39 protein-coding genes and 2 pseudogenes are annotated in these 50,872 nt (G+C 41.4%); 21 read left to right on the top strand and 20 right to left on the bottom strand.

The window, feature by feature from the left end; translation table 11 throughout:
• Window positions 1-144 precede the first annotated feature (144 nt).
• The 10 genes from dndD (at window position 145) to V7K84_RS32460 (ending at window position 8,550) form a co-directional block, all read left to right on the top strand.
• Window positions 145-2,133 carry a DNA sulfur modification protein DndD gene (gene dndD, locus V7K84_RS32505; RefSeq protein WP_334844385.1) on the top strand — a complete coding sequence of 663 codons (1,989 nt, stop codon included), beginning with the start codon at window positions 145-147 and terminating at the stop codon, window positions 2,131-2,133.
• Window positions 2,134-2,198: 65 nt separating this feature from the next.
• Window positions 2,199-2,450: a hypothetical protein gene (locus V7K84_RS32500; RefSeq protein ID WP_334844383.1), complete on the top strand. Its 252-nt coding sequence runs from the start codon at window positions 2,199-2,201 to the stop codon at window positions 2,448-2,450.
• Entirely contained in the window at window positions 2,447-2,794 is a 348-nt protein-coding gene (locus V7K84_RS32495) for a type II toxin-antitoxin system PemK/MazF family toxin (protein ID WP_334844381.1), read from the top strand. Before V7K84_RS32500 ends, V7K84_RS32495 begins: the two co-directional genes overlap by 4 nt.
• 30 nt (window positions 2,795-2,824) lie before the next feature.
• Entirely contained in the window at window positions 2,825-3,211 is a 387-nt protein-coding gene (dndE, locus tag V7K84_RS32490; RefSeq protein ID WP_094345020.1) for a DNA sulfur modification protein DndE, read from the top strand.
• Window positions 3,212-3,263: 52 nt separating this feature from the next.
• Window positions 3,264-4,721 carry a DNA phosphorothioation-associated putative methyltransferase gene (locus V7K84_RS32485; protein ID WP_334844379.1) on the top strand — a complete coding sequence of 486 codons (1,458 nt, stop codon included), beginning with the start codon at window positions 3,264-3,266 and terminating at the stop codon, window positions 4,719-4,721.
• Between the two features lie 247 nt (window positions 4,722-4,968).
• Window positions 4,969-6,261: an AmpG family muropeptide MFS transporter gene (locus V7K84_RS32480; protein ID WP_334844377.1), complete on the top strand. Its 1,293-nt coding sequence runs from the start codon at window positions 4,969-4,971 to the stop codon at window positions 6,259-6,261.
• Window positions 6,246-6,668, top strand: coding sequence for an ABC transporter permease (locus tag V7K84_RS32475; RefSeq protein ID WP_094353027.1), 423 nt, complete (start codon window positions 6,246-6,248; stop codon window positions 6,666-6,668). Before V7K84_RS32480 ends, V7K84_RS32475 begins: the two co-directional genes overlap by 16 nt.
• Before the next feature lie 183 nt (window positions 6,669-6,851).
• Entirely contained in the window at window positions 6,852-7,040 is a 189-nt protein-coding gene (locus V7K84_RS32470) for a hypothetical protein (RefSeq protein ID WP_334844376.1), read from the top strand.
• A 22-nt stretch (window positions 7,041-7,062) separates the two neighbouring features.
• Window positions 7,063-7,617, top strand: coding sequence for a GNAT family N-acetyltransferase (locus V7K84_RS32465; RefSeq protein ID WP_334844373.1), 555 nt, complete (start codon window positions 7,063-7,065; stop codon window positions 7,615-7,617).
• A 174-nt stretch (window positions 7,618-7,791) separates the two neighbouring features.
• Window positions 7,792-8,550, top strand: a complete 759-nt coding sequence (locus V7K84_RS32460; protein WP_334844372.1) for a HEAT repeat domain-containing protein — start codon at window positions 7,792-7,794, stop codon at window positions 8,548-8,550.
• Window positions 8,551-8,722: 172 nt separating this feature from the next.
• Here V7K84_RS32460 and V7K84_RS32455 read toward each other — a convergent pair whose 3' ends face one another.
• The 7 genes from V7K84_RS32455 to V7K84_RS32425 form a co-directional block, all read right to left on the bottom strand.
• Entirely contained in the window at window positions 8,723-9,130 is a 408-nt protein-coding gene (locus V7K84_RS32455) for a phosphomannose isomerase type II C-terminal cupin domain (RefSeq protein ID WP_069068995.1), read from the bottom strand.
• A 174-nt stretch (window positions 9,131-9,304) separates the two neighbouring features.
• Window positions 9,305-10,648, bottom strand: coding sequence for a PQQ-dependent sugar dehydrogenase (locus tag V7K84_RS32450; protein WP_334844367.1), 1,344 nt, complete (start codon window positions 10,646-10,648; stop codon window positions 9,305-9,307).
• A 320-nt stretch (window positions 10,649-10,968) separates the two neighbouring features.
• Window positions 10,969-12,180, bottom strand: coding sequence for an EAL domain-containing response regulator (locus V7K84_RS32445; protein WP_334844366.1), 1,212 nt, complete (start codon window positions 12,178-12,180; stop codon window positions 10,969-10,971).
• 307 nt (window positions 12,181-12,487) lie between these two features.
• On the bottom strand, window positions 12,488-13,057 hold the full coding sequence (locus tag V7K84_RS32440) for a hypothetical protein (RefSeq protein ID WP_334844364.1): 570 nt from the start codon (window positions 13,055-13,057) through the stop codon (window positions 12,488-12,490).
• 590 nt (window positions 13,058-13,647) lie between these two features.
• Window positions 13,648-16,482, bottom strand: a complete 2,835-nt coding sequence (locus V7K84_RS32435) for a family 10 glycosylhydrolase (protein ID WP_334844389.1) — start codon at window positions 16,480-16,482, stop codon at window positions 13,648-13,650.
• A gap of 968 nt (window positions 16,483-17,450) precedes the next feature.
• Entirely contained in the window at window positions 17,451-18,776 is a 1,326-nt protein-coding gene (locus V7K84_RS32430) for a TIGR03279 family radical SAM protein (RefSeq protein ID WP_334844362.1), read from the bottom strand.
• Between the two features lie 289 nt (window positions 18,777-19,065).
• The gene (locus V7K84_RS32425; protein ID WP_334844359.1) at window positions 19,066-19,890 is read right to left on the bottom strand and encodes an undecaprenyl-diphosphate phosphatase; all 825 of its coding nucleotides are present in this window, start codon (window positions 19,888-19,890) and stop codon (window positions 19,066-19,068) included.
• Window positions 19,891-20,327: 437 nt separating this feature from the next.
• Here V7K84_RS32425 and V7K84_RS32420 point away from each other — a divergent pair, with 437 nt between their 5' ends.
• From V7K84_RS32420 to nadB, 3 genes are all read left to right on the top strand, one after another.
• The gene (locus tag V7K84_RS32420; protein WP_334844358.1) at window positions 20,328-21,107 is read left to right on the top strand and encodes a DUF3120 domain-containing protein; all 780 of its coding nucleotides are present in this window, start codon (window positions 20,328-20,330) and stop codon (window positions 21,105-21,107) included.
• 562 nt (window positions 21,108-21,669) lie between these two features.
• Window positions 21,670-22,098 carry a photosystem II complex extrinsic protein PsbU gene (gene psbU / locus V7K84_RS32415; protein WP_194040639.1) on the top strand — a complete coding sequence of 143 codons (429 nt, stop codon included), beginning with the start codon at window positions 21,670-21,672 and terminating at the stop codon, window positions 22,096-22,098.
• Window positions 22,099-22,283: 185 nt separating this feature from the next.
• Window positions 22,284-23,957 (top strand): L-aspartate oxidase, encoded by a 1,674-nt coding sequence (gene nadB / locus V7K84_RS32410; protein WP_334844357.1) that lies wholly within the window; start codon window positions 22,284-22,286, stop codon window positions 23,955-23,957.
• A gap of 142 nt (window positions 23,958-24,099) precedes the next feature.
• Here the strand turns inward: nadB and V7K84_RS32405 are convergent, their stop codons facing one another.
• From V7K84_RS32405 to btpA, 4 genes are all read right to left on the bottom strand, one after another.
• The gene (locus V7K84_RS32405) at window positions 24,100-24,306 is read right to left on the bottom strand and encodes a hypothetical protein (protein ID WP_334844355.1); all 207 of its coding nucleotides are present in this window, start codon (window positions 24,304-24,306) and stop codon (window positions 24,100-24,102) included.
• A gap of 783 nt (window positions 24,307-25,089) precedes the next feature.
• Window positions 25,090-27,297, bottom strand: a complete 2,208-nt coding sequence (locus tag V7K84_RS32400; RefSeq protein WP_334844353.1) for a CHASE2 domain-containing protein — start codon at window positions 27,295-27,297, stop codon at window positions 25,090-25,092.
• An 809-nt stretch (window positions 27,298-28,106) separates the two neighbouring features.
• Window positions 28,107-29,090, bottom strand: coding sequence for a vitamin K epoxide reductase family protein (locus V7K84_RS32395; protein WP_334844352.1), 984 nt, complete (start codon window positions 29,088-29,090; stop codon window positions 28,107-28,109).
• A gap of 97 nt (window positions 29,091-29,187) precedes the next feature.
• The gene (btpA, locus tag V7K84_RS32390) at window positions 29,188-30,036 is read right to left on the bottom strand and encodes a photosystem I biogenesis protein BtpA (RefSeq protein ID WP_334844387.1); all 849 of its coding nucleotides are present in this window, start codon (window positions 30,034-30,036) and stop codon (window positions 29,188-29,190) included.
• Window positions 30,037-30,792: 756 nt separating this feature from the next.
• On the opposite strand from btpA, the gene rimO reads away from it, so the two are divergent.
• From rimO to V7K84_RS32375, 3 genes are all read left to right on the top strand, one after another.
• Window positions 30,793-32,112, top strand: coding sequence for a 30S ribosomal protein S12 methylthiotransferase RimO (gene rimO, locus V7K84_RS32385; RefSeq protein WP_094352114.1), 1,320 nt, complete (start codon window positions 30,793-30,795; stop codon window positions 32,110-32,112).
• Between the two features lie 259 nt (window positions 32,113-32,371).
• Window positions 32,372-33,901 (top strand): DEAD/DEAH box helicase, encoded by a 1,530-nt coding sequence (locus V7K84_RS32380; RefSeq protein WP_334844350.1) that lies wholly within the window; start codon window positions 32,372-32,374, stop codon window positions 33,899-33,901.
• A 196-nt stretch (window positions 33,902-34,097) separates the two neighbouring features.
• Entirely contained in the window at window positions 34,098-34,676 is a 579-nt protein-coding gene (locus tag V7K84_RS32375; protein WP_334844348.1) for a Uma2 family endonuclease, read from the top strand.
• 21 nt (window positions 34,677-34,697) lie between these two features.
• Here V7K84_RS32375 and V7K84_RS32370 read toward each other — a convergent pair whose 3' ends face one another.
• The 5 genes and pseudogenes from V7K84_RS32370 to V7K84_RS32350 all read right to left on the bottom strand — a co-directional run bounded on the left by V7K84_RS32370 (window position 34,698) and on the right by V7K84_RS32350 (window position 42,792).
• Window positions 34,698-35,645, bottom strand: coding sequence for an aldo/keto reductase (locus tag V7K84_RS32370; RefSeq protein ID WP_334844347.1), 948 nt, complete (start codon window positions 35,643-35,645; stop codon window positions 34,698-34,700).
• 267 nt (window positions 35,646-35,912) lie between these two features.
• Window positions 35,913-36,137, bottom strand: coding sequence for a hypothetical protein (locus tag V7K84_RS32365; RefSeq protein ID WP_292715583.1), 225 nt, complete (start codon window positions 36,135-36,137; stop codon window positions 35,913-35,915).
• 291 nt (window positions 36,138-36,428) lie between these two features.
• The gene (locus V7K84_RS32360; RefSeq protein WP_334844345.1) at window positions 36,429-38,540 is read right to left on the bottom strand and encodes a hypothetical protein; all 2,112 of its coding nucleotides are present in this window, start codon (window positions 38,538-38,540) and stop codon (window positions 36,429-36,431) included.
• Window positions 38,537-41,992 (bottom strand): hypothetical protein, encoded by a 3,456-nt coding sequence (locus V7K84_RS32355; protein WP_334844343.1) that lies wholly within the window; start codon window positions 41,990-41,992, stop codon window positions 38,537-38,539. Before V7K84_RS32355 ends, V7K84_RS32360 begins: the two co-directional genes overlap by 4 nt.
• A gap of 285 nt (window positions 41,993-42,277) precedes the next feature.
• A pseudogene (locus V7K84_RS32350) lies at window positions 42,278-42,792 on the bottom strand (DUF2887 domain-containing protein).
• Window positions 42,793-43,028: 236 nt separating this feature from the next.
• Between V7K84_RS32350 and V7K84_RS32345 the strand changes: the two are divergent.
• From V7K84_RS32345 to V7K84_RS32330, 4 genes are all read left to right on the top strand, one after another.
• Window positions 43,029-44,462 carry a BCD family MFS transporter gene (locus tag V7K84_RS32345; RefSeq protein WP_334844341.1) on the top strand — a complete coding sequence of 478 codons (1,434 nt, stop codon included), beginning with the start codon at window positions 43,029-43,031 and terminating at the stop codon, window positions 44,460-44,462.
• An 83-nt stretch (window positions 44,463-44,545) separates the two neighbouring features.
• Window positions 44,546-45,352, top strand: coding sequence for an inositol monophosphatase family protein (locus tag V7K84_RS32340; protein WP_334844339.1), 807 nt, complete (start codon window positions 44,546-44,548; stop codon window positions 45,350-45,352).
• A gap of 216 nt (window positions 45,353-45,568) precedes the next feature.
• Window positions 45,569-46,141, top strand: a complete 573-nt coding sequence (locus V7K84_RS32335; protein ID WP_334844336.1) for a hypothetical protein — start codon at window positions 45,569-45,571, stop codon at window positions 46,139-46,141.
• A gap of 94 nt (window positions 46,142-46,235) precedes the next feature.
• Window positions 46,236-47,192, top strand: coding sequence for an MDR/zinc-dependent alcohol dehydrogenase-like family protein (locus V7K84_RS32330; protein WP_334844334.1), 957 nt, complete (start codon window positions 46,236-46,238; stop codon window positions 47,190-47,192).
• Window positions 47,193-47,231: 39 nt separating this feature from the next.
• On the opposite strand, the gene V7K84_RS32325 is transcribed toward V7K84_RS32330, so the two are convergent.
• The 4 genes from V7K84_RS32325 to petP all read right to left on the bottom strand — a co-directional run bounded on the left by V7K84_RS32325 (window position 47,232) and on the right by petP (window position 50,269).
• Window positions 47,232-47,519, bottom strand: a complete 288-nt coding sequence (locus V7K84_RS32325; RefSeq protein ID WP_334720770.1) for a hypothetical protein — start codon at window positions 47,517-47,519, stop codon at window positions 47,232-47,234.
• Between the two features lie 83 nt (window positions 47,520-47,602).
• Window positions 47,603-48,649 (bottom strand): chlorophyll synthase ChlG, encoded by a 1,047-nt coding sequence (chlG, locus tag V7K84_RS32320; RefSeq protein ID WP_334844331.1) that lies wholly within the window; start codon window positions 48,647-48,649, stop codon window positions 47,603-47,605.
• 208 nt (window positions 48,650-48,857) lie between these two features.
• On the bottom strand, window positions 48,858-49,958 hold the full coding sequence (locus V7K84_RS32315; RefSeq protein ID WP_334844329.1) for a Get3/ArsA fold putative tail anchor-mediating ATPase NosAFP: 1,101 nt from the start codon (window positions 49,956-49,958) through the stop codon (window positions 48,858-48,860).
• Between the two features lie 119 nt (window positions 49,959-50,077).
• Window positions 50,078-50,269 (bottom strand): cytochrome b6f subunit PetP, encoded by a 192-nt coding sequence (gene petP, locus V7K84_RS32310; protein ID WP_099103983.1) that lies wholly within the window; start codon window positions 50,267-50,269, stop codon window positions 50,078-50,080.
• A gap of 262 nt (window positions 50,270-50,531) precedes the next feature.
• Here petP and V7K84_RS32305 point away from each other — a divergent pair.
• Window positions 50,532-50,783 (top strand): annotated as a pseudogene (locus V7K84_RS32305) (hypothetical protein); the annotation flags it as partial.
• Window positions 50,784-50,872 lie beyond the last annotated feature (89 nt).

The following is a 50,872-nucleotide window of genomic DNA, read 5'->3' as shown; positions in this document are numbered from 1 at the left end:
TGCTGCTCTTTTTACTTCTGCTTCATCATAATTCCTTTGCCATTTTTATGGGATGTTTGGTTTCACCCTCTTTTAATTCGCCAACAGTCTCATTCCATTCGCCCGGTATTCTTCACTTCACCCGGTATTTAATAATCTCCAATTATGATATTTCTTGAACTCGTTCTACAAAACTTTGGCCCCTACAGTGGTAAACAGGTAATCAATCTTAACCCAAAAATTGATGAGGAAAACTCACACCCAATCATCCTCTTAGGTGGGATGAATGGTGGTGGAAAAACCACGCTTATGGATGCCATTCGTCTCGCCCTTTATGGCGCTCGTGCCCAATGTTCTACCCGTGGTAATTTAAGTTATAGTGATTTTCTCAATCAATGCGTTAACAATAAAATTGATCCAGTTGCAGACACCCGGATTGAGTTGCTTTTTGAACATATTGAAAACGATAAACCAATAAAATACCGTGTTGTGCGTAGTTGGGTAAAAAATCCTAAAGATGGCAAAGATACGTTAGGTATTTTAGGTGACAGTGATACCTGGCCTGATGCTTTAGTTAATATATGGGATGAATATATTGAAAATCTTTTGCCATTAGGTATTTCTAACTTATTTCTCTTTGATGGTGAACAAGTTAAAGAACTCGCAGAACAAGAAACACCACCACCAGTTGTAGTAGACGCAATACGCGGACTTTTAGGGTTAGAGTTAGCAGACCGTTTAGCAGTTGATTTAGATATTTTAGTTAACCGTAAACTTAAAGAAGTTGGTAATAGTAAGGATTTAGCAAACCTAGAGGAAATTGAAACTAGGTTAACCCAACAGCAAGAAGATTATCAAACCACAGAAGAGAAAGTAGAAATTCTCAAAAATCAGGTAGAAGAGTTAGAACAAAAGCAGCAAGAAGCCTTTGATAAATTTATTTCTGAAGGTGGGAAGATTGCAGCAGAACGCAATCAACTAGAACTACAACAGGATACAAAAACTGCGGAAATCGAACAAGTACGTCAGTCGATGTGTGAATTAGCAGCTGATGTTTTACCTCTGGCATTAATTCCCAATTTGCTTAATCAGGCGCAAGCACAGGGCGAAAAAGAATTTCGCCATCAACAGATACAGATTTCTAAAGATTTGTTAATTGAGCGAGATCAGCGTTTACTAACTTGGCTAAATCAAGTCGAAATTTCCCCGATAGAAGTTGAAAAAATCCAATCATTTTTAATCCAAGATGTAGATAGTCTATACGCAAAGACTATCCAGACAGAAGCACCTTGGCTATTAGCTGATGATGAAACTTTAAGTCAGCTAGATAATCTCATATATCACTTACAAAATTCTAAACTTTCTGCAAAAGAGAAATTAGCTATTCTCAGAAATAAAGAAGAAGAAATTCATACTCTAGAAAGGCAAGTGCAAACAGCAGCAGCACCAGAAGATTATACAAAGCTGCGCCAAGCACTAGAAGCGGCACAAAATCAAGTCGTTGAAGCCAAAGCAAATTACGAAACAATCCGCCGTCGTTTAGCTGAGTTAGAAACTATTATTGCTAAGTCAAAAAGAGAATTAAGTGATTATACCGTAGAAAATATTAAGCATAAAAATAGCGAACATATTATTACCTCTGCGGCTAAAGTTCAAAACACACTTAAGATTTTTCGTGAAAAATTAACTCTGCGGAAACTCAATAAATTAGAGGAGGAAGTTAAAAACTGCTTCCTTTATCTCCTCCATAAATCAGATTTAGTGCATCGCATCACTATTGATACTAAGACTTTTAGCCTTTTGCTTTACGATTTAAATGGTAAACCTGTTCCAAAACATCGTTTATCAGCAGGCGAAAAACAACTACTTGCGATCGCATTCCTCTGGGGTTTAGCCAAAGTCTCTGGACACCGCCTACCAGTAGCAATCGATACGCCACTAGGTAGACTAGACTCATCTCACCGCAGCAACTTAGTTGAACGTTACTTTCCATCCGCCAGCCATCAAGTAATTTTGTTATCTACGGATACTGAGATTGGTAAAAAAGAAGTAGAAACACTGCGAGAAAATGAAGCGATCGCCCGCGAATACCTGCTCAAATACGACTCCTCCACCCGCCAAACAACAGTGGTAGAAAATCAATATTTCTGGTAGTAGATATCGTCTAAAAAACATATTTACAATATATATCACGACCTTTGGAAAGTAGATAAGCAATTATGAACTCGCCCCATGTATTAAAAATAGAGAACGACTTACGTGTTCTGTCATTAGAAGAATTAGAATGGTTATTAGAACGGATCGCAAAACAAGTGCAAGAAAGAAAGCAAATAGTAAATAAATTTACTGATGTTAAATATATGAATGAACAACTAGCTGCAATGGCTATTGATTTAGATATAAAAACAGAAATTACCACTATTAATAATGAATTTAGTATTACAGAAATGAATGGTTTGCAAAAGCTGTGAGCATCGAAAGAGGACAAATTTATTTTGTCAATCTTAATCTGGTGCTGGGTCGAAAACAGGCAGGAACAAGACCAGTTTTAGTGTTATCTATAACCGCTATAAATCAATCCCTTTTGGTTGTGACTGTAATTGTTGGTACGAAAGGAACAAATATTAAGCGTGATTATCCAACTAATATCCGAGTCTCTGCAAGTGATAGTGGATTGCTTATAGAAACAGTATTTTTATGTTTTCAAATTCGTTCTTTAGATCCAAATCGCTTTCCTGCCGATCCATCTGGCAACATTTCTGACTCAAAGATGATTGAAGTCGAAACTACGGTTCGCTACTGCTTGGGTTTATGAACGAAAACTACCTCAATTTTTAGGAAGATAATGGAATCACCCATCGAAAGAATAAAACTTTCCCAAACAGCTAAAGACCAACTTACCAAACTTAAGCGCAGCACCAAAATCGACCAATGGAATATCTTATGCCGTTGGGCATTTTGTCGTTCACTCGCAGAATCAACCACACCCTCCCCCGTCCCAATTCCCCAAGATAGCAATGTCGAAATGAGTTGGCGGGTTTTTGGTGGCGAAATGTCTGATATACTCCTCCTCGCCCTTAAGCAACGCTGTCACAATGACGGTTATCCCACCGACAAAGAAACCCTCGCCACTCAATTCCGCTTACATTTGCATCGCGGTATTGGCTACTTAGCAGGCGATCCAAATATCAAGAAAATTGAAGATTTAATTGAACTGGCGGTTAAAAATTGAAAGGATATTAGTTGACTGTTAACTGTTCACTGTTAACTGACAACTAACTATTATGCCTGAAACGCTAGAAATCGAGCGTCATAGAGCTGCGATCGCTCGCACTGATTTATCTCGCCCTGTACGATTGGCTATAGAAGGGTCAATCTTAAATCAAGACACCACTTTTTTTGACTACGGCTGCGGCTACGGTGGTGATGTGCAGCGAGTAAAAAACTTAGGCTACACCAGTGCAGGTTGGGACCCTTACTACTATCCAGATGTACCACGCACCCCCGCCGATGTGGTTAACCTGGGTTATGTCCTCAACGTCATTGAAGACTCAGAAGAACGCCGTCAAAGCCTTCGCCAAGCCTGGGAACTCACTGGAAAAGTTTTAATTGTCGCGGCTCAAATCCTGATTAACGCTCCTAGCAAAACCCAAGTTGCTTACAATGATGGCATTGTGACGCGCCGCAATACTTTTCAGAAATATTACGAACAACAAGAACTCAAAACTTATATTGATGAAGTCTTAAATGTAGATGCAGTACCGATCGCACTAGGCGTTTATTTTGTTTTTCGAGATGAATCTGAAAAAGAAAGCTACAAAGCTATCCGCTTTTTTTCTGCGACTTCTACACCGCGAGTCCGCATTCCCGTTAAGCGGTTTGAAGACTATGAAGAACAGCTGCAACCACTCATGGCTTTCTTTACCAAGCGCGGTAGGCTACCCGTGAAAGGCGAATTGGAAAATGAACAGGAATTACTGAGCGAATTTGGTAACTTCCGCCGCGCCTTTGGTGTAGTTTTGCAAGCTACTGATGAGGCTGAATGGGATGCGATCGCTTATCGTCGTTCTCTCGATATCCAAGTTTATCTCGCCCTCACCCACTTTGATAAACGTCCTGCATGGCAGAAGCTAGCCCCAGAAATGCGTCACGATATCAAAGCCTTTTTTAGTAGCTACGAGGAAGCTTGTCAAGTAGCCGACCAAAAGCTTTTCAGCTTAGGTAAAGCTGGGGTGATTAAAACTGCTTGCGAAAAAAGCAAAATTGGTAAACATACACGCGGTGCGCTTTATGTCCATGTTTCGGCACTTGCAGCACTCGATCCCGTACTACGAATTTGTGAAGGTTGCGCTAGCCGTACTATTGGGCGTGTCGATGAAGCTACGTTAATCAAATATCACACTGATAAGCCGCAAATATCCTATCTGTCTTACCCAGAATTCGATACCGATCCCCACCCGGCGTTAAAAGCCAGCATCGGTATTGATTTAAAAACTCTATTCGTTACTCACCGAGACTACGAAACTAGGGCAAATCCGCCGATTTTGCACCGTAAGGAAACATTTGTCACCAGCGACTACCCAGGCTACGAAGAATTTGCTAAACTCACCCAACAAGAACAGCAATTAGGATTACTCAATAGCAAAAGCGACATTGGTACGCGCGAAGGTTGGGAAAAATGCCTTGCTGCACACAGAGTAGAAATCAGGGGGCATCAGGTTTATCCAATTCAGGAAAGTTAAGAAAACGCTGACACTATAAGGTTATCCTGAATTTGTATTTGACCCAAGTAAATCTTGGTAGTTTGCCATGTTTGCGGGAAACCACACAGCAGCTATGACGAGTTTCAATCCCTGCTAGGGATTATATAAAGAACTGCTGCCACTGTGATAATTCAAACCTTTATAGGTACTAATTAAATGATACAATTGCGGATTTACTCGTTTTATTTTATTGATATTTCCTCAAAAGAGGCAAAAATTTGAAATTATGAGGAAAATGAAATCCCTACTGGGAGTTTTCGGTAGTCGCAAGATGGCGGCTTTATTATTTTTAGGTTTTTCATCGGGTTTACCATTATTGTTAATCGGTAATACCTTAAAGGCTTGGATGACCGAGGAGAAGGTAGATTTAGCCGCTATTGGTTGGTTTAGCCTTGCTAGTTTGCCTTATTCCTTGAAGTTTTTGTGGGCACCGTTGGTAGACAGGTTCACTTTGCCAGTTTTGGGGCGACGACGGGGTTGGTTAATTTTGACGCAGATTGCTTTGATTGTAGCGATCGCATTCATGGCTTTTCAACAACCCAAACAAGCATTACAGCTACTAGCCATCAACGCCATAGTCATTGCTTTTATCAGTGCAACTCAAGATATTGCCGTTGATGCCTACCGTACCGACGTTTTAGAGAAACTAGAAATGGGGGCTGGTGCAGCTGTTTTTATCTTAGGTTATCGAATAGCCCTATTAGCCGCAGGTGCTTTAGCCTTGATAATTGCTGAAAAACTGCCTTGGTCATCGGTTTACTTGTTTATGGCAGGGATAATGGTAATTGGTATTCTTGCTACCTTGTTCGCACCAGAACCTAAAGAAATTAGCCCTCCTGCTTCTCTAAGTGATGCTGTTATCTTACCTTTTAAAGAATTTTTTCAGCGTCAGAGCATCATTCAAGGTATTCTAATGCTTGCATTCATTACCCTATACAAGCTAGGTGATGCTTTGTTAAGCAATATGACTACACCTTTTTTGCTGCAAACGGGTTTCACCAAAACCGACATTGGGGCAATTCAAGTCGGGATGGGACTAATTGCTACGATTGTCGGTGCTTTAGCAGGTGGTTCAATTTTGAGTGCTATTGGCATCAATCGATCGCTTTGGGTTTTTGGTATTCTACAAGCAGTAAGTAATTTAGCTTACTTTTTTCTAGCATACATCGGTAAAAACTACCAAGCTATGGTACTTGCCATCAATATAGAACAATTTTGTGGTGGATTGGGGACAGCAGCCTTTGTTGCCTTTTTGATGAGTCTTTGTAACCAGCGGTTTTCCGCAACCCAATATGCTTTGTTATCCAGCTTAATGGCTGTCAGCCGCGATATTCTGGCGGCCCCTGGAGGCGCGATCGCCCAAAGCACGGGTTGGCCTGTATTTTTCTTAATTACCATCGCCGCCGCCGTACCAGGACTACTCCTATTACCAGTATTTGCCCCCTGGAACCCTCAGCCAGTGGCAGTATCCAGACCAGGACTTGAGGACGAAGAAGAGGATATATGGGGAATCAAGTAGTTATTGCTGTCGGCACATTCATCCTCTTACTCACTGGTTTATTACTGGGGTATGTTCTCTCGCAGTTAGTTCTGGGATTTCTAGCATTTAACCTCCTAACTTTTTTCGGAACACTCAGCCTAATTTTAATTTTTGGTACACTTTATTACGTTTTATTTTGGCAATTGCGGAGAGAACAATCCCGACCATCAACTCCATCAACCATAAATCAAGGGATACCAACCCAGGTAGAGGAGGGTTCATCTGATAGCTATCTCAAAAACAGGCTAATTGCTAAATTATCTGGTGACACTGCCGCAGCCGAACGGTTAATTGAACAGGCAAAGGAAACTTATCCTGGGATGCCGGAGAATTGGTATTGCGAAAGAGTACTCGATGACTTGGAAAGCGATCGCCAGCGGGAGTAGGGGTGTGGGAAGCAGGGGAGCAGGGGAGCAGAGAAGAATAATTAATCCCCAATGCCCCATTCTTAATGCCCCATTCCCAATTCCCAATTTCCATGCACAGAAAATTGCTAAAATAAATCAAGAATACTTCACAAATCTTCAGCTAGGTTCTCATAAAAGTTCCTAGCTTCTTGCAATTAAAATATGGCTATTTTTCGTCAATACATTGCCCCACTGCTTGCAGTATTAGTATTTTTCTTTGCCCTAGTGGCAGTCAGCGCCCGGATCTTTTTACCCTCCGATATGGCAGCACCTGCACCAATTGAAGAGGTGGGGGTAAGTTCTCAATCTACTCCAAGTCATTTACCACCAGCAGCACATAACGCGAGCTAGCTAAGTCAATAAATGTATTTAAGTGTCTGAGCAACTATTACCTGGATATATTATTCGCCGTGGCTCCCTTTTGGAGCGATCGCTATTGCTGAAATTCATGCAGCGAACTTACCAGGATCTTTTTCCCAACGAGGATTTTTCCCATCTAGAGCAAACAGTTAAGCAATACTTTTCTAGCGATACGCCCTTGTGGTGGGTAGAAGAGGAGGGGGAGCAGGGGAGCAGGGGAGCAGGGGAGCAAAGGAGTAAAGAATCTCTCTCCTCTGCCCCTCTTCCCCTCCGCGCCTCTGCCACGCATCCCCCGATCGCTTGCCTCTGGGTGGGCAATGCTATAGATCAAGTACATGGGAACCGTCACGCTCACATCTTTATCCTCTACGTTTTACCAGAACATCGGCGACAGGGTATTGGTACTGCTTTGATGCAATATGTGGAAAATTGGGCTATTCAAAGAGGCGATCGCCAAATTGGCCTGCAAGTTTTTCAATCAAACAAACCTGCATTGAATCTTTATAATCAGTTAGGTTATCAAACCCAATCCCTATGGATGGTAAAATTCCTGAGTGCAGAAAAATAAACTCAAGAATAGCGATAATCTACTGTTGCGTCTGAGTTATGGAGGTTCTCGTTTGGATAAAACTCGACGAGGAAGAAAGGAAAATGTATAAGAACCCAACTAATATATATAAAGCTTTAACTTATTGGCGCGGGGGATTATGTGTTAATCCCTTTTTGGGATTGAAATCAAATTATGTATGACGAAGACGATCTAAGCCTACTCGATATTGAGGAGGAGCTAGAAAGCCCCTTAGATAAAATAGAGCCGCTAACTGCCGAATCAGTTGTGGCAAAGCCCGATCCCGAAGTGATGCTAGCCTTGCTGGAAAATCCCCAGGCCCAGCAAAGAATGTTAGCGGCACGTGCTTTTTGTGATATAGAAGATGCCCGTGCTACCCCCCATCTGATTCGCCTGTTAACTGATACCTGTCCCTTGGTACGGGTAAGTGCAGCTTATGGCATCGGACGCAATCCCAGTTTAGAAGCAGTGAGTCCGTTAATTGCTCAACTAAACAGTGATTGGAATGGCTATGTACGTAAAGGTGTAGTTTGGGCTTTAGGAAACTGTCGCGATCGCCGTTCTTTAGCACCTTTAGCAAACGCCCTAAGAACTGACATTTCCGCAGTGCGTTTGTGGGCTGCTAGTGCCTTAGCACAGATGGCAGAAGTCGGTTATGAAGCAGTGATAGGAGCAATACCGCCATTAATCGAAGCCTTAGTCCAAGATCCCGTAGCAGCGGTGCGAAGCAACAGTGCTTGGGCAATTGGTCAACTGTGCCGCGAATTGCCTTCTAATGTAGTTTATGCCACAGCGATCGACGCCTTAATTCAAGCCTTTGCCGAAGATCAAGATTTGGGAGTCCGGGAAGACGCCAAAGCCTCACTATTAGGAGTGGGCGATCCCCGTGGCTTACAGCTGATTGAAACCCTAGAACAAGAAGGATGGTTTTGATTGGGCATCGGGCATTGGGTAAGTAATCGGATAGAAATATTTACACATTAGGTTTTAGGCTGGATAAGAGTTTCAGTCGAAATTTGTGTAATTAATTTTGTCTTACTACGTTGTTGGTTATTTCTCCCTCTCTCCCCTGCCCCTCTGCTCCCCTGCTCCCCTGCTGCAACCCTTACTGTCCTTCAGCTACAGGTTTGACCAAGTTTAAGTCATAAGGGCGCTCAGTATCATCCTCACCCAAATATTCGCCATTTTGAATTTCCAGAATAACTAGCGGAATATGCCCAGGATTATCTACCTTATGTAGTGTTGCAGCCGGGACATAAGTTGATTCGTTTCGATTCAGTAATATTTCTGCATCGCCACAAGTCACTTTCGCTACACCGGAAACTACAACCCAATGTTCATTGCGGTGATAATGAATTTGTGGTTTAATGCCGTGCCTGGGCTTGATTTCCACACGACTAATTCTATAGGTTTCTCCCTCCTCGATTACCTCTACCTCACCCCAATATCGTGTACCTGAATGTGGAGACAATTCATTGATATTTGACTGAGTATTATTTTCATTGGGAGTCATAATTTATTTCTCAACCAGATAAGTATTAGTATTTATCAGTAATTTACCGTAAACGAGATAAACGTGGGTAGGGAGATGCAGTCACAACGTCTTTATTGATGACAACTGCTCTAACTTTACTTTAGGCAACAGATCCTATCCGTAAATTTCTAAATGTTTGAAGGCGTGAATTGTTCACTTCCCCGTATACTGAATCCGATAAATCCGATTATTGGCTTCTTCTGTTAGTAATAAACTGCCATCTGGCAACACGAGTAAACCTACAGGCCGTCCCCAAGTGCTCGGTACAGAAGGATTTAGCAAAAATCCTGTGAGAAAGTCTTCGTAGTAGCCAAGCGATCGCCCTTTAGCATCGAAGGGAACAAATACAATTTTATAACCAGTGCCGCGATCGCGGTTCCAAGAACCACGAAAAGCCGCAAAAGCACCGTTCTGGTATTTTTTGGGAAAAGTTTTACCATCATAAAACTGTAAACCCAATGCTGCGGAGTGCGCCTGGAACAGTACATCTGGCGTTTGAGTCCGGGCTACTAAATCAGGACGTTTACTTTTGTCATCCGTCTTTTGCCGCGGATCGAGGTTATTTGGTGTTAGATAAGCATAGGGCCAGCCATAAAATGCCCCCTGTTTAACGCGTGTCAGATAGTCTGGCACCAAATCATCGCCAATTCCATCCCGTTCGTTGACAGTAGTATAAAGTTCCTTAGTTATAGGATGAAAGTCTAAACCAACAGGGTTACGCAAGCCGGAAGCGAAAGTTTGCTGCTGGGAACCATCTAAATTCATCACCTGTATCGAAGCCCGTGGTAGGGGTTCTTCATCCACATTGGTTCCCGATCCAACTGAAATATATAATTTATTGCGATCGGGTGAGACAACGACATTGCGCGTCCAATGATTGTTATAACCTTGAGCGGGCAAATCGGCAATTTTTTCTCCCTTACCTGTAATCTGGTTTTGACCTTGAGTATAGGGAAAACGCACTACAGCATCTGTGTTTCCCAGAAAAAAGGAATTACCTGCAAAAGCCATTCCAAAGGGTCTATTGAGTCCGTTGTCACTACTAGCAAATGTTTCTCGAACGTCGGCTATACCATCGCCATTGCTGTCACGCAACAAACGAATCCGATTTTGCCCGGTTTCAGTTACTAAGACATCACCAGTGGGGGTTAAAGCTAGCCAGCGTGGGGCATCTAAACCTTCGGCAAAAACATTTACTGTGAAGCCTCCTGGTACGCGCAGCACCGCATTTTCTGGAATGGACACAACTTCAGGCCGCTTGGAGGCGCTTTCTGTTGCGAAGGGTGCTGGTAAATTCTTCAGATTGATGCGGATGGGTGTAGGTGAAAGTGCTTCAGTACGGACAATATTTTTTGGCTGTGTAGGATTCGGTGTCAGTTGGGCAGAAGGTACAGATTTTTGAGGTGTAGGATTATCTGAGTTAGCGCGAGTCTGGTTACAGGCTGCTGCCAAAGTCATTAAAAAAACTGGCAGCAAAAAACGCGCAATAACTTTCATGGTGGTAGACACTATACACAATGTTTCTACTCTAGACTTGAGGCTTAATGATTGTCGCCAGTCAAAAGTTTGATTTTTCTTAGTTAGTCAACTTATTAACAATTCAAAAATAAAGCACTAATAGCGCAAGGCAAAATTCAAAAATCAAGGCTTCGGCTTCGCTTTGCCTTGACCATGAGCGAAGTCGAAGGGTCAAAAGTCAAAAGTCAAAAGTATTATGGAATGGTCTTTTTAGAGATTTTAAATAGTTGCTCTATTTACGTCGTGGCGTACTAGTGACTAAATTCTATTTCCAATTCCCAATGCCCAATGCCCAATATTTACACATATAAACATTTGTTAGTGAACAAAAAATTTTCAAATTCTGCTGCTGGTAAGGGACGACTAAATAGAAAACCTTGCATAGAGTTACATTTGTGTTGGCGTAAAAAACCTAGTTCTGCTTCTGTCTCTACACCTTCAGCCACTACATCTAGATTGAGATTATGAGCCATCTGAATTAATGCCTTAGCGATGGCTGACTTTTGCGAATCGTTAGCAACATTATGGATAAAATAACGGTCTATTTTTAATGTATTGATTGGTAAGTTTTTCAGATAAATCAAAGAAGAGTAACCCGTACCAAAATCATCGATTGCAATTTTTACACCCAAAGATTGCAATTTGCTCATAGTAGCGATCGCACTATTTACATCTTGCATAATCATACTTTCAGTGAGTTCTATTTCTAGGTCATGTGGTTCTAAATTATTCACAGATATAAAATTGACTACATTGTGAATGAAATCTGGCTGATTAAATTCAATTACTGACAGATTTACAGCAACAATCAATGAATGAATTCCAGCATCACGCCAGCTTTTAATTTGTTGACATACCCTTTTTAATACCCATTTTCCAATCGGAACAATTAAACCTGTAGACTCTGCTAACGGAATAAATTCTGTTGGGTAAATCATTCCCAATTCTGGACTTTGCCAGCGCAATAAACTTTCAGCACCTACTATTTTTCCAGATGCAATATCGACTATTGGTTGATAATAAATTTCAAATTCTTGAAAATTATGTTGTTTTATAGCTCGGTGTAAGCTAATTTCTAACAACTGCATTTTTGGAGACAAGTTGTTAGTTACAGTTTGAGGAGATAAATACCTTTTTAAAGTAGCGTATTTTTCCAGCCTGTTCATGATGGCACTTAATAACTCAGCCCGAGTAAATGGCTTAGTTATATAGTCATCTGCGCCCATATCCATACCTTGACGGAAGTCAGATTTGGCAGATTTGGCAGTGAGAAAGATGAAGGGAATTGTTGCAGTTGATGGCTCTTGACGTAATGCTGCTAGCACACCGTAACCGTCAATTTCTGGCATCATCATATCACAAAGAATTAAATCAGGAGCTTCGGAGATAGCCAAATGTACCCCAATTCTGCCATTAGCCGCAGCAATAGTTTCAAAGTTCTCAGCTTCTAGCAAATCTAAAATGTTTTCACGTACTGCTTCTTCATCTTCTATTATTAAGATTTTTGGCATAAATTACCTCATATTTATATTTTTTTATTTAATGGCAACATCCAGAAATATTTATTATAAATATAATAAATATTTTACTTTATAGATATCTACACGCTTTTTTAAAAATGCCATTTTTAATACCCAAACTAGTATATCAACCGCGTTGATAGTATGATAAAATGATTCAAGAATATACACTATACATTCTTGGAAAATCCCAATCTGCAAATCTTTAACTTCAAATGCAGTTTGTCTATCTTGAATAAGAAAATTAAACTTGAAAATGCCATCAGAGGATAAATATTTAATCGCATTTGAAAACAAGTTAGTCAAAATGTGTGTGTGCCAACAATTTTTCATCGATGCAGCAGGTTAAAAATTTATATTGACTGGTGAAAAAAATCAAGCGCCGATAGTCCAGATTCATCTGTATTTGTTCTGGCGATTGTCGCCTGTGTTCAACTAAATTGAAAGATGTTACTCTAAACTCTAATTTTCCTACTTCTAACTGGCCGATAATCAACACATCATTCAACATTTCAGTCATGATTATGTGATATTTGGGCGTATTGGTCTGCATTCTCCTATTAGACTTACGGTACAAGTCCAAATCTTCCTCATAAACTTCAATGAAGTGAGTGTATTTGCCTGTCGTAGCTTTACGTACTATAGCGCGTGCTAGTAACCATTGGGACTTGAGTAATTGTCTCTCAATGAAAATCTGATGTTCTACCTCAAAGGAACCAATACTAGTATTACCTCTAGTTTTCTCTGTTTTTTGTGCCAGTGCTTGACAGATACAGATACTTTCAGGAGTAATATTGTCGGTAATATTACTTTGCTTATCTACAACTAGAAGCAGTTCCAACTGCTGCTGGCACAACCGTGATAGCACTGAGACTATTTACGAAAATTCTGACATGTTCAATGTCATGACTAAGGTATGCATAACTTCAAAAGTATTGGCTGTTTTCAAGCTAGTTCCAGAAGTTACAAGCAGTACCATATCATGCTTGGTGAAGTACCCTACTACCTGCGAAGATGAAAAAGCAAGACACTTTTACCTCGTACTACATCAGTGCATAAGCGTAGCCCGTTGTAGAAATAGCATCTACTCTAATAGTGATGTTTTTAACACAACCATCAGGAGCAAACAGTCAATTCTTAACTCTAAGCTTTGTAACCTAATGAGCTGGGGTAAAGTTTGCATACATTTTCACGATACCTATCATCAAATAATAGTTATCTAAAGCTGCTTATCTAAGTATTTTCCAATATTTTGACGCTAAACAAGTAGTAATATTTGGGTTACAAACACTACAAAAAGTGTGTTAAGAATTACAAACTGCTTATATCCAGCTAGTTGGGTATTTAGCATTGGGCAAAACAGTTCCGAGTGCTGTTAGCGGTAGCGGGGCGTTTAACCCGTGTTGAGTTAGGAGTTTTCTTTTCCTTGTCTCCCCTGCTACCCGCCTCTCTGCCTCTTCACAAAGAACGCAACTGCACCCGCCGTTCGCCATAACGTAATAGCCTTTCTATAGTTACGAGTCGATTTTCCCAAACTTTGACTTGATAGGAATTCGACTTAATTTCTTGGCTCATCAATACCCGAAATTGAGACTGGAACCGAGTTAGAGAGGCTCTTGCAACGAGTAACTTACTAGCAGAAGGGGAAGCGGCAAGCTGATTTAAAGCGGTGCGTAAAACTTCTGCCTGGTTGTTAAAATCTGAAAGTTTCTGAGATGACCTTTGTCGTTGGTCATTTTGGAAAACAAATTTCCATTCCCGTTGTAGCGCGGTGTAACGGATGGCGGCAGTTTGAAAAGGCTGGCGGTGAGGAATCGGTTCACTTGTTGTAGATTGAATCCTACCTTGGGTGCTACTAAAGATTTTTTGGAGATCGTTGCTAAAATTTTCTGCGGCAAATAGTGCATAACCACTAACTGGCAAGTCTCTTACCAACTGGAGTTGATCGAATGCCCCAATTGTTGGCAAAGAAAGCAAGCGAATTCCCGGCACTAACAAGGTAGCTCCCAATTGTTTAGAGGCAATCCAGGGTTGCGCCAGTCGTTGAAACCGAGAAGTATCCAGAGCATAAGTCATGGGAACAATTAAATCTACATCCCCCCGCCTTGCCCAAGTTTCCCAATTTTGTTGAATTTTTTGAATCCGCTCTTGTTCTGGCAAAGGAAATACTGCAACCGACAAAATCAAATTCGGTTGCTTTTGTCGCAACTGCTGTGATACTTGGGCGACAAAGCTATCAACTTGCTCGGTGCGAAATTTTGTCCATTTTTGCCACAAATCTGCTTGGCTAGGAGAAATATTCACTGGATCTACACCAGTAAGTTGCTGAAATTGCGCTCTTGCAGCTTTCCCATAGCCATAAGTTCGACCTGCTGATGGGTCTTGGAAAGGGTAGCGAATGTAGTCTAGCTGTAGACCATCCACCTTATATTTAGTGACAATTTCCTCATACAGCTTGAGCAAGTATTGCCGCACTTCGGGGTTGGCTGGATCGAAAAATGGCTTGCTCTGACCAACGGGAATCATGTTGCCTAGATTATCGTAGTTTGCCCAATCGGGATGAGCCGCCAGCACTGGCCCTGGATAATTAGGATTAAGGTTGAGAATTTCATTATGACGTTGATTGCCAGCAGCAAAAGTCCACACCCAAGCGTGTAATTCCATGTCTCGCTCATGGGCTAGTTTCACCGCTTCTTCCAGTGGGTTCCACCCACGAATTAATGGGTTTTGCTGTTTTGCGACTTGGCTCGGATAAATTGTATAACCAGCGTTAACAGTTTCAAAAAAGACGGTATTAATCCCAGCTTGAGCGAGGCGATCGAAAATCTGTGCCAGTCCCGCCTTACTACCAGCGCGAACAATCGTCCCCCGATCTAACCAAACTGCGCGAATTTCTGGTTGAGCTAGTTTCCGATCGACAGGAAACTGCTGCCACAAAGTCGTTTTAGCGAGCAGCCACTGCTGACGAGCCAAAGCGTAGTTTTTTTGAGCAATCAATTGGGGTAAATTTTTGGCAATCAGCCTTGCTTGTGCTAACACTTGATCTTTACTTATGCCTAGCGCCCCCAGTTTGGTTGAGGCTAATTGTGTTGGCTGTTCTTTGACAGATTGAGGGGTGTTCAAAGGCCTAGAAAACTGCTTCTCCTCAGATATTGTTTCGCCAACATTAGCCGCATCAGCTAACACCGCTAAATGAGCGCTTTCCACTCGACCAATCAGATTTTCTAGCTCTTGTTGGAGAGCGATCGCTTGGTTGTTATCAATCGGCTCATTGGAGTTGGGTGCAACATCTAAACGCACCGCTTGTTCTAATTGGTCAATAGCCTCCTGAGAACTTGGCGGTTTGACCATAGGCAAAGCTCTAGGTATGGGAGCAGTGGCAGTTTTAGCAGGAGTCAATGAGGGAGATGAGGGAGATGAGGGAGATGAACTACCCCCCTGCCCCCCTGCCCCTCTGCTCCCCTGCCCCTCCGCCCCTCTGCCCCCCTGCAATGAAGGCGCAGCCGCCACAGTCGTAGAGCAGCTTTGGGAACCTCCTGGTATTTTTTTGGTGCGATTTGATGGCGCTAGTGCTGTCAAATAGTGATTGATAGTAGTTTTTAACCAGGCATTATCCAACTCGGCTGCGGAGGCTGTATCTGTTCCCCAACGCCAGCCCAAAAAGGTAGAACGCTCAGTTGTCACGACTGCGGCCGGATTATCTTTAGAATTCCAAACAGCAGGAGATTCAGTGCCCATATCATTAGGAATCACAACGCCGCCGCGCACTTTACCAAAGAGTCCAGTTTGGTTTGTCCATTCTGGGATCTTGGTTTTTGCAGCTTGAATCTGTTGTGTGTCACTAAGGCTGAATCCCCAATAACCTCCCAAGAGCGATCGCAATAATTGCCGCACTCCTGGCGATGACAAACTACCTACAGGCCCACTAGCAATCAAACGCCCTCCCTTACTCATCCAGTCTTCTAGAGCGATCGCTTGAGTTGGTGTTAATGTCTCGACGTTTGGCAAAAATAATACCCGGCGATCGCCCCAATCTGCCCCACTCTTGACATCATTTAGGGAAATTACACAATATTTCACCCCTATTGTCTGTAAGCGATCGCTTATTCCTCTCCATTGATTTGCATTTTCTTGTCCATACACTACGCTCAATACGGGTTCTTCAGTCGCTGCCGTTACTGGCAAAATACTCAAAAAATTTAAAACTACAATTTCACAACTTAAAATAAATAATCTTCTAGCTTTTTTAATTTTTAAACTTATATCTTTTTGGTTTTCCTGATAATTCACCAGTGACTCCTCACTTCATTATTAATTAATTTAGTTATTAGTCATAATTCATTAGTACACAATACACAATTCTAGCTTGATCCCTAGTAATTTTACTGAGAATCTCACTCGGATTAAGTAAAGCTAATATTTGGCTTTTCAAAAATCAAATAGGATTCCTATAAGCCTTTCGTAGAAGTACTTAGTGAATGACCTTCATCAATCTAGCCTATCAAAACCAGTAAAAAATGCCAAGATGGATACTCAAATTGCCTAAGCAATCTATAGAAATTGTTAGTTATTACATTGTAAATTTAATTTCATTAGTGACTATTTGTTTAGAAAATTTTGCATTTACCAACTCCCATAGGCTTTTGCATAATTGCAGAGATTTTTCACTTAAATCTAAAATAAAGAATACCACTCTTATTCTAATTATCTGTTTGTCAGGATTTTTGTGAGTTAAAAAAGTAATACTAGTGCATCTTAAAGCCCTCACCCTAAATCCCTCTCCCAAGTTTGAGAGAGGAACTTTGAAATTGGCTCGGCTCCCGTTCTCCCAAAATTGTGAGAACGGGTTGCCGGATGAAGGCAGATATTTGTATTTGTGCAATAAGTCTAATTAGTACTTTTGACAATCGCCAGAGTTAAACTAACAATAATTTCTCACGAGCTTTCTAGAAATTTTTAGATAGGATAAGACAATAATTTCAAAATTTGCAATTACAATCACCAAAATTTATTAAATTTAAATCAAAATTTTTATATTTAATTAAAGCCGATCGACTTTGTATTTAACATCCAAATGTTTGGATACAAAAAATTAATTTGAGTTGAAATGCTTAAAATTATACTGATTCAAAAAACGTTTATAACAGATAACCACACCCCCAAAGCATTTTTTTGACAAGAATAGGGGTTGGGGATGAGATTTTGATATGTACTTCATCCACCTGGGAACTACTATATACTAAAGAGATAACAAAAACAGCTTAAAGAATACAAGTATTGATTAAATCTTCAACTCCTCCTACTGGTAAAATTTTTGTCTCCAGTTTGCAGGCTAATTCTTCAATACTCATATCATCTAAAAATACCAATTCACCATGTTTGAGCATTACATTTGGTAGTAAAATTCCGTCTCCCAAATCTTGCCCTTGTAAGTTCAACAGCAAATCATGACCCGTTAGTAATCCCGTCACAGTGATACTCTGTCCCCAATAATCACTACATAAAGCACGCATATTTACTTTTAATCCTTCAACAGCATTTAACCGTTTCAAGATAGGTTCAAAGGCGTTTTCTACTGCATTGCCTACTACCCAAGTTAATTTTCTCTGAGGATAAACTTTTGGCGGTAGTAATTCTGTTGCCGCGGCTGCAAATTGCTTGATAAACAACTGAATTGAACCAACACCATTATCAATTTGGGGATACTCTTCATATTCAGATTCGCTCGGTAATTCCTCACCTGCAATCAAAAACCACTCATCAGCTAACCAAGCGACGTTAGAGGAAAACTTTTGGCGAAATTGTTGCGAGAGTATTCGCACTTGAGAAATCACTTCTTTCGCTTTTTCTCTGGTTACGGGTGTAAGTTCATCTTCTGGAGGTCGAAACCTTGTTAATCCGACTGGCACAACTGCCACCGATGCCACCGTAGGTACTTCACCAGTATGAAAGGACGCTAAATCTTTTAGGGTTTGCTCCAAGTGTTCACCATCATTTATACCAGGACAAACAACCACTTGAGCATGAATTTGTAGCCGTCTTTTTTGAAACCACTTGAGTTGTTGCAAGATTTGTCCCGCACGGGGATTTTTCAGCAGCCTAATTCTAACTTCCGGCTCCGTGGCATGAACAGAAACATATAACGGAGACAAGCGCATTTGCTCAATTCGCTGCCATTCTCTTTCTGGCAAATTGGTCAGGGTAAGATAAGAGCCATACAAAAAACTTAAGCGGTAATCGTCGTCTTTAAAGTACAAGCTGGTGCGCTTCCCTGGTGGCTGTTGGTCGATAAAACAAAATGGACAGCGGTTATTACACTGAATTAAGCCATCAAATAGGGCAGTTTCAAATTCTAGCCCCAAGTCTTGGTCGTAATCTTTTTCGATTTCCAGGCTATGAGTTTTACCAGTAGCGTCTAAAACTTCTAATTCTAAGACTTCATCAGCACACAAAAACTGATAATCAATTAAGTCGCGGGGACGTGTACCATTGATTGCAACGATCGCATCCCCAGCTTCAAAACCAATCTCTGCGGCTATTGAGTCTGGAAGAACCTTGGTAATTCGGGCAGGATGAATGGTAGTCATGGGAAATGGGGCATTGGGCAAAACAGTTCCGGGTTCCAAGTTCCGAGTGCTGAGTAGGGAATCTCACTTCTTTACTCAGAACTCAGCACGGGCTAAACGCCCCGCTAACATAACTGGGCATTATAGCGTTTCTTAGTTGAGTCTAATACAGACCTAACCCCTACCTCCTTCCCTACTAGCGTTAAGGAGTAAAATTCAAAGCCTCTCTCCTTGTAGGAGTGAGGTTAGATTGTATTACATACAAACGAGCGTAGGCGTAGCCCGTCGAAGGACAAATGACAAATGACTATTATCCTTTCCAACCTGCTGCGATCGCTAGTAAGATCGCACTACCAAATGCTAATCTATACCATACGAAAATCAAAGTGTTTTTGGTTGCTAAATATTTGATCAAAAATGCAATTGATAGGTAGGAAAAAATCAAGGTTGAAATAATTCCTACAATTAATAGTCCAACAATGTTATCTGGCAACTGATGAGCTTGAAACAACTTGAATATTTTTAAGCTTTTATACAGCGTCGCAATGGTAAGAGTTGGAAACCCTAACAAAAATGAGAATTTTGCTGCTGTAGCGCGTTCTAATCCTAAAAATAAGGCCGTCGTTAACGTCGAGCCGGAACGAGAAACACCCGGAATCAAGGCAAGTGTTTGTCCCAATCCAACCAAAATACCATCCCGAATCTGCAATGACTCAAAACCTCGCTTCCGAGTGCCAATTTTTTCTGCCAAAGCTAATACAAGAGACATTATAATTGACATGATGCCAATAATTAATGCACTCTCAGGTAAAACATCTTTTAAAAGGAAGCCAAAAATTAAAGCGGGCAGTGTTCCGACTACAATACCGACAAGAATCTTCCATTCTTCACGTTGCCAGTCTTTAGTTTTTAATGCTTCGATCCCACCTTTGACAATACTATAAATCAGCGACCAAAAATACCCCACAATTGCTATAACACTGCCAAATTGAATTGCATCAACAAAATCTTTAGAGCCTAGTTCTTTCCAACCAAATACCTTTGTCACAATCAGAAGATGTGCGGTGCTACTGATTGGCAAAAACTCTGTAATACCTTGAACAATACCTAAAATAAAAGCTTGAATAAACTCCATATACAATTAATACCTTTTTCGTGTTCTAGAGATCGTGATGAACATTTTTTAGCTGATGATGTTGCTTTATATACTCTCTATTGCACCCAATCTTGTAGAAAATTCAATTTTAGCGATCGAAAACATCATCGAAGACGCTGACTATGTTCTTACACCCACCTCAATAAGTCAACGCAATTTGAGAAATTCATCAAACTTTAATATTTAGCAGACTCATAGCAGCTGACTTTTCACCTCTCTGTAGTCCCTCATTTACAAGTAACTACACAGGAGTTCTGTACATAGTGGAACTTTAATGGATTCGTCTGGCGCAGAATGTTTTGCTTGGCTTGCACCAGCGCTAGTGAAAATTTCAGTATAATTACAATGCCCCAGGGGGGGATTTGAAAATGTGATATCTTAAATAAGATAAAGTTTAGTAACAAATATTAAAAACTTTGATTAATAATACACTGTCCTCCTACAGCGCTTCTACCCCTTCTATTGATACCGAGTTGGATTTAGCTGATACTGGGCAGAAGGGTATCAAGCAATTGGAATCTACACTCTCCCTTTCTCCGTCTTTACCCTTATCTATTTCTGCTCGACAAACTTGGTTAGTGTTTGCAGCAGCGGTGTTTTTGGTAACAGTCCCAGTATTCATAGAAGCGCCTATCGTGCGATCGCTACCAAGTCTGAGTTTAGCGCTGACAGGATTTTGGGTGTGGCTCAGTTTTGCCTTAATGTCACGTCCTGCAACTTACGTCTGGGGCGATTTGCTCTTAGGGTTTAGCTGGAGTTGGTTAGCAGGAGCGATTTACTGGGGCTGGTTACGTTGGGAACCTTTATGGCATCTGCCGGTGGAGTTTATCGGTTTACCCTTTGCTTGCTGGTGTCTGGCGAAGAATTGGGGCAAGGTAGGTAACTGGTTTTATTTAGGTTCTTTACTCGGTACAGTTTTAACAGATGTATATTTTTATATAGTAGATTTGATGCCCTATTGGCGGCAAATCATGAGAGTAGATGCAGATTTAGTACCGCAAATCTTACAAAATGCTCTCATGCAAGTAGAAGCACCTTGGGGGCAAACTTGGGCGATACTTCTCGCCGTAGTGTTATTAACAGTAGGAATTTCAGCTTTAGGTCGAAATCAAAGACACTGGTATGCCTTTGGTGGAGCGGTTCTGAGTACAATTTTGGTAGATAGCCTATTTTTGTTAGCTGCGATCGCAGCGTGAAAAAGGTAGGAGATACTATATGTTGCAATGAGCGTGTAGGCTTCTCTTACTGAAACTTTTCCCGGCCCAATCTACGACACATCAAAAATGATGCTGTAAAAGATTAATTAGTTAAGAAATATTACATAAAAATCCATCAGTTTCAAGTCTTTTTTGATCGGATTTTCGATCTTAGAAATCATACAGTTTGGTGTCTGCTTGGGAGGTAGAATCAGCCACCCCAAAAAGATTTCGTCTAGCTGGGAATGCTGCTGGGATCGTCGATGCAACGCTATCGCAGCTATGCAGGTACTCTTTTTGCAATGAAAATTTTTGCCAAAAGTATAGTCAAACCCAGTAACGGTAAATATTGTGGATATTAATACGCTGTATATTAGTTTCTGATGACTGCTGTGTTGACTAAGCTATCAGCTTTTGTCCTTTGTCCTTTGTCCTTGGCGCTATCACGTAGAGGCATTAGCGGCCTCCCGCAGGGTATGACTAATGACTAATGACTAATGACTAATAACTGTTGTTAGCTTAAAACTTTTATTTCTGTTTGATGGAGAGAGGTAGAAAAATCGTGAAAGGATTGGCGCGTTTATTAACAGTGTTTAGCTTGTTACTTAGTTGCTGGGGATGGTTGGGAACAACTCAGATAGCCCAAGCTGCTAGTTTCAACAGTTTTGCTTTTCCCCAAGTCCCAGTTCTGGCAATTGAGCGGCAGAATCGGGCAGACGCTAAACTAGGAACGGAATTTGGTAAAAAAATTGATTTGAATAATACCAACGTCCGAGCTTTTCAACAGTTTCCAGGGCTTTATCCCACCTTGGCTAAGAAAATCATCACCAATGCTCCCTACCAAAAGGTAGAGGATGTATTGGATCTTCCAGGATTGAGCGATCGCCAAAAACAAACCCTGCAAGCCAACCTCGATAAATTTACCGTGACAGACTTAGAGCCTGCCTTCAATGAAGGAGACGATCGCTTTAACAACGGTATCTACAGATAACTGAATTGCAGTTAATGTAGCAAATAGCAGCCCACTCCTGATTCTAGGGAGTGGGAGTATTTTATTAGAGATAAGGGGAATGAGGGAGATGAGGGAGACAAGGGAGACAAAGTAAAATCTTCCCCTACCCCCCTGCTCCCCTGCCCCCCTGCTCCCCTGCCCCCCTGCTCCCCCTACCCATTACCTTGTCTCAGATAGATATTCCCAGCCAATTTGATGTCTTAGTAGTCGGTGCTGGTGCCGCTGGACTATACACAGCGCTGTGTCTGCCAGAATCCTTGCGAGTCGGTTTGATTACCAAAGAAACCGTTGCTTTATCCGCCAGTGATTGGGCACAAGGTGGCATTGCCGCAGCGATCGCCCCAGAAGATTCTCCCACGCTGCACATTGAAGATACGATCCAGGCGGGTGCCGGTTTATGCGATCGCACCGCTGTCGAATTTCTCGCCCAACATGCTCCTAGCTGTATTCAATCCCTAGTTAACTTGGGAGTAGCTTTTGACCGTCATGGTCAAGCCTTAGCTTTAACTTTGGAAGCCGCCCATTCTCGCCGTCGTGTTCTCCATGCTGCGGACACCACAGGCAGGGAAGTTACTACCACCCTCACCGCTCAAGTATTACGTCGCCAAAATATTCAAGTCATTCAGCAAGCTTTGGCTTTGAGTTTGTGGATTGAACCCGAAACTGGTTGCTGTCAGGGAATTAGCCTGTTTTATCAAGGTAAAATCAGCTGGATAAGAGCTGGTGCTGTGGTACTCGCAACCGGCGGTGGCGGTCAGGTATTTGCCCAAACCACTAACCCGGCAGTGAGTACCGGTGATGGAGTAGCGATCGCAGCTCGTGCTGGGGCTATTCTCCGCGATTTAGAATTTGTCCAATTTCACCCGACTGCCCTTACTAAACCTGGCGCCGATCGCTTCTTGATCAGTGAAGCTGTACGCGGTGAGGGGGCACATCTCATCGATAATGAGGGGCGACGTTTTGCCTTTGACTACCACCCTGCGGGTGAACTTGCACCTAGAGATGTTGTCAGTAGAGCAATTTTCAGCCATTTACAACGTACCGCCCTTGATTTGGCTACTGCTCATGTGTGGTTGGATATGCGCCCCATCCCCGCCGACAAGATTCGTCACCGCTTTCCCAACATCATCAAAGTTTGTCAACATTGGGGCGTTGATGTCTTCCACGAACCAATTCCTGTAGCGCCAGCCGCCCATTACTGGATGGGTGGAATTGTTGCGGATCTAATGAATCGTACAAATATCCCCGGTTTGTACGCAGTTGGTGAAACCGCTAGTACCGGAGTGCATGGGGCAAATCGCCTCGCCAGTAATTCCCTGTTGGAATGTATTGTGTTTGGGGCCCAGATGGCTAATATTAAGTTAGAAAATATTGGGCTATCCTCAGAAACACCAGTGCAATTACGGAAATTTAGTCCCGATCCTAGTGAGTGGCACATCCAACAAGCACAGCTAGAAGCACTCAGGGAGAAGTTACCGCGTCTAGTGTGGGAAAGTGCTGGTATTTGCCGGGAGCAATCAAGGCTGGAAAATGCGATCGCTACTATTGAATCTTGGCAGCAAGATTTCGCTGCCTTGCCTTTAACTCAATTCTTGCTTGCTTTACGTCCAGTAGAACCCGCTAGTTTTGACCTACCAGATGTTGAACGGCAATTGGGACTTTGGGCAGAAACCCGCAATTTATTAGATGTAGCTGATTTAATTCTCAAAAGTGCTGCTTTTAGAACCGAAAGCCGAGGCGGACACTTCCGTTTAGATTATCCTCAACCAGACTCAAATTGGCAAGTTCACACACTTATACAAACAAATCATTGGTGGAAATCTCCACTATTGTCTTGAATAAAATACCTTAGAGAGCCTGACGGTTTTCGCAACCCTAAGCACAACATCTTGCAATGAGCTGCCAAGTAAAAGATGGATGTCTAAGACGGTAGTTAACTCATCGCGCTGCTCTACCAGAATCTAAAATCTAAAATTGCCATCAACGGGTACCGCTACCATTATGACTGTCGGGGCCACCATAATTTGGTGGAATGTATACGTCTTGTAAATTTTGAGAATTGACCTTGCGGACGATTGAGGTATCACTGCTAGTAGGGCCAAAAGAATTAGCACTTGCAGTACTTAACATACCTGTGCAAGCGGCAATTTTGGGGATCAGTATATAAGCACCTATGCAGAATATCATAAACTTTGTGATTGGGAAGTTAGTCTTCATCTCTTTCAGTAAATTTACTAGTTTTTCATTTAAAAGCGCATTTTATTTACTACCGTATATTTACTGTAGTCTTTGGAAAAAGTATTTTAACTTTATGAAATTATTGCTGGTAGCGTACAAATTATTGTGGTATTCACTTGTCGATTAACCTTAATTTGCTGATATAAAAGAGTCTTTATACTTAAGTGGTATTCTTAATAATCGATTTTTACATCAGTCTCAGGTTAGATATGTCAATTTTTTAGTGTGAACATTTTGCTTAGTTCACTATTTATTAATAATATCTTAATACTATTAAGTATAAACACTATGTTTATTGAATCAAGAGTTTAGAAAAATATGAAATAATACTTATTTGATTGTATAGTTTAGACTTAATCGAGTAAAGATGTATAAAGATACAACAACATATTTATCGTGTTCTAAGTTGTGTTATAAGGATTTTCAAAACTATCAAACAGCGTAATAAGCGAATAAGTATAAGTATAATTTTTAATGTAATATAAGTTACACTAAAAATTATTTTCCTAATTATTTCCGATCGCTAATTGCTTTGTGACATCAGTTATGAGGTTTAGTCTTCAAGCCAAAAAGCCTTGCTGGGTATATATCTTGGCTAAAAATTTACCTTGCAGTATATAAGCTATATTTTTCAAAATAGTGCCTTAGACATGTTTCCAGTCTAAATTCCTAACTTGAAGGTAAAAATTGTAACTATAGTCAAAAAAAACTGGAGACTTGACTCTTAACTAATTAAGCAAACTCGTAGCGATTTTTACCCAGGCGCTTGGCACGATACATTGCTGTATCAGCTTGTTTCATCAAAGTTTCACTGTCTTGACTGTTGTATGGGTAAACACTAATGCCAATACTGGCAGAGACTCGGATTGTATAGCCGTCCAAAACAATTGGCTTGGTAATACTGCTTAAAATTTTTTCGGCGACTTTAGCAGCTATTTGGACATTAGGAATTGCCCGTAAAATCACAGTAAATTCATCGCCACCCAAACGAGAAACTGTATCACTAGCGCGTAAAGAGTTGCTGAGTCTTTCAGCAATAGTCATTAACAAGCGATCGCCCGTCTCGTGTCCCAACGTATCATTGACTTGCTTAAAGCCATCTAGATCGATAAACAGCAGTCCCAACAACAAGTTATTGTGTTGCGCCCAATGTAAGGACTCGTAAAGTTGTTCGGCAAAAAATTTGCGATTGGATAAACCGGTGAGGGGGTCGTGATACGCTAAATAACGTAAGTGGTCTTCTTTGAGTTTTAATTCATTGTTAGAGCGGGATAGTTCAGCAGCTGTACGCTTCAGTTGTTCTTCCATCAGCTTGCGCTGAGTAATATCTCGGATGACACCAACTAAAAAGAAATTGCCAGCTGAGTCTTTGTGGAGCGATCGCTTAGTGGCAATTTGATGAGTCTGACCATCGGCATTTGTAAATTCTTCTTCATGTTCTTGGGGTTGCTGAGTCCGAAAAACAAAATCGTCTTGTTGTCGAAACACATCAGCTTCATGTTTTGGGAAAAAGTCATAGTCTGACTTTTCAATTAATAACTTATTTGGATAACCGATAAATCGACAATACGCCTCATTTAAAACAATCCACTGATGTTGTTCATTTTTCACAAAAATTGGATCGGGGATCGTGTTGATAACGTGATGCAAAAATTCTTTGGAACGTTTCCACTCTTCCTGCATGTGAGCAATATGACTAGTCATCCAAATAGCTGAAGTGCCAAAGCAAACCAGTGAGGGAATGAGTGGTATCCACCAACCGTATAAGAAAAAAGCCAGGTATGCACTCACGGACAATACAAAGCAACAAACTACGATCGAGAAGAGACTCCTAGTTGCGTGTCGTATCCGCCATATCATCACGGCTCCCAGATAAGACCAGACAAAAACCCACAAGTATTCCACCAAGTCAGGCCAAACTTTGAGTAATGGTCTTCCATCAACAGCAGCAGAGATTAACTCACTAATAAAATAAGCCTGCAATTGAATACCAGGTACAGGCTTTGCCGTACCCATTAAACTGCTGGAGTAGGGAATAAATACAAAATCTGGGAGACTGGGCGCAGTCGAACCAATAAGTATAATCCGATCTTTGATTAAGTTTGCTTTGACTTTATCTGCCAGTACATCTCTCATCGATACCTGGCGAAAACTACACAATTCTCTAGACGAACTTTGACATTTAGGTTTGGGAAAATTGCTCAAAATTTGGTAGCCTCTATCATCAGCTCCCACATAAGCACCATCATTAGCCTCAAAACGAGTAAATGCTGCCTTCCCTAATTGCAAATACTCAGAGTCACTTTTTGCTTTAGTGGGAGTAATTCCCTTTGACTTTAAATACAATAAAGCCAACTTCAGGGCAAAACTTTCATGTACTTCACTTTTAATGTGCCAATACAACAAACTGCGACGTACTTTACCATCAAGATCGTACAGCACGTTATTAAAGCCCACTTGATCCTGATTCAGCCCTGGTGGAGGCGAAACACTAAAGTTTTTGTTGTTATCATTTGCTAGTAGTTCAATACCAATCAAGTTGGGTATTGACTGATAAGCATTACGTAGTTCTTGATTACCAGGCTCTACTGGTAAATTTTTGTAGATATCTAAGCCAATCGCACGGGGTTTGTGGACATTTAATTTTTGCAACAACTGGGCAACCTTCGCATCTGGAATTGGCCACGAACCTACTTCGTTTAAATAAGCCTCATCAATCACTACGATCGTAATCCGGTCTTCTGGCGGTTCATTTGGACGTAAGCGAAAAAATTGATCCAAACCTGCCAACTCCAAAGATTGCAATAATCCAATGGAGTGCAAAAGCAGGACGCAGACTGCAACGCTGGCCGCAGTAATCAATTCTCTGTGTCCTCGACTAAGCGATTGTTTCAGTCCAAAGGTTAACTTCACAAAACGCTTGCCTAGCTGCTGATTCATTCCCATTACCTAGTAGGCAAAAATATTCTCTATTTCCTATAGCTAGCGACAGTTTTTAGGCGATGCCGGCGGCGGGCTACGCCTACGCTATTTATCAAATATCCTTTGGTTTGAAAGAAGGTATTTTTGTTAATGCACAAGATAATAAATTTGTACAGTGCGTAAGTTCTAAGCTATTAACTATCGGACTAACATAGCTCAAGCAGGAACTAAATAGAGTTTCTAAGAGTTTTTTCAACTCAGCAAGGTTCTTCAAGATATCGTGGTATTTGTGATGTATTACCATATATTGAGGCCAATTATCTGACTAAACGGTAACTGGGGCTTTTGTGGCTATCAGCACCAATTAAGAAATATTGTTGAAAGTGAGTTCAGTGAATTTAACGTCCAAAGCCTTATTTGGTAAAGCTTACTCATTAAACTCGTACATTTACGATCTAATTGAATATTTTACTGAGAATTACGGTAACTTCCAACAGACACACCTTTGGGTTCGGCGCTGACATGATTACATCCCAAGGTGGCTCCCGAATGCTGCAAAAAGAAATTAAAATATACATTGTATTAGGGTAAATATACTTGATTAATTTCCTTCAGCTTCAAGTGTTGGCGGATAAAAGCCGCAGGAAAATTGGTAATGGAGTATTGGACAACATTTATCATCTATTACCAAAAACAAAAAAGCCAACTGGAAACAGACTTTGCTGTATTCATCCAGTTGACTATGTATAGGTTGTGAACTACACCGTAGCACTAGGTAGGTGTAGCCTTCCCAATTGGCAACCGCGGCAGAGGCTAACTCAAGGCAATTACTTGAAATATTTGAAGTTACGAGGTCCTGTGTAACCAGAAACTTTCGCTAGTTCCTCTAAGTTTTGGACTCCGCTATAGCTTTTACCATTAACGATCCAAGTGGGGAAACCTTCAATTTTTGCGGCTTTACACACTTCTGGTTGAGCTTTGAGTCCATCGGGAGCGCACTCTACCTTAATACCATTATTGATTATTTCCTCAGCTTCTTTACCAAAAAGCAGCTTTTGTTCGTGACAGTGAGGACACCAATAAGCACTGTATTCTTTTGCACCTACCTTCCCTAGATGCTGTGCTAAGGCTATTTCTGCCTCACCAGAAGTTGTGGTAACTTCCCAACCGAACGCTGGGTTGGGGTTTTCCTTGGGAGTAAAGGTAATTTTAGTGGGTTGTCCAGGAGTTCCAGGTGTCACATCTGATTGATTCACACCAGCATAAACGCCTAAAGTACCAATCAGCGTTACCATCCCGACAATCAGGGCAGTAAACAAGATTTGTCCAATATCCTCCCAAGTCCGACCGATAATTGTTAGTACCAAAAGACTCACAGAGAATAAAGCTGAACCGATACAGTAAGGACAAATCGCTTTGATTTGAGATGTCAGCACATACATTAGGTAGCCGCTAAAGACAGACATAGCGATCGCACCTACCAGCAGCAGCCACCACGTCCAATTTTCCAATTGTTTGCGGTTATTGTTTTCCCCTGAATTGAATACCAAGGGAGCCAAAGCTAATATCACCATACTGGTGTATGCCAAAAACCCAAACAAAGCTAATGGCTGACCAAAAACCGTTGCCCAAGGACTGGAAAGCACATCATTACAGCCCTTAGCACCAGCCTGTGCCACACAAGCGGCACTGCCTCCGGTTAACTTTTCTATGGTGAGATAACCTGTTATCAGAGCACCACATCCAGCGATCGCGGCAATCAATGGACGTGACCATTTATGAATCCAAGGAGTAGAACGACGGCGAATCATAAATTGTTATTGGTTAATGGGCATTGGGCATTGGGCATTGGGCATTGGGCATTAATTATTTCTTCCCATGCCCCATTCCCCATGCCCCATGCCCCAATTAAGAATGTAACTTCACTTGTTCTGCTGATTTGCTTTCACCTTTGGAGTTCCAATTGCGACGGGCAGCTTCTACGAATTGACTGACACGAATTGGGTCAATTGGTTGCTCTATGCGTCCATGACGTTTCAGGGAACTGGAAACTATTACACCATCTGCTGCTTGCATCAATGTATCAATATTTTCCCAATTAGCCCCACTCCCGATGAACACTGGCGTGCCATTTGCTGCACCACAAGCAAGTTCCAAATCTTCTAAGTTAGGAGGACTACCAGTAGCCCAACCCGATAAAATCACTCCGTCTGCTAAACCCCTTTCAATAGTGTCTTTCACAGCGACTGTAAGATTTGGAGAACTCAAAGGACGGGCGTGTTTCACCAACACATCGGCCAGGATTTTAACATCACAGCCCAACTCCCGTCGATAGCGGAGTAGTTGATGGGCTTCTCCCTCAATTAATCCCTGGTCAGTTGCCATCACCCCTGTGAGGACGTTGACGCGGATAAATTGCGCCTGTACACAGCTAGCGATCGCTATTGCACTTTTGGCATCATTTCGCAAAACATTTAAACCTATCGGCAAAGTCACCAAATTCTGTATCCGCTGCACCACAATGGTCATGGCACTCACAACCACTGGATCGACTTGGTTTTTGGTAAACGGCGCGTCGAAAAAATTCTCGACAATCAGACCGTCAACCCCTCCACTTGCTAGGGCTGCGGCTTCTTGTTCGGCACGAGCAATCACCGCTTTTAAACTACCTCCCCAACGGGGTGAGGTAGGCAGTGGTAGCAGGTGAACCACGCCAATAATTGGGGAACGAGTTTTAAATATCTGATATAAGTCCACGTCTTTAATCCGCCTCGCGGAGTCCAGAGTCCAGAATTTTTTGACTATTGAACGCCAGTTCAACGTCACTCCTCTTAAGGTCGGGAACCTTTTTACAGGGGTGGCTCTTCAACGGGGAAAACCCCGCACGTGACTGGCTCCTTTTGACCCTTGACTCTTGACTTTCCATTAATTAGTCAAATGTGTTTTATGATAGTCGGTTTATTGCCTCTTTCCTCAGATGGAAATTGGCGTGAAACCTCCCATAAGATATGTTAAGATAAAACCTGGCTACAAGAGGAGTTTGCCACTCACTAGACGCAAGGCAGCTTTCCGTGGTTTAGGCGTCTTGTCCGCGCACTGTCGTAGGACTTGCCAATCGCCAGGTTAGCATTACTGCTTTATAGGCGTAGTCGCTTTCGTCGATTTCCCTGAGGGTAGCGACTTCTCACAACAAGCCCTTTGGGCGGCTTCCCGATGGGTAGGTTAACAACGCACACGCTGTGGTAATGTAAAATACGAATAGGCGAATTGTTAAAAAACATTACAAGTGTCAAATGTACCCAAAGACACTTCAATTTACCCTGGGGAACAGATTGATAAAAATATCATAACATGACCTCTATTTTTATTATTGATAGGGTCATAATTCTACGGACAGTTGCTGACAGTGAAAATCTGTCAACGTGCTGTTATTAGAAGGATAGCGGTCGGAAAAAAGCGAAATTAACGCCAGAATGTTGATTACAAGAAAAAAAATGAAGATATTTTCAAAATATGGGTGACAAGCCAACGATTGCCATTTCTCATCTGGGCTGCGAGAAAAATCGAATTGATACAGAACACATGCTAGGACTGCTCGTAGAAGCAGGCTACGGTGTAGATACAAATGAAGAGTTAGCAGATTACGTTATTGTTAATACTTGTAGTTTTATTGAAGCGGCCCGGCAAGAATCTGTCAGAACGTTGGTAGAACTGGCAGAGGCAAATAAAAAGATCGTAATCACTGGCTGTATGGCGCAACACTTCCAAGAGCAACTTTTGGAGGAGTTACCTGAAGCAGTAGCGGTGGTTGGTACAGGCGATTATCACAAAATTGTTAATGTAATTGAGCGTGTTGAACTTGGCGAGCGGGTCAAACAGGTTAGTATAGAGCCAACCTACATTGCCGACGAAACTACACCGCGCTATCGCACTACAACAGAGGGCGTTGCTTACCTCCGGGTTGCCGAAGGTTGTGATTATCGTTGTGCATTTTGTATAATTCCTCATCTTCGAGGGAACCAGCGATCGCGTACTATAGAATCTATCGTCGCCGAAGCGGAGCAGTTAGTTAGTCAAGGGGTAAAGGAAATTATTTTAATTTCCCAAATCACCACTAACTACGGTCTAGATATTTACGGTCAGCCAAAATTAGCCGAATTACTTCGCGCTTTGGGGAAAGTAGATATACCGTGGATCAGAATGCACTACGCTTATCCCACGGGACTGACCCCAGATGTGATCGCGGCGATTCAAGAAACACCCAACGTCTTGCCTTATCTGGATTTGCCCTTGCAGCATTCTCATCCAGATGTTCTCCGCTCCATGAATCGTCCTTGGCAAGGACGCGTAAATGATGGGATTATAGATCGCATCAAAACGGCGCTACCAACAGCCGTATTGCGGACAACATTTATTGTTGGTTTCCCAGGAGAAACAAACGAGCATTTTGAGCATTTATTAGAGTTTGTTCAAAGGCATGAATTCGATCATGTTGGTGTCTTCACCTTTTCCTCTGAGGAAGGAACCCCAGCTTACAAGTTGCCAAATCAGTTGCCCCAATTGGTGATGGACGAGCGCCGATACCAACTTATGGAAATCCAGCAACCGATTTCCCAAAAGAAAAATCAACAGGAAGTAGGCAAAATCGTTGATGTCCTGATTGAGCAAGAAAATCCTGAAAGTGGTGAATTAATAGGTCGTTCAGGTAGATTTTCCCCAGAGGTTGATGGTCTGGTATATGTCAAAGGCCAGGCAAAATTAGGAACCATCGTGCCAATAGCGATTCACCACGCTGATACATACGACCTCTATGGTCAGGTAGTCAATAACTAAATTGTTATTTGTCTTTTGTCCAAAGTCTATTGTTAAATGACCCTTCCAGATTCACCCTTATTCTGAGGTCAACGCTGCATTAATGGCAGTTTTCGTGAGGGTTTACCTGAAGTTCGCGGATTCGTTGGCATAGCTTGAGGCTGCGCTATCGCCCTTGGCTCACTAGTAGCCAATAACTAATGACTAATGACTAATGACTAAATAACTAATGACTAAATGACTAATCCAAAAATCCTTACATAAAATTTAGGACGAATTAATGACTCTTTCATTTCAAGAATTAGGAATTTCCCAAGAGCGTGTCGAACAACTAGAAAAAATCGGTTTTACCGAACCAACTAACATTCAAGTGCAAGCAATTCCCCAATTGCTAGCCGGTCGTGATGTAGTCGGTCAATCTCAAACTGGAACAGGCAAAACGGCAGCATTTTCACTGCCAATTTTAGAGCGGCTAGATATCAATCAAAGAGCCGTACAAGCCATAGTTTTAACACCGACTCGTGAATTAGCGATGCAAGTTCACGATGCGATCGCCCAATTTATCGGTAATGAAGGATTGCGGGTGTTAGCAATCTATGGAGGTCAATCAATTGACCGCCAAATGTTACAACTCAGACGTGGCGTTCACATGGTTGTGGGCACTCCCGGACGGGTAATCGATTTGCTCGATCGCGGCTGTTTAAAGCTCGATCAAGTGAAGTGGTTTGTGTTAGATGAAGCCGATGAAATGTTGAGCATGGGCTTTATCGACGATGTGATCAAAATCCTCTCGCAAGCGCCCGTAGATCGCCAAACAGCTTTATTCTCGGCAACAATGCCACCATCAATTCGGATGTTGGTGAACAAGTTCTTGCGATCGCCTGCAACTGTCACCGTTGAGCAGCCAAAAGCCGCTCCTAACAAGATTAATCAAGTAGCTTATCTGATCCCCCGCCACTGGACAAAAGCCAAAGCTTTACAACCAATTCTGGAAATGGAAGATCCAGAAACAGCTTTAATCTTCGTCCGCACCAGACGCACCGCCGCCGAACTCACCAGTCAGTTACAAGGTGCTGGTCACAGTGTAGATGAATACCACGGTGACTTGTCCCAACAAGCGCGGGAACGCTTATTAATCAGATTCCGTAACCGTCAAGTTCGCTGGGTGGTAGCAACTGACATTGCAGCAAGAGGGTTAGATGTCGATCAACTCTCCCATGTAATCAACTTCGACTTACCCGATAGCGTAGAAACCTACGTCCACCGTATTGGTCGTACTGGTCGTGCTGGTAAAGAAGGAACAGCAATCTCTTTAGTTCAACCATTTGAGCGGCGCAAACAGCAAACATTTGAACGTCATAACCGCCAAAATTGGCAAGTGCTGACGATTCCCACACGCGCCCAGATTGAAGCAAAACACATTCTGAAATTGCAAGAACTGGTGCGGGAAGCTTTGACAGGTGAGCGTTTGGCTTCATTCTTGCCCATTGTCAGCGAATTGATTGAAGAATACGATGCTCAAGCGATCGCCGCAGCTGCACTACAAATCGCTTACGATCAAACTCGTCCCGCTTGGTTGAGTTCAGACGTGGAAATTCCCCAAGAAGAATCTTCTGCTCCCAAACCAAGACTCGGTAAGCGTCGTGAATCTTCTAGCGATCGCCCCCGTGCTGCGTGGAAATCAGATAGCAGCAATGGAGAAGAAAGACATTCTTCTCCCAAGCCAAAACTGCGGACAAGTGGACACGAGTCTTCTGCATCCCCTAGTAAAAAGATAGGTTCACCGACAGCTAGAGAATCAGCTTCTTAGTCAAGAGTTAGAAGTTAATCAATTTTGGATTTTAGATTTGAGGTTTTTTCTTCAATCCAAAATCCAAACCTAAAATTGGAGAGTTGAGAGTTAGGAGTCAAGATTTTGACTTTGGCTCTTGACTTTTTGGCTTTTTGGGTAATTTTTTCTACTAGTTTGTAGGAAGATAAATTATAGATGCATTCTTCGTGGTCTTATGTTCACTATCCTAGACTTAGAGCAACTACAAGCAGAGCATCCAGAATGGCAGATAGAGCTAGTAGACGGAAATATAGTTGTTATGGGGCCATCAGATTATGAGTCAGAGGAAATAGGTGCTGAGTTAGTTAGGTTACTGGGCAACTGGGTACGCCCACAGAGGTTAGGACGGGTAACGGGTTCTAGCGCTGGTTTTATTTTGCCGACATTAGAAACTGAAAACGGGAAAGAAACTGATAATGAAAAACGAAATCTCCGCGCTCCCGATGTATCTTTTGTTCGGGCTGATAGACTTAAAATAAGCAAGCGCGACTTTGTGGAACTGGTTCCTGATTTGATGGTTGAGATAAAATCTAAGTCAGACCGGATCAAACCACTGGTAGAAAAGATTCAGCTATTCCTACAACTTGGATCTACGGTTGGTATCCTGATTGATCCTGACAAATTGACGCTCACAGTTTATCGACTCAACCAAGAACCAATAATTTTGCAGGACAACGACAAACTGACACTACCAGACTTACTACCAGGTTGGGAGCTAGTAGTGTCAGAAATTTGGCCTCCTGTATTTGAGTAGAGACGTTGCACTGCAACGTCTTTACAGCCAAGGACGACTAACTAGTTCTAACTCTCCAATTTCATCGTCGCTCAATTTCCAGCCCAAAGCACCAGCATTTTGCCGTACCTGTTCGGCTGTCTTCACCCCAGCAATGGGAATAACATTCCCCTGAGCAATTAACCAGTTGAGAGCAACTTGGGCAGGAGTGCGATCGTATTTTTGCCCGAAATTGCGTAGCAAAGATATAACTGGGGCAATTTTTTGTAGACCTTCTTTCTTAAATCGCGAGTCTATTTTCCTCGCACCAGTGGGGGTTTCAGCACTATCAATACTGTACTTGCCAGTGAGTAATCCCTGAGCTAAAGGACTATAAGCCAAAATAGTCACACCCAACTCACGGGCAGTTGCGATAATACCTTTACTTTCAACTTGGCGACTGAGTAAAGAATAGCGTACTTGATTTACAGCCAAAGGCACTCCACGGTTCGCTAATATTTGATGCGCGTCTCGCATTTGCTCTGCTGAGTAATTACTTACACCAACTGCGGCAATTCTGCCCCGCTTCACTTCATCCGCTAGGGCATTCATCAAAGTTTCTTGACTTAAAAAGAAGGCAAAAGGCCAATGTACTTGATACAAGGCGATTCGCTCTAATTGCAAGCGTTTGAGGCTGGCTGTTAAAGCATCCGAGACGGATTGGGCTGTAAATCGCCACGGTAGGGGGCCAAATTTTGTGGCGATTTGTACAGGTTGTTGTGTCTGTTGCAGAAATTGTCCCAAAAATTTCTCTGATAGTCCCATTCCGTAGACTTCGGCAGTATCAAAGAAGGTAATACCAGCTTCTAAGGCTGCTGTAAAGGCTTCTTGTAACTGTTCTGGGCCGTAGCGATCGCCATAATTCCAAAATAGTTTATCACCCCAAGCCCAAGTGCCGATGCACAAGGGTGTAACAGATGGGCCATTTTGCCCCAATGTGATGTTTTCCACGGTTGCAAAATTTGATTTATTTACATTTCTTTACTTTTATAGTGTATCGTTACAGATAAGATTGGGTGCGATCGCCACCACTTGGCTGCAAATCTTGTGGTGTCGCAGCTACGCCCGTCATAGACATCGCACCTTGCATAAAGATTTAAAACCTGAATCAAACGCGCATAAACAAGATCCCCGACTTCTTCGAGAAGTCGGGGATCTGCGGGTCGCAATTCTCACAAATCAAATAGGATTGCTATAGTTGAGTGTATTTACTTGTATTTATGAATTAGATGATTTATCCTGCTTGGCTTTTTTGATTAATTCCATGTAGACATTAATCTCACTAATTTCTACATCATGCTCAACTCTGGTTACTTTCCATCTTTCTTTTTTTAGGTAAACTTCCTCTCCTACTCTGGGAGTAAATTGAAGATCGTAGAATTTTTTGAGAAAATCTTTTTGATTTTCTTCCCATAATATTACTTTGACTGGTTCTTTAGTCATTGTTTATGCCTTTTTGGTTACTGGATGAAGCTAAGTAGTTTGATGACATACATACGGCAAGTTTATCTTACTAATTCAATGTAATAGGGTAGTTAAAACCACATTTTCACATAGATATTTTTATGTGGCTTGATTGCGTCCGATAAAGTTACAGAACAATACGATAACTCTAGTCAGCATTACTATTGGGTTTATTTGAAAATATTTCTCCGTGTATTGGGGTTTAATGAAACATAAGTAGAATGTGTCAAACTAATAGTTATTGCAGCTGATGAATACGGATTCATACAGTCATTTAGCAACGCCAAAATTTTTATACTCCCTAATATACTTAAATGGAAAAGGGATTACGGTACTTTGCCCTGTGCGGACAAAATCAACATCCATAGTTTGAAGGAGTTGTCTGAATATCAGTTTCGAGTCCTTTACTGCAAGGATTTTACGGAGATGACAGGCATCTTTGAAAGAATAATCTTTTACATTTTGATCTCCCACGAAATAATATGCTTCTTTTTCAGTTTCGCCGAAATATTTTATATTGAGAGAAGCGTCAAATAAATCTTCGAGGTTTTCCTTCTGTTTTGAAAAAATCAGCCTTATGTGATGTTTGTTTAGAAGATAGTTCCGTAATTCAGATGAAATATTTGAACTCTTTCCTAGCCTTTCATTCAGAAGTTTTTTGAAGCTTTTTTTGTCTAGTTCATTGCTACCCAAAATTTCCAATTCATCGGAAAATCTCACAAGTTCTTCATTATCTTTGCTAGAACTTTCAGCCATAAATTCTTGTATCAACCCTGCCAAAGCCTTTCCACTTCGCTTATTTTCAGGAAACTCAGTTTCGACTTCGTTGATAATAGCTTCAATTTTAGAAAGCTCAGGAATGGTGATTTCATCGCTACGAAATATCTGATTTATATCACCTGTATCAGAAATAACAAGACCTTCCAATGTCCTGCTTTTATCCCCAGAGCTACTATCTATCATAGCATCTTTGTATTTGTCAAATTTTTCCCAGTTAAATATGCCTCGGTCTTCTATTTCATAAAATTCAAAATTACCATTTGGTTGGATTTCCATAAAAATAACGTGATTTCTCTCTTCATCCCAAGCAGCAAAAGTCCAAACTCCTTTTAATTCAAGTTTAGCCCAATCAAACAGGTTCAATGTTCGAGAGCTAATATCACGCTTTATAAGCTGTTCTTTTATAATTGTTTTAACAATAGCGTCAGAGACATTTATGCTTGATTCAATTGTGAGGTGCTGCCGCCGGAATTCATTTGTTGAAGGGAGATATTCGTCTTCTTCTCCCATCTTTTCATAAAAGTCGGCATCATGAATAATTCTAAAATTTAGAGCGTCTCTTTTATCACGTTTACCAACAGTAATTAAGTTTTCATCAGTGATATAAGGAAGAAGCAATTGTTTCAGTGTCATTACTAAATAAGCAGACTCTTCATCGTTGACTCTATCAACTATATGTATTGCCTGACCATCAAGTTTTGAGTGAAGTTGTTTTGGACTTTTAAGCAAGGTGCTTGTAAGTGGTAAGTTGTCGTCAATTTCACGGCAACAAAAATTAACATCCATGTATTTCGATAGATGTTCGTGAATGCTTACCATGATATGGTGAGAAACACCAGCGCTACTTTTGTAAAAATTATCAATACTCCCAAAGTCCAGAAATGGAGTAGATGCTTTTTTACCTTTTAAACCACATTCGATATATATTGTTTTTGCATCAATTTCACCATCACGCGGTAAATGTCTCCGAAGACTTCCAGTTGATGCTTCAAATATATAATTAGGCTTATCAAGAGCATTTTTAAGTTCCTGTTTGCGTTTATTATCAACAGTATTTTTTAGCTCTGTAAGAATAGAAATTTTTGTTCGGTGACGAGCAGTTTTAATCTCTAGCAAGTACCCCTTTTTTAGAGTAATTTTTGCTACATCAATATAGTCTTTGTTTTTGCCTTCAAAATCTCGTACAAGTAACAATGATCCGGTTAGGTTGCAATAATGATATTTAGCAAAACGCGATCTAGAGGATGAAAGCGAGTTTAATAAAATCTGAGCTAGCCATTCTTCACAAATGCAGTCTTCAGAACCTGCAAGTATAGCTTTCGGAGTAACTTCAATAACAGCATCGTCTTTGAATTCCTCATTTTCCCTAATTTTAGAGATAAGTTGGTAAACATCAAGTGGTTTCTTAAACATGGCATAAGCATATTTACTATACTGAAACATGACAGCAGAAGCATTGAAATCTTTACCAAGAAGATAATCTAATTCTCTAGCTCCATACCATTTACCATTTTGTTGTCTTTCTAATCGAATAAACTCAAAATCTTGTTGAATAGCATCAATATTAAAACTGATATTCAGACGATTCGTAAAAATGCTCATTTATGAAATTCCTTCAGAATAAATTTAATTGCTTTATTGTCCACTTTATCGTTTTTACAAAGATAAGGAACTTCGATGATTTTCCTGTCAGATGAGATAATTGGACGAAAAGCTGTATTTGAAGTACCAAGAATGTTAATCACAAAAACCCGATCTGCCCCAACGATCGCCATTTTCTCACGGATTTTATCAATTAATTCATCAGCTGGTACTGCAACCCGATCGTTCCATAACTTGAAGTCTATATAAATGTTCTGCTCAGTTTTGAAGTCAAAGCATTCAAATTCATCCACATCCAGTTCTAGCAAGTCAATATTTAAGAGGCTTTGAAAAATATGTTTCCCGCATACTTCGCCTAACGCCCCTTTATAAATATTGTTGAACATTGGAGGTGTCAGCATAAGTTCAGATTCAGGGAATGCTGTTGCCCAGCCAGAATCAAGGAACAATTTATGTAGGATATCGATTCTCATTAAATCTGAAAGACGAGCAGTTTTTTCACTCACTTCTTTGACTTCTTTTTTTCCGTATTCCTCAGAAAAGAAAACTTGAGTTTCACTATAGTCATATTCTTCTAAATAATGATATGAAGAGACAGCTTTTAGAAATTTAAGGTAAATAATACTATTCCAGTTCAGATTGCATTCTGACTCTTTGGCAATAGCGGGTTGGCGGAGAACTTGCTCTCTAAGATTCTGCCATTCTTTAATAGTCTTAGGTGTCCACGGCGTTTTCAGTTGGCGGCGTATATAAGCAGAACTCTGATTGCTGTTGTTGGATGCACGGTTTTGCGCTTCGATTAAATCTTCAGATTGTTTAGTCGATTCACCAGCTAATTCCAGGAGAACAGTATATTCACGAACAGGAATTACATCTTCTGGTATAGAAAATCTGGTTAGATGTTTTCGCATTGAAGCATCAGCAAGAATATGGATTGTTGGAGCCTTCATATTAGTTCGACATATCCGACCTATGGCTTGAATAATTATTTTATTCAAGAAGAGTGAATAAGCACCTGTATTGTATAAGCTGATGAAGTCCTCAGCCTTTCGCTTAGGCTTATATCTTCCTATATATCTATGAAAGGCTTCATCCAACTTGCTCTTAAATGTGTTTAGGGAAAAAGCCCCATTTTCACGAAGAAATTCCAATTGAAAAATGTATTTGATAAAATCATCATCTTTGAGATTACTCTCAAAAATACTTACAAGCAGATTTCTTGGGCTATCTAGATAAATACCATTAATATCCATATCTGAATGCTTGGGAAAGCTGTTAATATGTATTGGCTCTAGGTTAGAAGGAATAGGAAATTGTAGATTTTGTCCAACTCCAGTTGTTTGGTAAGTAGAAATAATGAATCGGCGTTTGTTATCTTTCAGTTCATTTAGCAGTTTCTTTTTATTTTCGTCAAAGTTTTCTCCCCTAAGCAGGAAAATCGTATCATCTACACTACCATCTATGACATCTTTCTTGTCATCCAATAGTAATTTCGCGTACTCATATAATATATTTAGGTCGAACTTTGGATCAGAAGGCTGTGGTAATTTAGTGAACAGACACAGAAACGCATGACAATCAGGGTGATCCAGAAAATATTTCCATGCAGTCAACGCTCTCACATAACGGCCAAATGAGAATTCAAGACTCTTCTCATCATCATCAGTATTTTTATGACGAAGATCGTTCCATAAAGCCTGTGCTGCTTCTCGGTCACGCAAAAGCTCTTCAAGCTGTTTGATTGCTTCCTTCTGCGAATCTGTTCCAATAAATTCAGTTTTTATGACAACTTGATCGTATCCTTTGGTTGCTTCAGAATATGCGTTTTTGAGCCTGATAATAGCATCTTCTTTAAGACGTATAAATGAATTTCCCAAACGGGATTTCAGATATTCAAGATCGTAGTTTCCAATGTTGGTATAAAGTCCAGCAGTCGCAGAAATGCCGACTACCATAGCCTTTGAGCAAACTCCAGCTAAAAAGGATTCGGGTGTACGGCTGAAGTTGAACATATATATTTTCGATAAGGTATCATGCTCATTACTATCGACGATATCGTGGTAACGAAAGCCTGTATCATAAAACCCCTGGCGCTGGATTGTTCCTTTGTCAGTTTCCAAGCCATAGGAAAAGTCATCTTCTAGAATTTTACTAGTTAAAAATTCGACATCTCTATCATCAAGGCGAAAATGATTAAGAATGCTCTTAACAGCAAATTCAAGGGAAAAGGCTTCGTTAATGCTCTTATTTTCGTTTTTCAAATGACGATAGTTATCGGCTAAATACTTAATTCCTGTCTGAAAGTAGGTTAAAAACCCAGTAATATTACTCAGTAGTTCGTGAATATCGACACCAGTTTTTTTTGTTTTAGTATCAAAAGCCTTAATCCAATTTGTAAGGGTTTGTGAATCTTCAATAATCTCGATACGCTGATGACGATCTAGGACATTATGGAATTGGTAATCATAAAACAGAAAGTTCCTTTTATTTGTAGAAAAGTCTTCATGAGATTTACAGGTATGTTGTAATTTATATGTGGTAAATATGTCATTAGCTTTCTCTCGAAAGGTTTCAATCTGTTGTCGTGGGGATAACCAATTTTTACCGTCCGATTTTTTCTGGAACCATTCAGATTCTTTAATAAGCAGTTCAGGACATTCATTTGGCATAAGATGGTTATGAATATTCAAGAATAAATCAAGAAGATCCACTCGATGCTGCAAGCCTGATTTAATGATATTGTTGAGTACAGCTTCTTTGGTAGTATCAAACTCATCAATAAAAATAAGTGCTTTCTCAATAAACCGCTCATTAAAATAATATGAATTCTCAACAAGTGTCGTATTTTTAGCGACGAACTTATCTATACTAAGGAAAAAAACAGTTTTTTCATCTGTAAATACTGCGGGATATAATTTTCCAATCCATTGATATTCTCGATCATTTTTTATAGCTGAAATGCGGTCTTTTTTTGCTTTGAAATTATTTTTCAATGCTTCTATAATAGTTTTTCGGAATTTAGGCTCAATAATTTTGCGAATTTCTGTTTCCCAGCTATCTTTAACTTCTTTGGGAAGTTGACGATTTTGGAGTATTTCTATGTAAGACTTTAATTTTTTATAAATTTCTGTCTTGAATTGATCAGGAATCTCATCATCAATAGCGAGTAGATTTTTAATAACAGTATCTATATTAGAATCAATAAAAAGAACATGTTTGTCAAAATCATCTTCCTTTCCGTCAGCAATAAAACGCTCTTTGAGTTCGTTAATTGGCAAGTTTTTCTTGAGGTTGGTAATAAATAGTATTTTTCTATTTTGAGCAGCAAATTCCTCGTGATTAGAATAAATAAACTCGAGGACAGTATATGTTTTACCAGAACCAGTCGGCCTACTCAGGAGAAGTAGCCCAGGATTAAATTGTTTACAGTATTCGTTTAATATTTGTTCCATATCCCTGATAACCTTAGTAAAGTTTGAGATGGTTGGATGTCAATGATACATCTATATGGCGATCGCCAACTATGACACCAGTATTAGCAGTACAAGTAGAAGTAGGCAACTATTTCACTTAGATCCTATTAATACCCAGCAGCGTTTTATCCAGTTATGCTTACAGGACACGACTGAAACAAAGCCACGTATACACAAACGCGAGTGCATCTGGTAGAGTTGCGGAATGAAACCCAAAAATTACGAATTACGAATTACGAATTAGTAATTAATTAAATGTCCATTCTATGTGCCTGACTGTGCGGCAATCTGGACAGCTTCTATATCAACATTGAGGTGTTGAGCAATCTGCTCCACGCTCATCCCTGTTTTTAGTAACAAAGGTATGGTAAGTTTCAACATTTCAACTTCCCGTTCTTCTCGACCCTCGGCTTTCGCTTCCTGATAAACTCTTGTTTGTTCCAAAGTAAGTCCTAGCATAGCTTCAACTTCCTCTCTACTCAACGAAGAAAACTTATAAACGGCGATTAACGATTCCGGTTCAGGTACATCAGCGACTCGGTAAAGAACCGATGGTAGAGGGCTTCATCTCTTTGGAATTGAACTTCAGCAAAAAAGATAACTCTGGATGTTGCACCCTCTGGAGGTAAAAACACACCATCGATGCGGAAAGCCGTTTCTTTGACTTCAAGTGATTCAAATCGATAGTTTTGTGCTTGAGGAGGAGGGACATCAATCAGTTCAAAAAGTAACCCAGGAAAACGCTTAAAAATTTGATAGTAAATTGAGTCTCGTTTCACTACTTCATCCTAAAATTCTCTGGTTATGCGTAGGCGTAGCCCGTCGTAGACATCGCAGATTACAACCAAGCCCTAAAAATTAATCCTAACTTGGCTGAAGCATACCCTAATTGAGGTGTATAATTGCTTGCCAAATCCCAACTTCAACTTTTCGTTCGCTGATTTTAAGCGGGTAGGGTTTATCTTTATTTAAAGAGAGAGAGATTAAATCCTATAAAGCATACGAAAAAATAGCTATGGCAAGCGGTGAAGTATTTGATACCAAAACAAAATCCCTATCTGTGCCAAGGGTAAACCTGCTGACCATGTTCCGGTTAGGTTTATTTCAGATGGGGTTGAGCATGATGTCTATTTTGACTCTGGGGGTACTCAACAGAGTCATGATTCAAGAAATAGCAATTCCGGCGACGCTGGTATCAGTAGTTCTAGCACTGCCTTTATTTGTTGCTCCTTCGCGTGTCTGGTTCGGACAGATTTCCGATGCCAAGCCGTTATGGGGATACCACCGTACAGCTTATGTTTGGGTGGGCGCGGCAATATTTGCGATCGCAGCATTTTTCGCTATACAAGTGATATGGCAGCTTAATATTGCTGGAAATAGTACGGGTACTTGGGTATGGACAACCCAAACAATTGGCTGGACAGCGCTTCTGTCTATTGTTTTCGCTGTATATGGTCTAGGAATTTGCGCTAGCGGTACTGCTTTTGCTGCTTTGTTGGTGGATATATCTGAAGAAGATAACCGTTCTAAAGTAGTTGGTGTGGTTTGGTCGATGCTGATGGTGGGGATTATTGTTGGGGCGATTATTAGTAGCATATTACTACAGCCATTAACACTAGGCGTTTCCATAGAAAGCTTGCAGCCAGCAATCAACAGATTGTTTTTGATTGTCCCAGCAATTGTATTTGGTTTAGCGATCGCAGCCACATTCGGCGTAGAAAAAAAGTACTCCCAATACTCAACCCGTTCCACACTGGTGAACCGGGAAGACAGCATTACTCTAGGCAATGCTTGGAAAATCTTGACAGCTAGCCCACAAACAGGTGTGTTTTTCACCTTTTTATTGGTGATGACTATCAGTTTGTTTATGCAAGACCCAATTTTAGAACCGTATGCGGGTCAAGTGTTTAAAATGCCCCTAGCGGAAAGTACCAAATTAAATATTTTTTATGGAACGGGTTTGCTGATTGCCTACGGCGTTACTGGCTTTTATATTGTCCCGCGTTTGGGTAAGCGCAGAACTGCACGTCTAGGCTGTATGTTGGTAGCATTCTGTGCAATATTACTAGGTATATCAGGATTCACAGCTAATGCAGCGGTTCTCAAACTAGGTTTGTTCTTTTTCGGTTTAGCCGCAGGTTTCTTAACTACAGCAGCAATTAGCTTGATGTTGGATCTCACCGCAGCAGAAGCCGCAGGTACCTTTATTGGGGCATGGGGATTAGCGCAGTCCATCTCTAGAGGAATCGCGGTGGTAATCGGAGGTACAGTTTTGGATATTGGACGCAAGCTGCTACCAAGCCTAGAACTAGCTTATGGACTGGTATTTGTTCTAGAAGCCGTGGGAATGGTGCTGTCGATTTGGTTTCTAAATCGGGTGAACATCACAGAATTTCAAACAAGTACCAAGCAAGCGATCGCTTCAGTTTTAGAAAGTGAACTAGACTAACTGTATAGGGGATGGGGCATTGGGCATTGGGCATGGGACAAATGACCAATGACCAATGACAAATGACTAATGACTAATAACCAATGAATGATTTTTGGACAACAATTCTTGATTTTGCCCAAACTACCACTACCAGAGTGGGCAAGCAGCTAATGCAAGATTTTGGGAAAGTACAGGCTGACCAAAAAGCTGATGGTAGTTTGGTGACGCAAGCAGATAAATGGGCAGATCGGGAAATTCGGGATGCGATCGCTTCTAATTTTTCTGGTTACGGCATTTTGAGCGAAGAGAGCGATAAGTTATTTCCCGGTACTGAGTGGTGTTGGGTAATTGACCCTCTTGATGGTACAACCAACTTTACACGCGGTATTCCCATCTGGACAATATCTCTGGGTTTACTGTATCGAGGTACACCCATTTTCGGGTATGTTTACGCACCGACCCTGAATCAAGCTTTTCATGGTTTCTGGGCAGGTTCATCTGGTTTAGCAACACCTACAGGAGCATTTCTCAATCACCACCCCATCCACACCAGTATTGATAGTCCCAGCAACAATCACTTTTTTAACCTCTGTTCTCGTAGCACCGCAGTTATCCAAAACGGTTTTCCCTGCAAAATTCGGATGTTGGGTGTAGCTAGCTATAACTTTTTGACAGTTGCCACTGGGGCTACTCTCGGTGGAATTGAGGCGACACCAAAAGTTTGGGATATAGCCGGGGCTTGGGTAATTGTCCAGGCTGCTGGTGGGGTCTGGTCATCACTGAAGTCAGAACCGTTTCCGTTGTCACCCGGAGAAGATTATAGCGATCGCTCTTTTCCCACCCTTGTGGTTAGTCGTCCCGAATTAATTTCGGTATTTCAACCTTTTCTCGAAGGCGTAAAAATTTAATTTGCAGATTGTAAACCTAAAACCAGTGATTTTGTCAACTAGCCTAGTGGACAATAGCATACCCGATATTAAACTTAACAAAACCCTAGTTAAACAAAGAATTGAGTATAAATAAAGCTGGTAATAATCCTGATTTAAGTGCAAAACCAGTGTAGTTATTAATTTAAGTAGTGTTGTGACTTTCATTACACTGGTTAATTTAGTATAAAAAATTTTATGTTGTCTAATCTAGATTTAATTCGAGAGTTTGTGCAAAACTCTATTCAGAAAAAAGATATTTTGTTGTCAAATCCTGTTTTGACAGCGCAAACAGTGTATAAAATCAACCAACTGACAGCAAAATCTGAAGGCGTAATTGCCACTGTTCAACTATCTAACACCTTATCTGAATTCTCGATTTCTCCAAAATCAACCCAGTGGGAATTGATAAATCAGGCATTAGCAGAATATAGTTATATCCTCAAAGGAGAAGTTGATAGTCGGGGTTTCTATCAGTATCAATACTGCGAAGTTCCCAAAGGCTATCAGATGAACTGTACTAAATGTGTCATTCTATGGCGAGCCTGGTGGAAATATTGCAAGCATAGTTCAAGACAAGGGATTCCGTTAGAACTTCTGATTAGAACACGAGATTCATGGTACCCAATTAGAGATTTAATTATCAGTGACGGACTTCTTTATATCAAAACTTTGGGAAGTGAGATTGCACTTGGCTCAGACGACTTAGTTACTTGGTTAAGCAAAGTTGATGTAAGCAAAATTAAAGAAATACCTTCTACAGAGATATAAGTGTGCGTATGGCGGTATAGATGTAGGTCTCTATATTTGTAAACATTTTTCAAAGTGGTATGACAACATAATTAGGCAAAGGATGTGAAGAGAAATGAAAGGACTTTGGCTCGAAAACAACCAGTTGCAATTACGTACAGATATTCCCGTTCCTGAACCGCCACCAGGAGAAGCCTTGGTACGCGTCTTGCGTGCAGGTATCTGTAACACTGATCTGGAATTACTCAGAGGCTACTATCCTTACACTGGTATTTTGGGGCATGAATTTGTCGGTATTGTTGAACAAGGGCCAGAACACTTAGTTAACCAACGCGTAGTTGGAGAAATCAACGCTGTGTGTGGGCATTGTCGGTTTTGTCGTAGTGGACAACCAACTCACTGCGAAAATCGTACAGTTCTGGGTATTGTCAACCGCAACGGAGCCTTTGGTGAATATCTTTGTTTGCCGGTGGAGAACCTGCATCTCGTACCCGATAATGTGCCGACAGAAGTAGCAACATTTACTGAACCGATAGCAGCAGCTTTGGAAATTCAGCAGCAAGTGCCATTACATCCAAACCATCGGGTGCTAGTGGTTGGAGATGGCAAACTAGGGCAGTTAGTAGCTCAGACACTAGCTCTAACTGGCTGTGAACTCTTAGCTGTGGGGCGTCATCAAGACAAACTGGCTAACTTAGAAGCACGGGGGATAAAAACGAGTCTAGCCGAGGCTGTTACAGATGGATATTTCGATATTTCAGTAGAATGTACTGGCAATCCAGAAGGATTTGCGATCGCCCGCCGCGCCCTACGTCCCCGTGGTACTCTTGTACTGAAAAGTACTTATGCTGGCAACCTCAGCCTAGATGCTTCTTCTTTAGTAGTGGATGAAATCACCCTCATCGGCTCCCGTTGTGGCCCCTTTACTCCAGCTCTCCAGCTACTAGCCACAGGAAAAGTGGATGTGCAACCCCTGATTCATGCCACCTACCCTCTTATTGAAGGGCTTGCAGCTTTTGAACACGCTCAGAGTCGGGGTGTTTTAAAGATATTGTTAGAGATTGGTCAATAGTTAGAAGTTAGGAGTTAGGAGTTATTCTCTCTCATTGCCCTAATACAGATAAGGATTCGTCTTCGGTTGATAGTCAAGACAATCGATCGCTTCTTCTGTATTGGCAATAGATGGGCGTACAGTACATTTAAGACGGTAATTGTCAGTAAAAAATTGGCAGCCAGTACAGGGGATTTGATGCATTTGCTTGGCTGTAGCCACGCTATCTCGCGCCGCCGTCCAGAGACTCAAAACAACGAGAATAGTTACAGTCCAAGCAGTGATAAAGCATATTGGGATTAACAAAGGTTGAATCCCATGAAGGAGGAAAAATATCACTTTTAACACAGTATGTCCTTATACAAATTAGGAATTAAAAGTATATTACCTCTTAACTCCTAATTCCTAACTTCTCACTATAGACGTATAAGTTAAACGCCAGCATGACCCAGGGCTAAACCAGTGACGAGCATTCCCAGAACAAGGAAAGGTTGGGCGCTGGCTTGGTACTTAACATCATTTTTCACGGGGTCACGTAGGAAATACATATCCTGCAAGGTAATTTGCGGGATGATTAACAGTACTAGTATTGCTGCATACAAATTCTCGTGGATGCTGACAAGATAAGCTGCAATCAACCCTTGAAAGACATCAATTGTCACCACACAAATCCATGCTGCGGTGGTGATGCCAAACATTACAGGTAGTGAATTTAATCCTAACTGGCGATCGCCTTCTACACTCTTGAAGTCATTGACAATGGCAATACCCAATCCAGCCAAGCTGTAGAACATTGTCAAAATCACAATTGTGGAATTCAGTTCGCCAAATAAAGCGTGTCCTGTAGACCAAGGTAGGGTAATGTAGCTTGCACCCAAAGCGTAGCTGCCTAGCCAGCCGTTTTGCTTGAGTTTCAGTGGAGGCGCAGAATAAATATAAGCGATGAAAGAACCGATAATCGCGATCGCTGTAATTGTCGGGAATTCATGACCAGACCACACATCTAGCACAAATGCCAAAGCATAGCCAGCAATCAGTAATACCCAAATCTGAATAATTACCTGGGGTAAGGGAATTGCGCCAGAGGGAATCGGGCGATAAGGTTCATTGATGGCATCGATTTCGCGATCGTAGTAATCGTTGAGAATTTGGGTGTAACCTGTCATCAATGGCCCAGCCAGTAACATACAGGCTGCTACCTTCAAGACATTTTCCAGCGTCCAAGTATAGTTCCCAGAAGAAGCCGCACCACAGACTACGCCCCAAATTAGGGGAATCCAGGTAATGGGCTTCATTAGCTGTAAACGAATTTTCCAGATTGAAGTTTCCCCAGCAGATGCACCTTTCATCCCCAACAGCTGCCTAGTTTTCGCACTGCGATCGGCAGATGCGTTCGCTTGCTCATTGGGATTATTTATTACTGAGTCTAGTGCTTCAGATGGGTTAGGGTCTGGGGTAATGGGAGTTGATTCTGACATAATTTTTACTGATTAATTGGGCATTGGGCACTTGTACTGAGCGTATCGCTAAAGCGAAAGCTTCGCTAACGCCTAGCGTCTCGTAGAGAAGCCGTTGGCGCAGCCTCTCCAAGACTTGTATTGAGCATTGGGCATTGGGCATTAGGATTAAGTTTCTTCCCTATTCCCTATTCCCCATGCCCCATACCCCATGCCCTATTCCCATAACTTAAAACGAAATTATCAAATAATTATTCTGAAACTTGGCTCCAGCAACGGGTCTGCCACTTAGAGCCGAGGGTAAGGGAATATTGCGCCGCTGATCTCCTGCTTCTACCGTGACTTCTGGCCCATATTGGGTAAGTTTGACCTGTTTTTTGTCAAATCCTGGCAAGAATAAGCGTACTTGACGATTGTGGATGTCTATTTCAATTGGTTTGGGAGCCTGTAAAGCTTGTGCTTCAAAGTTGGGAAGAGCGTCTATCAGTGGTTGCCAGTCACCTGTGGCTAAGTCGGGAACGACGCTGACAGGTAGAGGTATAAATTCCTCTGATAAGTTGGCATTTTTCTCAGTTGACATAAGCAGAACACCACCGACAGTTAAACCAATTTGTTGAGCGCTACCCCACAAATAACGAGCATTTGCTACCTCAATTGGATCTCCTGTAGTCACTAAGAAAGCCGCGAGACGTTTGGGATCGGCTAGAGCAGCTCTCCCCTTTTCTAAAAAATTATTGACTTGGTTAGTGGGCGCTGCAAAGTTATCTGCTGTCCAGTTGATATTGAAAAAACTGCCAATCAGAGGTTGAATCAAGGGTGATTCAGTAATCGTCTTCCCCAAATCGGAGTTGACAAATAATTGCCGAAATCGCCGGACATACCAACTCAGAGATTCTGGCAAACCCAACATTCGCAGCGTTAAAGAGTCGCCCGTGCCATCGTAGACGATCGCATCATATTTGCCACTGGCATCATATTCACGGATGGAATTCAGTGCCAGGGCGTTGTCCATCCCCGGCAATACTACCAGTTCTTGACCAAAAACGTCTTTGAAGATGGGCGTGCGGAGATATTGCGCCTCAAGTTTCTTCACTTCGTCCCAGTTGCGTTCTAGTAGTACAGATGCTTGAAACTGGACTACTTGCAAATTGGGAGCGATTTCCTGGGGATCGGCAGCAATGGGGGTGCCCAGCAGGATTTGCAATGTTGGTTCTGCTTGTCCTGCGAGGAGTACGCGTTTGCCTTGACTTGCCAATAATTTGGCGGCGGCGATCGCAATTTTGGTACGAGCGGTGCCGCCTTTGCCCAAAAATGTCAATATTAGAGCCATTAGTTGATTCCTATTTTCACCGCCGATCTTTTCCACTCCAACTTAGCACTCAACAAAGACTCTCAACCTGTGCCTTCAAATTCAGAGTCAAAGAAAACCCGGATTTGAGTTCTTTACAACTACACAGCTTTGATTTCATCTTCAAAAAACCAAGTGGAATAATTATCGTCAAACAGCACCACTACACCGATCCCACCACCATCGGTGACTTTGTAGCCTTGGATAATACCCACTTGTCCGAGTTTTTTTACAACTGGGGGAGAAACGCGATCGCGCAAACGATAGACTTTAACCTTTTGTCCGATTTCCATGCCTGATTACAATTCAGATAAACCAAGTCTCAGTGTAGCGGAATCCGTGACTCTGCTCTCATAAATTCAGTGGAAGATAAGGGAACTGGGGAAGATGAAGGAGAATAGTAAATGACTAATGACTTCTGAGATTCAATGATGGTTATAACAAGAACGACAGCGATCGCAGGCGGAAAATTTGTCTAGACACAAAGCTGCTTGTCGTCAAACATCCAAGAGAGTTGTTTCAGATAGCTTGAGTTCAGCAACAAAGGTAGTAATCATGTATCAAACAGATCCACCCCGTCCGCCACAAGAAACAATGCCTACGATGTATGATTTACCCAGTGAATTAGTGGGGGAATCAGGTTTCCCAGATGAATTTCACCGAATTCAGGCAGATTTACTCAGTGAGACTTGTCAGCCTCTTGCTTATCCATCTGAGGAAATTTTGCTTGCTAGCGACTTAAATCTTTACTACGATCCCCGCCATCCTTTGTGGTACAAGCGTCCTGATTGGTACATGGTTTTAGGGCGTGTCATCAATTAGGTAAACTGGAGTCAGTGGTGCTTGGGATGATTAAGCAAATAGAGAAATAATGACTCGACGTTATGCGCTGCGAG

This window comes from Nostoc sp., from assembly GCF_036917315.1.
In the GTDB taxonomy this organism is placed as follows: domain Bacteria; phylum Cyanobacteriota; class Cyanobacteriia; order Cyanobacteriales; family Nostocaceae; genus Nostoc.
The sequence above is the reverse complement of the archived record's forward strand: the minus strand, read 5'-3'. Positions and strand labels throughout refer to the sequence as shown.

Coding starts and splice junctions, on each gene's coding strand:
- dndD (WP_334844385.1), top strand. CDS start 145: ATGATATTTCTTGAACTCGTTCTACAAAACTTTGGCCCCTACAGTGGT.
- V7K84_RS32500 (WP_334844383.1), top strand. CDS start 2,199: ATGAACTCGCCCCATGTATTAAAAATAGAGAACGACTTACGTGTTCTG.
- dndE (WP_094345020.1), top strand. CDS start 2,825: ATGGAATCACCCATCGAAAGAATAAAACTTTCCCAAACAGCTAAAGAC.
- V7K84_RS32485 (WP_334844379.1), top strand. CDS start 3,264: ATGCCTGAAACGCTAGAAATCGAGCGTCATAGAGCTGCGATCGCTCGC.
- V7K84_RS32480 (WP_334844377.1), top strand. CDS start 4,969: ATGAGGAAAATGAAATCCCTACTGGGAGTTTTCGGTAGTCGCAAGATG.
- V7K84_RS32475 (WP_094353027.1), top strand. CDS start 6,246: ATGGGGAATCAAGTAGTTATTGCTGTCGGCACATTCATCCTCTTACTC.
- V7K84_RS32470 (WP_334844376.1), top strand. CDS start 6,852: ATGGCTATTTTTCGTCAATACATTGCCCCACTGCTTGCAGTATTAGTA.
- V7K84_RS32460 (WP_334844372.1), top strand. CDS start 7,792: ATGTATGACGAAGACGATCTAAGCCTACTCGATATTGAGGAGGAGCTA.
- V7K84_RS32455 (WP_069068995.1), bottom strand. CDS start 9,130: ATGACTCCCAATGAAAATAATACTCAGTCAAATATCAATGAATTGTCT.
- V7K84_RS32450 (WP_334844367.1), bottom strand. CDS start 10,648: ATGAAAGTTATTGCGCGTTTTTTGCTGCCAGTTTTTTTAATGACTTTG.
- V7K84_RS32445 (WP_334844366.1), bottom strand. CDS start 12,180: ATGCCAAAAATCTTAATAATAGAAGATGAAGAAGCAGTACGTGAAAAC.
- V7K84_RS32430 (WP_334844362.1), bottom strand. CDS start 18,776: ATGACTACCATTCATCCTGCCCGAATTACCAAGGTTCTTCCAGACTCA.
- V7K84_RS32425 (WP_334844359.1), bottom strand. CDS start 19,890: ATGGAGTTTATTCAAGCTTTTATTTTAGGTATTGTTCAAGGTATTACA.
- V7K84_RS32405 (WP_334844355.1), bottom strand. CDS start 24,306: ATGATATTCTGCATAGGTGCTTATATACTGATCCCCAAAATTGCCGCT.
- V7K84_RS32400 (WP_334844353.1), bottom strand. CDS start 27,297: ATGAATCAGCAGCTAGGCAAGCGTTTTGTGAAGTTAACCTTTGGACTG.
- V7K84_RS32395 (WP_334844352.1), bottom strand. CDS start 29,090: ATGATTCGCCGTCGTTCTACTCCTTGGATTCATAAATGGTCACGTCCA.
- rimO (WP_094352114.1), top strand. CDS start 30,793: ATGGGTGACAAGCCAACGATTGCCATTTCTCATCTGGGCTGCGAGAAA.
- V7K84_RS32380 (WP_334844350.1), top strand. CDS start 32,372: ATGACTCTTTCATTTCAAGAATTAGGAATTTCCCAAGAGCGTGTCGAA.
- V7K84_RS32375 (WP_334844348.1), top strand. CDS start 34,098: ATGTTCACTATCCTAGACTTAGAGCAACTACAAGCAGAGCATCCAGAA.
- V7K84_RS32365 (WP_292715583.1), bottom strand. CDS start 36,137: ATGACTAAAGAACCAGTCAAAGTAATATTATGGGAAGAAAATCAAAAA.
- V7K84_RS32360 (WP_334844345.1), bottom strand. CDS start 38,540: ATGAGCATTTTTACGAATCGTCTGAATATCAGTTTTAATATTGATGCT.
- V7K84_RS32355 (WP_334844343.1), bottom strand. CDS start 41,992: ATGGAACAAATATTAAACGAATACTGTAAACAATTTAATCCTGGGCTA.
- V7K84_RS32345 (WP_334844341.1), top strand. CDS start 43,029: ATGGCAAGCGGTGAAGTATTTGATACCAAAACAAAATCCCTATCTGTG.
- V7K84_RS32340 (WP_334844339.1), top strand. CDS start 44,546: ATGAATGATTTTTGGACAACAATTCTTGATTTTGCCCAAACTACCACT.
- V7K84_RS32335 (WP_334844336.1), top strand. CDS start 45,569: ATGTTGTCTAATCTAGATTTAATTCGAGAGTTTGTGCAAAACTCTATT.
- V7K84_RS32330 (WP_334844334.1), top strand. CDS start 46,236: ATGAAAGGACTTTGGCTCGAAAACAACCAGTTGCAATTACGTACAGAT.
- chlG (WP_334844331.1), bottom strand. CDS start 48,649: ATGTCAGAATCAACTCCCATTACCCCAGACCCTAACCCATCTGAAGCA.
- V7K84_RS32315 (WP_334844329.1), bottom strand. CDS start 49,958: ATGGCTCTAATATTGACATTTTTGGGCAAAGGCGGCACCGCTCGTACC.
- petP (WP_099103983.1), bottom strand. CDS start 50,269: ATGGAAATCGGACAAAAGGTTAAAGTCTATCGTTTGCGCGATCGCGTT.